58 protein-coding genes, 4 tRNA genes and 2 pseudogenes (1 of these 64 running past the window's edge) are annotated in these 54,098 nt (G+C 59.5%); 32 read left to right on the top strand and 32 right to left on the bottom strand.

Annotated features, from left to right (window positions below; all coding sequences use genetic code 11):
* Positions 1-219, top strand: the 3' portion of a protein-coding gene (locus tag HGO40_RS09350; protein ID WP_003198819.1) for a hypothetical protein. The gene continues 552 nt to the left of window position 1, outside the view; 219 of the gene's 771 nt are visible here — the last part of the coding sequence; the start codon falls outside the window, past its left edge; it ends in the stop codon at positions 217-219.
* A gap of 379 nt (positions 220-598) precedes the next feature.
* Here HGO40_RS09350 and HGO40_RS09345 read toward each other — a convergent pair whose 3' ends face one another.
* Entirely contained in the window at positions 599-850 is a 252-nt protein-coding gene (locus HGO40_RS09345) for a hypothetical protein (RefSeq protein WP_250962753.1), read from the bottom strand.
* A gap of 183 nt (positions 851-1,033) precedes the next feature.
* Here HGO40_RS09345 and HGO40_RS09340 point away from each other — a divergent pair.
* Positions 1,034-1,577, top strand: a pseudogene (locus HGO40_RS09340) (IS5 family transposase); the annotation flags it as partial.
* Between the two features lie 72 nt (positions 1,578-1,649).
* Here the strand turns inward: HGO40_RS09340 and HGO40_RS09335 are convergent.
* From HGO40_RS09335 to dapA, 7 genes are all read right to left on the bottom strand, one after another.
* A complete protein-coding gene (locus HGO40_RS09335; RefSeq protein ID WP_250962752.1) occupies positions 1,650-2,159 on the bottom strand; it encodes a type II toxin-antitoxin system YhaV family toxin in 510 nt (169 codons plus the stop codon).
* Between the two features lie 2 nt (positions 2,160-2,161).
* The gene (locus tag HGO40_RS09330) at positions 2,162-2,362 is read right to left on the bottom strand and encodes an AbrB/MazE/SpoVT family DNA-binding domain-containing protein (RefSeq protein WP_053182737.1); all 201 of its coding nucleotides are present in this window, start codon (positions 2,360-2,362) and stop codon (positions 2,162-2,164) included.
* Between the two features lie 434 nt (positions 2,363-2,796).
* Positions 2,797-2,886 (bottom strand) — tRNA-Ser (locus HGO40_RS09320).
* 83 nt (positions 2,887-2,969) lie between these two features.
* Positions 2,970-3,683, bottom strand: coding sequence for a phosphoribosylaminoimidazolesuccinocarboxamide synthase (gene purC / locus HGO40_RS09315; RefSeq protein ID WP_250962751.1), 714 nt, complete (start codon positions 3,681-3,683; stop codon positions 2,970-2,972).
* A gap of 27 nt (positions 3,684-3,710) precedes the next feature.
* Positions 3,711-4,469, bottom strand: a complete 759-nt coding sequence (locus HGO40_RS09310) for an MBL fold metallo-hydrolase (RefSeq protein ID WP_250962750.1) — start codon at positions 4,467-4,469, stop codon at positions 3,711-3,713.
* A gap of 4 nt (positions 4,470-4,473) precedes the next feature.
* Positions 4,474-5,589 carry an NlpB/DapX family lipoprotein gene (gene bamC, locus HGO40_RS09305; RefSeq protein WP_250962749.1) on the bottom strand — a complete coding sequence of 372 codons (1,116 nt, stop codon included), beginning with the start codon at positions 5,587-5,589 and terminating at the stop codon, positions 4,474-4,476.
* Positions 5,590-5,606: 17 nt separating this feature from the next.
* Entirely contained in the window at positions 5,607-6,485 is an 879-nt protein-coding gene (gene dapA, locus HGO40_RS09300) for a 4-hydroxy-tetrahydrodipicolinate synthase (RefSeq protein WP_250962748.1), read from the bottom strand.
* Between the two features lie 313 nt (positions 6,486-6,798).
* Here dapA and HGO40_RS09295 point away from each other — a divergent pair, with 313 nt between their 5' ends.
* Together HGO40_RS09295 and HGO40_RS09290 are read left to right on the top strand one after the other, a co-directional pair.
* Positions 6,799-7,359 (top strand): glycine cleavage system transcriptional repressor, encoded by a 561-nt coding sequence (locus tag HGO40_RS09295; RefSeq protein WP_003184325.1) that lies wholly within the window; start codon positions 6,799-6,801, stop codon positions 7,357-7,359.
* Positions 7,360-7,369: 10 nt separating this feature from the next.
* On the top strand, positions 7,370-7,843 hold the full coding sequence (locus HGO40_RS09290; RefSeq protein WP_250962747.1) for a peroxiredoxin: 474 nt from the start codon (positions 7,370-7,372) through the stop codon (positions 7,841-7,843).
* 129 nt (positions 7,844-7,972) lie between these two features.
* Here HGO40_RS09290 and HGO40_RS09285 read toward each other — a convergent pair whose 3' ends face one another.
* A complete protein-coding gene (locus HGO40_RS09285) occupies positions 7,973-9,043 on the bottom strand; it encodes an AI-2E family transporter (RefSeq protein ID WP_250962746.1) in 1,071 nt (356 codons plus the stop codon).
* 30 nt (positions 9,044-9,073) lie between these two features.
* Complete coding sequence (locus HGO40_RS09280; protein WP_053120054.1) at positions 9,074-9,313, bottom strand: sulfurtransferase TusA family protein; 240 nt, start codon at positions 9,311-9,313, stop codon at positions 9,074-9,076.
* Positions 9,314-9,411: 98 nt separating this feature from the next.
* On the opposite strand from HGO40_RS09280, the gene HGO40_RS09275 reads away from it, so the two are divergent.
* Complete coding sequence (locus tag HGO40_RS09275; protein ID WP_250962745.1) at positions 9,412-10,845, top strand: M48 family metalloprotease; 1,434 nt, start codon at positions 9,412-9,414, stop codon at positions 10,843-10,845.
* Between the two features lie 62 nt (positions 10,846-10,907).
* Here HGO40_RS09275 and HGO40_RS09270 read toward each other — a convergent pair whose 3' ends face one another.
* The 4 genes from HGO40_RS09270 to rpoE all read right to left on the bottom strand — a co-directional run bounded on the left by HGO40_RS09270 (position 10,908) and on the right by rpoE (position 14,733).
* Positions 10,908-12,338: a DegQ family serine endoprotease gene (locus HGO40_RS09270; RefSeq protein ID WP_250962744.1), complete on the bottom strand. Its 1,431-nt coding sequence runs from the start codon at positions 12,336-12,338 to the stop codon at positions 10,908-10,910.
* 234 nt (positions 12,339-12,572) lie between these two features.
* Positions 12,573-13,520 carry a MucB/RseB C-terminal domain-containing protein gene (locus HGO40_RS09265; protein WP_250962743.1) on the bottom strand — a complete coding sequence of 316 codons (948 nt, stop codon included), beginning with the start codon at positions 13,518-13,520 and terminating at the stop codon, positions 12,573-12,575.
* Between the two features lie 12 nt (positions 13,521-13,532).
* Complete coding sequence (locus HGO40_RS09260; RefSeq protein ID WP_053120046.1) at positions 13,533-14,120, bottom strand: sigma-E factor negative regulatory protein; 588 nt, start codon at positions 14,118-14,120, stop codon at positions 13,533-13,535.
* Positions 14,121-14,151: 31 nt separating this feature from the next.
* The gene (gene rpoE, locus HGO40_RS09255) at positions 14,152-14,733 is read right to left on the bottom strand and encodes an RNA polymerase sigma factor RpoE/AlgU (protein WP_003172477.1); all 582 of its coding nucleotides are present in this window, start codon (positions 14,731-14,733) and stop codon (positions 14,152-14,154) included.
* Between the two features lie 559 nt (positions 14,734-15,292).
* On the opposite strand from rpoE, the gene nadB reads away from it, so the two are divergent.
* The gene (gene nadB, locus HGO40_RS09250) at positions 15,293-16,909 is read left to right on the top strand and encodes an L-aspartate oxidase (protein WP_250962742.1); all 1,617 of its coding nucleotides are present in this window, start codon (positions 15,293-15,295) and stop codon (positions 16,907-16,909) included.
* Here the strand turns inward: nadB and HGO40_RS09245 are convergent.
* Complete coding sequence (locus HGO40_RS09245) at positions 16,878-17,330, bottom strand: protein YgfX (protein WP_250962741.1); 453 nt, start codon at positions 17,328-17,330, stop codon at positions 16,878-16,880. The genes nadB and HGO40_RS09245 overlap by 32 nt on opposite strands.
* Positions 17,314-17,568 (bottom strand): FAD assembly factor SdhE, encoded by a 255-nt coding sequence (locus HGO40_RS09240; protein WP_003184348.1) that lies wholly within the window; start codon positions 17,566-17,568, stop codon positions 17,314-17,316. Before HGO40_RS09240 ends, HGO40_RS09245 begins: the two co-directional genes overlap by 17 nt.
* A 149-nt stretch (positions 17,569-17,717) precedes the next feature.
* Here HGO40_RS09240 and ygfZ point away from each other — a divergent pair, with 149 nt between their 5' ends.
* Both ygfZ and HGO40_RS09230 read left to right on the top strand, forming a co-directional pair.
* On the top strand, positions 17,718-18,659 hold the full coding sequence (gene ygfZ, locus HGO40_RS09235; RefSeq protein ID WP_250962740.1) for a CAF17-like 4Fe-4S cluster assembly/insertion protein YgfZ: 942 nt from the start codon (positions 17,718-17,720) through the stop codon (positions 18,657-18,659).
* Between the two features lie 35 nt (positions 18,660-18,694).
* Positions 18,695-19,516: an HDOD domain-containing protein gene (locus HGO40_RS09230; protein ID WP_186704543.1), complete on the top strand. Its 822-nt coding sequence runs from the start codon at positions 18,695-18,697 to the stop codon at positions 19,514-19,516.
* Positions 19,517-19,694: 178 nt separating this feature from the next.
* Here the strand turns inward: HGO40_RS09230 and tctE are convergent, their stop codons facing one another.
* Both tctE and tctD read right to left on the bottom strand, forming a co-directional pair.
* Entirely contained in the window at positions 19,695-21,080 is a 1,386-nt protein-coding gene (gene tctE, locus HGO40_RS09225) for a two-component system sensor histidine kinase TctE (RefSeq protein ID WP_250962739.1), read from the bottom strand.
* On the bottom strand, positions 21,073-21,744 hold the full coding sequence (gene tctD / locus HGO40_RS09220; RefSeq protein ID WP_250962738.1) for a two-component system response regulator TctD: 672 nt from the start codon (positions 21,742-21,744) through the stop codon (positions 21,073-21,075). The genes tctE and tctD overlap by 8 nt, the downstream gene beginning before the upstream one ends.
* A 456-nt stretch (positions 21,745-22,200) precedes the next feature.
* Here tctD and HGO40_RS09215 point away from each other — a divergent pair, with 456 nt between their 5' ends.
* From HGO40_RS09215 to HGO40_RS09200, 4 genes are read left to right on the top strand one after another with little or no spacing between them, the layout of a single operon-like run.
* A complete protein-coding gene (locus tag HGO40_RS09215) occupies positions 22,201-23,178 on the top strand; it encodes a Bug family tripartite tricarboxylate transporter substrate binding protein (protein WP_250962737.1) in 978 nt (325 codons plus the stop codon).
* 55 nt (positions 23,179-23,233) lie between these two features.
* A complete protein-coding gene (locus HGO40_RS09210) occupies positions 23,234-23,695 on the top strand; it encodes a tripartite tricarboxylate transporter TctB family protein (RefSeq protein WP_250962736.1) in 462 nt (153 codons plus the stop codon).
* Position 23,696: 1 nt separating this feature from the next.
* On the top strand, positions 23,697-25,211 hold the full coding sequence (locus tag HGO40_RS09205; RefSeq protein WP_250962735.1) for a tripartite tricarboxylate transporter permease: 1,515 nt from the start codon (positions 23,697-23,699) through the stop codon (positions 25,209-25,211).
* On the top strand, positions 25,204-26,247 hold the full coding sequence (locus HGO40_RS09200; protein WP_250962734.1) for an AbrB family transcriptional regulator: 1,044 nt from the start codon (positions 25,204-25,206) through the stop codon (positions 26,245-26,247). Before HGO40_RS09205 ends, HGO40_RS09200 begins: the two co-directional genes overlap by 8 nt.
* Positions 26,248-26,487: 240 nt before the next feature.
* Here HGO40_RS09200 and ung read toward each other — a convergent pair whose 3' ends face one another.
* Positions 26,488-27,180 carry a uracil-DNA glycosylase gene (gene ung, locus HGO40_RS09195; RefSeq protein ID WP_250962733.1) on the bottom strand — a complete coding sequence of 231 codons (693 nt, stop codon included), beginning with the start codon at positions 27,178-27,180 and terminating at the stop codon, positions 26,488-26,490.
* Between the two features lie 131 nt (positions 27,181-27,311).
* Here ung and dspII point away from each other — a divergent pair, with 131 nt between their 5' ends.
* Positions 27,312-28,424 (top strand): enoyl-CoA hydratase/isomerase DspII, encoded by a 1,113-nt coding sequence (gene dspII / locus HGO40_RS09190; protein WP_250962732.1) that lies wholly within the window; start codon positions 27,312-27,314, stop codon positions 28,422-28,424.
* A 196-nt stretch (positions 28,425-28,620) separates the two neighbouring features.
* Here the strand turns inward: dspII and HGO40_RS09185 are convergent, their stop codons facing one another.
* Positions 28,621-29,022, bottom strand: a complete 402-nt coding sequence (locus HGO40_RS09185) for a hypothetical protein (RefSeq protein ID WP_207965312.1) — start codon at positions 29,020-29,022, stop codon at positions 28,621-28,623.
* A 390-nt stretch (positions 29,023-29,412) separates the two neighbouring features.
* On the opposite strand from HGO40_RS09185, the pseudogene HGO40_RS09180 reads away from it, so the two are divergent.
* The 5 genes and pseudogenes from HGO40_RS09180 to HGO40_RS09160 all read left to right on the top strand — a co-directional run.
* Positions 29,413-30,018 (top strand): annotated as a pseudogene (locus HGO40_RS09180) (GGDEF domain-containing protein); the annotation flags it as partial.
* Complete coding sequence (locus HGO40_RS09175) at positions 30,011-30,229, top strand: cysteine-rich CWC family protein (protein ID WP_250962731.1); 219 nt, start codon at positions 30,011-30,013, stop codon at positions 30,227-30,229. The pseudogene HGO40_RS09180 and the gene HGO40_RS09175, both read left to right, overlap by 8 nt.
* A gap of 35 nt (positions 30,230-30,264) precedes the next feature.
* A complete protein-coding gene (locus tag HGO40_RS09170; RefSeq protein ID WP_250962730.1) occupies positions 30,265-30,957 on the top strand; it encodes a 16S rRNA pseudouridine(516) synthase in 693 nt (230 codons plus the stop codon).
* Positions 30,958-31,267: 310 nt separating this feature from the next.
* Positions 31,268-32,152, top strand: coding sequence for an alpha/beta fold hydrolase (locus HGO40_RS09165; protein ID WP_250962729.1), 885 nt, complete (start codon positions 31,268-31,270; stop codon positions 32,150-32,152).
* A gap of 160 nt (positions 32,153-32,312) precedes the next feature.
* Positions 32,313-32,386, top strand: a tRNA-Gly gene (locus HGO40_RS09160).
* Positions 32,387-32,575: 189 nt separating this feature from the next.
* Here HGO40_RS09160 and HGO40_RS09155 read toward each other — a convergent pair.
* Together HGO40_RS09155 and HGO40_RS09150 are read right to left on the bottom strand one after the other, a co-directional pair.
* The gene (locus HGO40_RS09155; RefSeq protein WP_250962728.1) at positions 32,576-32,761 is read right to left on the bottom strand and encodes a hypothetical protein; all 186 of its coding nucleotides are present in this window, start codon (positions 32,759-32,761) and stop codon (positions 32,576-32,578) included.
* 131 nt (positions 32,762-32,892) lie between these two features.
* Entirely contained in the window at positions 32,893-33,087 is a 195-nt protein-coding gene (locus HGO40_RS09150) for a hypothetical protein (RefSeq protein WP_250962727.1), read from the bottom strand.
* 661 nt (positions 33,088-33,748) lie between these two features.
* Between HGO40_RS09150 and HGO40_RS09145 the strand changes: the two genes are divergently transcribed.
* A complete protein-coding gene (locus tag HGO40_RS09145) occupies positions 33,749-34,048 on the top strand; it encodes a DUF3077 domain-containing protein (RefSeq protein ID WP_250962726.1) in 300 nt (99 codons plus the stop codon).
* A 114-nt stretch (positions 34,049-34,162) separates the two neighbouring features.
* On the opposite strand, the gene HGO40_RS09140 is transcribed toward HGO40_RS09145, so the two are convergent.
* The gene (locus HGO40_RS09140) at positions 34,163-34,639 is read right to left on the bottom strand and encodes an Lrp/AsnC family transcriptional regulator (RefSeq protein ID WP_250962725.1); all 477 of its coding nucleotides are present in this window, start codon (positions 34,637-34,639) and stop codon (positions 34,163-34,165) included.
* Positions 34,640-34,785: 146 nt separating this feature from the next.
* On the opposite strand from HGO40_RS09140, the gene HGO40_RS09135 reads away from it, so the two are divergent.
* A complete protein-coding gene (locus HGO40_RS09135; RefSeq protein ID WP_250962724.1) occupies positions 34,786-35,415 on the top strand; it encodes a LysE family translocator in 630 nt (209 codons plus the stop codon).
* 238 nt (positions 35,416-35,653) lie between these two features.
* Here HGO40_RS09135 and HGO40_RS09130 read toward each other — a convergent pair whose 3' ends face one another.
* Positions 35,654-35,800, bottom strand: a complete 147-nt coding sequence (locus HGO40_RS09130) for a hypothetical protein (RefSeq protein WP_250962723.1) — start codon at positions 35,798-35,800, stop codon at positions 35,654-35,656.
* A 690-nt stretch (positions 35,801-36,490) separates the two neighbouring features.
* On the opposite strand from HGO40_RS09130, the gene HGO40_RS09125 reads away from it, so the two are divergent.
* From HGO40_RS09125 to HGO40_RS09095, 7 genes are all read left to right on the top strand, one after another.
* A complete protein-coding gene (locus HGO40_RS09125; RefSeq protein WP_250962722.1) occupies positions 36,491-37,564 on the top strand; it encodes a D-isomer specific 2-hydroxyacid dehydrogenase family protein in 1,074 nt (357 codons plus the stop codon).
* A gap of 140 nt (positions 37,565-37,704) precedes the next feature.
* Positions 37,705-37,782 (top strand) — tRNA-Lys (locus HGO40_RS09120).
* Positions 37,783-37,832: 50 nt separating this feature from the next.
* Positions 37,833-37,910 (top strand) — tRNA-Lys (locus HGO40_RS09115).
* A 104-nt stretch (positions 37,911-38,014) separates the two neighbouring features.
* On the top strand, positions 38,015-39,397 hold the full coding sequence (locus HGO40_RS09110; protein ID WP_250962721.1) for an MATE family efflux transporter: 1,383 nt from the start codon (positions 38,015-38,017) through the stop codon (positions 39,395-39,397).
* Positions 39,398-39,489: 92 nt separating this feature from the next.
* On the top strand, positions 39,490-40,584 hold the full coding sequence (locus HGO40_RS09105; RefSeq protein WP_250962720.1) for a hypothetical protein: 1,095 nt from the start codon (positions 39,490-39,492) through the stop codon (positions 40,582-40,584).
* An 18-nt stretch (positions 40,585-40,602) separates the two neighbouring features.
* Positions 40,603-41,319 (top strand): hypothetical protein, encoded by a 717-nt coding sequence (locus HGO40_RS09100; protein WP_250962719.1) that lies wholly within the window; start codon positions 40,603-40,605, stop codon positions 41,317-41,319.
* A 155-nt stretch (positions 41,320-41,474) separates the two neighbouring features.
* Entirely contained in the window at positions 41,475-41,879 is a 405-nt protein-coding gene (locus HGO40_RS09095) for a low affinity iron permease family protein (protein ID WP_250962718.1), read from the top strand.
* Positions 41,880-41,924: 45 nt separating this feature from the next.
* Here the strand turns inward: HGO40_RS09095 and HGO40_RS09090 are convergent, their stop codons facing one another.
* The 3 genes from HGO40_RS09090 to HGO40_RS09080 form a co-directional block, all read right to left on the bottom strand.
* Positions 41,925-42,833, bottom strand: coding sequence for an SDR family oxidoreductase (locus tag HGO40_RS09090; protein WP_207965300.1), 909 nt, complete (start codon positions 42,831-42,833; stop codon positions 41,925-41,927).
* Between the two features lie 79 nt (positions 42,834-42,912).
* The gene (locus tag HGO40_RS09085) at positions 42,913-43,416 is read right to left on the bottom strand and encodes a DUF4142 domain-containing protein (RefSeq protein WP_250962717.1); all 504 of its coding nucleotides are present in this window, start codon (positions 43,414-43,416) and stop codon (positions 42,913-42,915) included.
* 344 nt (positions 43,417-43,760) lie between these two features.
* On the bottom strand, positions 43,761-45,110 hold the full coding sequence (locus HGO40_RS09080) for a sensor domain-containing protein (RefSeq protein ID WP_250962716.1): 1,350 nt from the start codon (positions 45,108-45,110) through the stop codon (positions 43,761-43,763).
* A gap of 244 nt (positions 45,111-45,354) precedes the next feature.
* Here HGO40_RS09080 and HGO40_RS09075 point away from each other — a divergent pair, with 244 nt between their 5' ends.
* Together HGO40_RS09075 and HGO40_RS09070 are read left to right on the top strand one after the other, a co-directional pair.
* On the top strand, positions 45,355-45,594 hold the full coding sequence (locus HGO40_RS09075) for a CopG family ribbon-helix-helix protein (RefSeq protein WP_250962715.1): 240 nt from the start codon (positions 45,355-45,357) through the stop codon (positions 45,592-45,594).
* Positions 45,584-45,868, top strand: a complete 285-nt coding sequence (locus tag HGO40_RS09070; protein ID WP_250962714.1) for a type II toxin-antitoxin system RelE/ParE family toxin — start codon at positions 45,584-45,586, stop codon at positions 45,866-45,868. The genes HGO40_RS09075 and HGO40_RS09070 overlap by 11 nt, the downstream gene beginning before the upstream one ends.
* Before the next feature lie 27 nt (positions 45,869-45,895).
* Here HGO40_RS09070 and fos read toward each other — a convergent pair whose 3' ends face one another.
* Positions 45,896-46,312, bottom strand: coding sequence for a fosfomycin resistance glutathione transferase (gene fos / locus HGO40_RS09065; RefSeq protein WP_250962713.1), 417 nt, complete (start codon positions 46,310-46,312; stop codon positions 45,896-45,898).
* A gap of 307 nt (positions 46,313-46,619) precedes the next feature.
* Between fos and HGO40_RS09060 the strand changes: the two genes are divergently transcribed.
* Positions 46,620-47,855: an aminotransferase class I/II-fold pyridoxal phosphate-dependent enzyme gene (locus tag HGO40_RS09060; protein ID WP_250962712.1), complete on the top strand. Its 1,236-nt coding sequence runs from the start codon at positions 46,620-46,622 to the stop codon at positions 47,853-47,855.
* A 13-nt stretch (positions 47,856-47,868) separates the two neighbouring features.
* Positions 47,869-49,032 (top strand): MFS transporter, encoded by a 1,164-nt coding sequence (locus HGO40_RS09055; protein ID WP_250962711.1) that lies wholly within the window; start codon positions 47,869-47,871, stop codon positions 49,030-49,032.
* A 41-nt stretch (positions 49,033-49,073) separates the two neighbouring features.
* Here the strand turns inward: HGO40_RS09055 and yiaY are convergent, their stop codons facing one another.
* A complete protein-coding gene (gene yiaY, locus HGO40_RS09050) occupies positions 49,074-50,222 on the bottom strand; it encodes an L-threonine dehydrogenase (RefSeq protein ID WP_250962710.1) in 1,149 nt (382 codons plus the stop codon).
* A 142-nt stretch (positions 50,223-50,364) separates the two neighbouring features.
* Here yiaY and HGO40_RS09045 point away from each other — a divergent pair, with 142 nt between their 5' ends.
* Positions 50,365-51,384, top strand: coding sequence for a DUF4917 family protein (locus HGO40_RS09045; protein ID WP_250962709.1), 1,020 nt, complete (start codon positions 50,365-50,367; stop codon positions 51,382-51,384).
* 215 nt (positions 51,385-51,599) lie between these two features.
* Here the strand turns inward: HGO40_RS09045 and HGO40_RS09040 are convergent, their stop codons facing one another.
* The 3 genes from HGO40_RS09040 to HGO40_RS09030 form a co-directional block, all read right to left on the bottom strand.
* On the bottom strand, positions 51,600-51,944 hold the full coding sequence (locus HGO40_RS09040) for a YegP family protein (RefSeq protein ID WP_250962708.1): 345 nt from the start codon (positions 51,942-51,944) through the stop codon (positions 51,600-51,602).
* A gap of 71 nt (positions 51,945-52,015) precedes the next feature.
* Entirely contained in the window at positions 52,016-52,597 is a 582-nt protein-coding gene (locus tag HGO40_RS09035) for a DJ-1/PfpI family protein (RefSeq protein ID WP_250962707.1), read from the bottom strand.
* Positions 52,598-52,828: 231 nt separating this feature from the next.
* Positions 52,829-54,046, bottom strand: a complete 1,218-nt coding sequence (locus tag HGO40_RS09030; protein WP_250962706.1) for a class I SAM-dependent methyltransferase — start codon at positions 54,044-54,046, stop codon at positions 52,829-52,831.
* Positions 54,047-54,098 lie beyond the last annotated feature (52 nt).

The following is a 54,098-nucleotide window of genomic DNA, read 5'->3' as shown; positions in this document are numbered from 1 at the left end:
CTGACCCAATTCGAAAATGTGGGGTTGTATGCAGTTGGAAATCACGGATATGAATGGGGTTTACTCGCATGTGTGGAGATGGGATTAGCAACGGCAATCATCCTTTCCATGACGCACCCAGTCGCTCTGTCCGAATCTATTCAGGCGCTTCAAGCCCTGAACGACCAAAAGAACTCGCTTGAGGTTCTGATCCGCGAGAAGCACTCACAGAGCGAATGATACAGAGCTGACAGCCACGAACACGCTAGGCGACACCCTGAGGTGTATTGGACGCCCGGAATGAAACGGGAGGACAGGCCACGATTTTGAGTTCACTTGTAATCGCCTCGCTTCATAATCGTGGTCTGTCCCCGTTTCTCCTCCGGTGATCACCCCGAGACAATAGCCCGTACTGAACGCATCGCCTTCCACGCCCTTGGTATCAACATAACGCACCGTCGATTGGCAGAACTCTAGGAGCTTGTTTCCGTCTGCCATAGCACAACCACTTGCCAGCGTCCCTACTAGTGCAACCGCCCCGCACCATGTCTTCATGCTGAAATCCTTTTGAATGAGCGGCCACGTTAACGACTGTCGCGGCCTGCTGCCATCACGTCACTCATTCGTCTTCTTCGTCATCATCTGATGAGGCAATCCCGCTACCACCTTCAACGAATGACTGACAACCTTCATTGAAAGATTGGGACGGCGTATCGCAAGAATCCTCGTCATCAATATCATTCTGCTCTGCCCAGTCATACCCAGCCTGATGCCCTGAGCAGTCACCCTGGCACTGATAGCCATCGAATGTTGCGGCGGAAGATATCGCGCAGCCTAACACCAACATTACCAGTACAATGAATGCTCTCATGGTGACACTCCATGGGTAATGCTTGCGAGCATGATTCTCTCCAATTAAAAGCGCCACGTTGTGGTTACGCAAACTGTAGTTCACTTTCTCTAGGTTCTGTACGAAATCCTTTGAAACCGCCGTCACCGCACTTGAACACTGATATTCGGTAAGGTTCGCGTCCACCGAAGGCAGGAGGCCACGATGGTGAAACGGTACGAAATTCCCGATGCAGCCTGGGAGCTAGTTGCTGACCTCTTTAAACAACCCCGGCGCAATGGTCGGCGAGAGCTGATAATCGTTTGATGCTCAATGGCGTGCTCTGGGTGCTTTGCTCAGGCGCCGCATGACGCGACGTGCCCGAGTGCTTCGGGCCCTGGTCAACGGTCTACCACGGTTTCGGGATTGGCGTCCAAGGAGCGTTCGAGCTGATGTTCAGGCGGCTGCACATTAAGCTGAACGAACAAGGATTGATCGACCTGGAAACATGGATGATCGATTCCACAGCTGTACGCGCAACCCTAGCTTCATCAGGCGCAGGGAAAAAGGCGGCCTGATGAACCTTCAGACCATGCGCTAGGCAGCAGTCGTGCAGGTCTGACGACCAAGATCCATATGCTTTGCGACGCCAACGGCATACCGCTGCGTTTTCTACTTTCGGGCGGACAGGCCAGTGATATCTCGCATGCCCAGCCACTGCTCGATGAAGCCTATATCCCCCAGTTTGCGCGGTCGTCCTCGCAAACGATCGTATGCCACAAAACCTCAGAAACGAAAAAGCCCAGCGGATATGCCAGGCTTTTATGGGGAACGGATGATTTTATTCTTCCTCCGTTCCTGTCGTAGAATTTCCATATTCCAAGACGTCGCAAGCCGCGATGAGGTCGGTGTAGGAATTAGGCATTTTTCCGTTTAGGAGCATTGCAGTAAAAACTGCATACACATCATTTTTATCGCCATCCTTCCTCAACGTTCTCTCATCATTGAGCCACGCATAGATGATGGTCATCGGCGCCTCGGATCTGAACTGAAAAAACAGGCGATACCGTGGAGGTATCCCTTGCTTCTTCACCCGAAACCAGTGCTTAAAGTCACGCCCTAGCGTGTTCCCCTGACGATAGCAGGGGTGGGTCGGATCGGACGGAACATTGATTAGGATATTCGCGCTCACCGCATCGAAAAGCTTGTAGACCGGATGATGGTGAAAGCCTTCCGGATCATTAGCCATCACCCTCTCAACAGCGACGGTAATTTCTTCGAGGCGCGCAATGAATAACGGGTGAGCATAAAGTGCCCACCCGTTTTCGATATGAATCGTGCTTTCAGTCACGCTTAGCCTTCTTGAAGCTCGCGACGACGATTATCGTCCGCCTGATTGCGAATTGCTTGAATTCGCTGCAGCAGGCCGCGAGGGATAGGCTGGATACCTTCAGGATTTTCCTTGATATCTCTGTCAAGCAGATCAAGGAACTCGATACCAGCTTGGATCTCCGCCTTTCTGTCGGTAAACGAGACGACATTGCCTTTAGACATGACTTCTCTCCATCGCTAATTTTCCTGCACTTTCAACAGGACATGGCCTGAGCGCTTCATGGCGAGCATGGCCCTTACGGGGCATTTCCGTGCCCTCAGTAGGATCACTGTAGATCACTATGGTTCACGAGGAGTGCATTTAACACCATCAAAGCCGAATAAAGGAAGCGTGATGATGTAACAGATGGCGAAGCCTATGCGAATGACCAGACAAGACGAAAATGTCATATCAAGCGTCGACTTGCGTGCCTCTGTGCCCCAATACAAGTCTCGCACGATCAAGCCATGGACCACCGAATACACTTATTTTCTGACAGGCGGCCATATCAGTTGTGCAATAGAAAAGGCCAAGGCGGTGACGGGGCGGAGTCGAGGAAGATCCCCCCAAATACAAAAAAGCCCCGAGGCGGTTAAGCGCTCAGGGCCTTTAAATATGGCGGAGAGATAGGGATTTGAACCCTAGGTACTGTCGCCAGTACAACGGATTTCGAATCCGTCCCGTTCGGCCACTCCGGCATCTCTCCAGTGGCGCGCATCATACCAGCACATTCGCCGGAAGCGAACCCCCGAGCGAAATTTTTTCCGTGCTATCAGATGCTTGCGTCGATTACAGCGGCACACCCAGGCGCTGGGCAACTTCTTCGTAGGCTTCGATGACGTCACCGAGGCCTTGGCGGAAGCGGTCCTTGTCCATTTTCTTCTTGGTGTCCTTGTCCCAGAGGCGGCAGCCGTCCGGGCTGAACTCGTCGCCCAGGACGATGGAGCCGTCGCTGAACACGCCGAATTCAAGCTTGAAGTCCACCAGCAGCAGGCCGGCGTCGTCGAACAGCTTGGTGAGCACGTCGTTGACCTTGAGGGACAATTCCTTCATGCGCGCCAACTGCTCGGCGGTGCCCCAACCGAATGCCACGACGTGGGATTCGTTGATGAACGGGTCGCCCTTGGCGTCGTCCTTCAGGAACAGCTCGAAGGTGTAAGGGTTGAGCTTCATGCCCTCTTCCACGCCCAGGCGCTTGACCAGGCTGCCGGCGGCGTAGTTACGCACGACGCATTCGACCGGGATCATGTCCAGCTTCTTGACCAGGCAATCGTTGTCGCCCAGCAGCTTGTCGAACTGGGTCGGCACGCCGGCGGCTTCGAGCTTTTGCATGATGAAGGCGTTGAACTTGTTGTTCACCATGCCCTTGCGGTCCAGCTGTTCGATGCGCTTGCCGTCGAACGCCGAGGTGTCGTTGCGAAACAGCAGGATCAAGCGGTCAGCGTCGTCGGTCTTGTAAACCGACTTGGCTTTGCCGCGGTAGAGTTCTTCACGTTTTTCCATGATGGGCTCCGCTTGCTAAGTAGTGGGCTAGGCGATATGTCGCCAGTCGAGCCCTGAATCTTGATCGGCCAGTTGCAGCCAGTCCGGGTCGCACCCGAGGGTGTCGACAAAACATTGCCGGGCCAGCTGCGGCAGGTTGTTCTTGCTGCTCAGATGGGCCAGGACCAGGTGTTGCAGGCCTTGCCAGCCCAACTCGGCCACCAGGAACGCGGCCTGGTGGTTGTTCAAATGTCCGTGCTCCCCGCCGACCCGCTGCTTGAGAAAGTACGGGTAGTAACCACGGGCCAGCATGTCACGGCAGTGGTTGGACTCGATCATCAACGCATCGAGGTCCCGGTAACTGTCCATCACCCTGTCGCAATACGACCCCAGGTCGGTCAGCAACCCGAAGCGCCGCTCGCCGTCGCTGAACACATACTGCGTTGGCTCCCGGGCATCGTGGGCCACGCTGACCACGCTGATGTCCAGGCCACCGATACGCAATTGCTCGCCACCGGCCACGAAACCGGCTGGCTCGATGGGCTTGCGCAGGCCTTCCAGCGTGCCACGGCTCAGGTACACCGGCACATTGTAGCGCCGAGACAGCAAACCCACGCCATGCACGTGGTCGGCATGTTCGTGGGTCACGAGTATCGCGCTCAGTTGCGCCGGGTGCACACCCAGGCGCAACAGGCGTTTCTCGGTTTCCCGCAGGGAGAAACCACAATCGACCAGCACATACGTGCCGGCGCTGGCGATCAGCGTGCCGTTGCCCTGGCTACCGCTGCCGAGAACGGCAAAACGCATCGGATCAGCCCAGGTTGTCCTGAATCACGCTCAACACCTTGCGGGCCACATCGGCCGGCGCCACGGTATTGATGTTTTTCTCGACGGTGACCTGGACGTTGTCGCCGACCTTGCTCAGGCGAACCTGGTAACGCTCGGCGCGGGCTTCGACTTCTTCCTTGTCCGGCTTGCTGCCGAACAGGCCACTGAAGAAACCAGGCTTCTCGTCTTTCCTCTCGGCCTTTTCAGCCAGGTTGATGTAGTACAGGCCCAGGCTGCGGTTGATGTCCTCAACGCGCCACTCGCCCTGCTCCAGCGCACGGCCAACGCTCGACCAGGCACGGTCCAGGTCGGAGCCGACGTTGAGCACCGGGTTGCCGCTGCCGTCTTCGTTCAGGCTGACGCGGCTCGGCGTGTCGTAGTCCCGGGTCGCCAGCATCGATACCGAACCGCCCTGCTCTGCGGTACGGCTCATGCTGGCAAGCATGTCGTCCACCAGCGCAGCGTCGAGACCGGTATTGACCGAACGGTTGGTGAAGGCCACGTCGGCGGTGCTGCCGGCAGGACGCTCGGCGCTGACCACGTAGATTTCACTGGTGTTGCGCTGCACGCCCGGCTCGATGCGCACCCGCACGCGGGTTTCGCTGTCGGCCGCGACACCGGCGGCGCTCAGGCGCTTGGCCATGGCGGCGGACAGTTCATCGGAACGCTGCCAGGTGGTGGTGAACTCGCCGGTTTGCGGGCGCTGTTCGTCCAGGCGGAAACCGTTGTCCTGGAAGAACTGGATCGCCACGGGCCAGACTTCGGCTGGCGGGTGCTGGCCCATGACCCAGCTGGAATCGCCACTCTTCTGCAGGGTGTAGTCGCTGGCATCGGCCACGGCCGACAGCGGCTGTGGACGCGGAACGATGTATTCGCCCTTGACGCTGTCGTCCGCGACGTTGCGCGGGATCGGCAGCAACGGATCCAGGCGCTTGGCGACGCTGACGTCTTGCGGCAGTTGCATCGGTGCAGTCTGTTGCGCTTGCAGGTAATCACTACCACGGTCGCGGAAGTAACCCTCCGGCCCCCAGATCCATCCGCAGCCGCTGGTGCTGGAGACAATCAAGGCAAGTGCGGAAAGTCCGGCCATTCGCTTCATGCGTTGTACTTCCTCAATTAAACCAGGACGCCGGACTGGCGCAGGGCCTGCCGCAGCGGTTCGTGACAGGCGGTGCTCAGCCAGGTCAGTGGCAGGCGGATGCCATCGTGCATCAAGCCCATTTCGACCAAGGCCCACTTCACCGGAATCGGGTTGGCCTCGATGAACAGGTCCTTGTGCAACGGCATCAGTTTTTCGTTGATGGCCCGTGCGGTCTCGGCGTCGCCCTTGAGCGCGGCCTCGCACAGGTCGGCCATTTCGCGCGGCGCGACGTTGGCAGTGACGGAGATGTTGCCCTTGCCACCCAGCAGGATCAGCTCGACCGCGGTCGGATCATCACCGGACAGCACGATGAAGTCCTTGCCCACGCCATCGAGGATGGCCTTGGCGCGCTTCATGTCGCCGGTGGCTTCCTTGATGCCGATGATGTTCGGCACAGTGGACAGGCGGATCACGGTCTCGGCCTGCATGTCGCAGGAGGTGCGGCCGGGAACGTTGTAGAGGATCTGCGGGATGTCGACGGCTTCGGCAATGTGCTTGAAGTGCTGGTACAAGCCTTCCTGGGTCGGCTTGTTGTAGTACGGGACGACCAGCAGGCAGGCGTCGGCACCGGCTTCCTTGGCGTTGCGGGTCAGCTCGACGGCTTCGCGGGTCGAGTTGGCGCCCGTGCCGGCGATGACCGGAATGCGCCCGGCAACTTGCTTGACCACGGCTTTGATCACGGCGATGTGTTCTTCTACATCAAGCGTTGCCGACTCGCCGGTGGTACCGACGGCGACAATGGCATGGGTGCCGTTTTCAAGGTGGAAGTCCACGAGTTTGCTGAGGCTGTCCCAGTCAAGACGCCCGTCTGCATCCATGGGTGTGACCAGAGCCACCATACTGCCCGCAATCATGAAACCGCTCCTGCCGGAAAAAGAGAGCGTAATGGTACTGGCGCCAAGATGCTTGTACAAGCGAACTACCATTCCCCTTGGCGTTGGTTTTCGCTACCCTTCAGGCTTTGATCGGTATCGACAAGCTCATACGCCGGTTTCCAGCCTCCGTTTTCGACGCCACAAGCCCCGATCCCGGGTTTGTCCTGGTGCATTCCTGTTGTCGCGGAATGCAGCACAACCCGGGCACCAGGCTTGAGCCGTTCGTTTTCCGGGGCCGGGCGCCGTGTCGAGCGGCAAAGGTACCGACCGCTCATCGCTTTAGGAATGCTGCATGTCCACCCCCACAGTCCGCGAACAATTCCTTGTTATCAGTGCCCTCGGCGCCAACCCCATGGAGCTGACTAACGTCCTGTGCCGCGCCAGCCATGAAAATCGCTGCGCCGTCGTGACCTCACGCCTGACCCGTCATGGCGAATGCAGTGCACTCGTGCTCGAGATCTCCGGCAGCTGGGACGCTCTGGCGCGCCTGGAAGGCAGCCTGCCGGTACTGGCCAAGAAGCATGCCTTTACCGTCAACGTGGTGCGCAGCGCCGCCCTGGAGAACCGTCCCCAGGCCCTGCCCTACGTGGCCTACGTGAGTTCGGCCTACCGTCCGGACATCATCAACGAGCTGTGCCAGTTCTTCATGGACCATCACGTCGAGCTGGAAAACCTGACCTGCGACACCTACCAGGCTCCGCAGACCGGCGGCACCATGCTCAACGCCACGTTCACCGTGACCCTGCCGGCCGGCACCCAGATCAGTTGGCTGCGCGATCAGTTCCTGGACTTCGCCGATGCGATGAACCTGGATGCCCTGATCGAGCCGTGGCGCCCACAAAACCCAATGTAAGGAAGCGTTCATGGCCGTTGCCGTCGACCAGCCGGTTACCGATTTCCAAGCGCCCGCCACCAGCGGGCAGACCATCAGCCTCGCCGCCCTCAAGGGCAAGCAGGTGGTGATCTATTTCTACCCCAAGGACAGCACCCCTGGCTGCACCACCGAAGGCCAGGGTTTTCGCGATCAATATGCACAATTCCAAGCCGCCAACACTGAAGTGTTCGGCGTTTCCCGGGACAGCCTCAAGTCTCACGAGAACTTCAAGTGCAAACAGGAGTTCCCGTTCGAGCTGATCAGCGACAAGGACGAGGCCATCTGCCAATTGTTCGACGTGATCAAGTTGAAAAAGCTCTATGGCAAGGAGTACCTGGGCGTTGATCGCAGCACCTTTCTGATCGACAAGGAGGGTGTGCTGCGCCAGGAATGGCGTGGCGTGAAAGTGCCGGGGCATGTGGATGCGGTGTTGGTGGCGGCCCAGGCCCTGAACAAGGCCTGAAATTTTCGCCGCCTGTACTGGCGCCATCGCGAGCAAGCTCGCTCCCACAGGGATTTGATTAACACCACCAATCCAATGTGGGAGCGAGCTTGCTCGCGATGAGGCCATCAGCATCACCCCCATTACAAGCTACAACAACGGCGCCACCACCGGCTCCTTGCTCGGCCATGCATCCAGCACCGCCTTGAACAGCGTCGCCAGGGGAATCGCAAAGAACACCCCCCAGAACCCCCACAGCCCGCCAAACAGCAGCACCGCGCAGATGATCGCCACCGGGTGCAGGTTCACCGCCTCGGAGAACAGCAGCGGGACCAGCACGTTGCCGTCCAGGGTCTGGATGATCCCGTAGACCGCCATCAGGTAGATGAACTGATCGCTCCAGCCCCATTGAAACAGGGCAATCAAGGCCACCGGCACGGTCACCACCACCGTGCCGACGTAAGGCACCACCACCGAAATGCCCACCAGCAGCGCCAACAGGGCAGCATAGTTGAGCCCCATGGTCACGAAGCCAATGTAGGTCACGCCGCCGCAGATGAAGATCTCGATGACTTTTCCGCGAATGTAATTGGCGAGCTGCCGGTTCATCTCCTGAGCCACGCGGGTAATCAGCGCCCGCTCGCGCGGTAGGTAGCCGCGAACCCAACGCCCGATCATTTCCCGGTCCTTGAGGAAGAAAAACACCAGGATCGGCACCAGTACCAGGTAGATCATGATGTTGACCAGCAGCGGCAGGCTGGACAGTGAAAACGTCCGCGCCCATTGGCCGAACTTGCCAATCTCGCCGCGCACCACTTCGATGGTCTGCAACACTTGCTCATCGGACACCAGGTGCGGATAACGCTCGGGCAGCAGCAACAGCAAGGATTGCCATTTGGCGAGCATGCCTGGCAACTCATTGAACAGGGTCACCAACTGGTGCCAGAGCAACGGCACGATCACCACGAGAAACACCACCAGCACACCCATGAACAGGGCGAACACCAGCCCCACTGCCGCGGTGCCGGGCAGCCGCAGACGCTCCAGCGTCGTGACCAGCCCCTGCATCAGGTACGCCAGCACCATCCCCGCCAGCACCGGCGCCTGCATGCCGCCCAACGTGAGCACGGCGGTAAAGGCCAGGAACAACAGCACTGCCAGGACCACCGCCTCTTCATCGGAGAAGTAGCGCTGAATCCAGTCGCGTAACACTTTGAACATTAAAAATCCTTAAGGACGCTGTCGGTGTTTTCAGGCTTTTTTCAGCCAATAACGGTAGACGCCGTTTTCGTCTTCTTCACGCAGCAGCGTATGACCGGCCAATCGGGCGAAGGTGCGAAAGTCACGTTGCGAGCCCGCATCCGTGGCGATCACCTTGAGCACACTGCCGCTGGCCAGGCGATTGAGTTCCAGCTTGGCCTTGAGCAACGGCAACGGACAGTTCAGGCCACTGGCGTCCAGTTCGGCATCGTGGGCTACAGCATCAGTCATGGGTTCGCTCCGCGGCAGGTCGTTGAGCGGCCTAGAATATCTGGTCCCGGGCCCGGTGTCCGGCTACAGTAGGGTCTTTGTCAACTAAGGCCTCGTGCATGACATTTCTGCGCCCCACCCTGCTGACGCTCGCTTGCCTGCTTGCCTCACCGGGCTTCGCCGACGACTTGCCGTCACTTGGCGATGCCAGTTCTGCCATCGTCTCGCCAGAACAGGAGCACCAATTGGGTCGCGCCTGGCTGGCCCTGCTGCGCAGCCAGGTTTCACAGCTCAACGATCCACAGCTCAAGGACTACGTCGAAACCAGCGTCTACAAGTTAGTGGAGACCAGCCAGGTCAACGACCGGCGCCTGGAATTCATCCTGATCAACAGTCCGCAGCTCAACGCCTTCGCCGCACCGGGCGGGATCGTCGGGGTCAACGGCGGCCTGTTCCTCAACGCCCAGACCGAAGGCGAATACGCCTCGGTCATGGCCCACGAACTGGCCCACTTGTCACAGCGCCACTTCGCCCGTGGCGTCGAAGCCCAGCAACGCATGCAGGTGCCGATGATGGCCGCACTGCTGGCCGGCATCGTGATTGCCGCTGCCGGTGGCGGTGACGCCGGGATCGCCGCCATCGCCGGGACCCAGGCCGCCGCCATTCAGGAACAACGGCGCTTCTCGCGCCAGAACGAACAGGAAGCCGACCGCATCGGCATCCAGAACCTGGAAAAGGCCGGCTACGACCCGCGGTCCATGCCCACCATGTTCGAGCGCCTGATGCGCCAGTATCGGTTCGACGCCAAGCCCCCGGAATTCCTGCTGACTCACCCGGTGACCGAATCGCGGATCGCCGACACCCGTAACCGCGCCGAACAGGCCAGGCCGGGCGGCATCGAGGACAGCGTGCGCTATCAATTGATTCGTGCACGGGTCCAACTGACCTATGAAGAAACCCCGGGCCTGGCCGCCAAGCGCTTCCGGGCACAGCAGGACGAGAACCAGAAGAACGACGTGGCACGCTATGGCCTGGCGATCGCGCAGATCAAGGGCGGTCAGTTGAACGAAGCTCGGGAGAACCTCAAGCCGCTGCTGGCCAAATCACCCAACGAGATCATCTACAACCTCGCCCTGGTGGACCTGGACATCACCAGCAACAAACTGGCCGACGCTCAGTCCCGCGTCGACCGGATGCTGAGCCAGTACCCAGGCAATTATCCGCTCAACCAGGTCCGCGTCGACCTGCTGCTCAAGCAGAACCGTCCCGCCGACGCCGAGAAGGCCCTGGAAACCCTGCTCAAGTCACGCCCGGACGATCCGGACGTCTGGTACATGGTGGCCGAGACCCGTGGGCTGTCCGGCAACATCATTGGCCTGCATCAGGCCCGTGCCGAGTACTTCGCCCTGGTGGGCGATTACCGTCAGGCCATCCAGCAACTGGACTTCGCCAAACGGCGCGCCGGCACCAACTTCCCCCTTTCGTCACGCATCGATGCGCGCCAGCGGGAACTCATGGAGCAGGAGCGCATGGTCAAGGACATGATGGGCTGAGCATTGGCCAGGCAATAAAAAACCGCCTCTCTCGAGGCGGTTTTTTATGAGCCGCTAACCGGTCATTCGGCCAGCTTGAAGGTGATGAAGCTCGCGCGCCCCTGGCGCAGGACCCGCATCGACACCGAACGATTCTTCGGCAATGCCTTGGCGATGTCGGTGAACTCCTTGGCCGAACCAATGGCCTGGTTGTTCAGGTGCGTGATGATGTCGCCCGGCTGGAGACCGATCAGCGCGGCAGGGCCGTCCTGCACTTCCTTGATCACCACACCGCCCTGCAGTTCCAGGGTGCGTTTCTGCTCTTCGGTCAGCTCGGCCACGGCCACGCCCAGGCGGTTGCTGCTGCGCTCGACGCCGGATTTTGGCAGCGAATCCAGTTCCTTGCCTTCTTCAGGAATGGCGCCGACGGGCAGTTCGACGTTCTTGCGCTTGCCTTCGCGAATCACTTCCAGATTAGCCTTGGCGCCAGCCTTGAGAGCGCCCACCAGGTGCGGCAGGTCGGCGGACATGACGATCGGCTGGCCGTTCATGCTCAGGATCACGTCACCCACTTGCAGGCCGCCCTTGGCAGCCGGGCCACCTTCCTGGATCTGCGCCACCAGCGCACCAGCAGGTTTATCCAGCCCGAACGACTCGGCCAGATCCTTGTTCACTTCCTGGATCACCACGCCCAACCAGCCACGGCTGACCTTGCCTTCGCTTTTCAGTTGGGTGGCCACGTCCATGGCCACGTCGATCGGAATGGCGAAGGACACACCCATGAAGCCGCCCGAACGGGTATAGATCTGGGAGTTGATGCCGACCACTTCACCCTCGAGGTTGACCAGCGGGCCACCGGAGTTACCCGGGTTGCTCGGCACGTCGGTCTGGATGAACGGCACGTAGTTTTCGTTCGGCAGGCTGCGACCGATGGCGCTGACGATGCCCTGGGTCACGGTGTGATCGAAGCCGAACGGCGAACCGATGGCCACCACCCATTGGCCGGCTTTCAGGTCCTGGGATTTGCCCAGCTTGAGCACCGGCAGGTCCTTGCCTTCGATTTTCAACAGCGCCACGTCGGAACGTGGGTCGGTGCCGATCAGCTTGGCCTTGAGTTCGCTGCGGTCGGCCAGGCGCACCAGGATTTCGTCGGCATCGGCGATCACATGGTTGTTGGTCAGGATGTAGCCATCAGGCGAAATGATGAACCCCGAGCCCAGGGATTGCGCTTCGCGCTGGCGGCCCCCGCCGGGCGAGCGCGGCTGTTGCGGCATGCCGCGCTCGAAGAACTCCCGCAGCATGGGCGGCAAGCCTTCCAGGTCCGGCATCTGCGGGTCCGATACACGGCGATCCGGCAGCTTCTGGGTGGTGCTGATGTTCACCACGGCGGGTGAAGCCTGCTCGACCAGTTGCGTGAAATCGGGCAATTCCACCGCCACGGCAGGAACGGCCTGGCCGAGCACAAGCACGGTGGCAAAAATGGAGAGATAGGTTTTCAAGCGTGGTATCGACATACGGCTCCCGTTACGACGAGCATGGTTAAGCGATATGGAGCAAGGAATACCAGCGAAAGATACGCCGGTATTTTTGTTCCGGGAACAGACAAGGCCAGAGCCGAGCGGCTCTGACCTATAGAAAAAAAGCTGAGTTTTTGCAAATGAAAATGCTGACAGGAAGTTTCGGCATTTCGATCAAGCCCTGGCGTCATCGGCCTCTCGCGCAATCGAATCACCCGTGCAGCCAGCAGGTTATTGGGTCGCCGTGACGTCAGAGCGCATGGACAGCGCGATCCGTTCCGCCGTACCGATAGGAATTTCACCGACCACCGTGACCATCATTTCGCCCTGGGGCGTCGTCAGCCTGCGAGACACGGCCGCCGTCGGGCCGAGCTGGGTACGGGTATCGGTGGCGTTGGCACCGTTCAACGGCTCCAGGAACACCGAGAAGCGCGCGAGCCCGTCGTCATACATCAGGCTGCTGACCTGGACCTGGGAGTCCGGGTCCTTGCGTGCGGCACTGCTGGTCAGCTCGAAGCCGGGCGGCAGCCAGTCCGAGTGCCAGGCGGTTTTCGCCGCGACGGCCTTGCCAGGATCCTGCGTGACAGCCTTGCAATCGGCGCTGGCCTGCAAATCAGCGTCTGCGGGCGCGGCGAGATTCATGCGGGTAAACTGGAAGCGCTCGAGCAACTGGCCCTTGTCATTGAGTAACAAGGATTTGAGCGGCAGGCCGGTTTCTCTGTCCAGGTGCAGCTCGAAGCCATAGCGATGCTGGTCCTTGGGCGTCAGCGCAACGATGACCGTTTGACGTCCGGCCACACGTGACTTGCCAATGACGGCAAGGTCATACCAATTCTTGAGTTTTTGCGGATCGAGCGCACGTGAAGTGCTGTCCGGCGTATTGCCCAGCCCCGGGATCAAGGAGCCGCTTACGCATTGAGTATGCCCATCAATGCGCACGACTTCCTGTGCCGAGCCGTCGAGCTGGAGTAACCGCTCGCGGACCTTGCCATCCTGGACGCGATGCCAGATGTTATGGGTAGAAAAACTACCGTTGCGCTCGTAAACGAAAGTGCCCTGGAAGCTCTGCTGTTGCTCGGCTTGACTCAGGCGGTTCAACCAGTCCTGAGCCTCATCGGCATGGGCTGGAATTGCACACCAGCCACCAAGCAGAAGCGTGAATAGAGGTATGGCGCGCAATGGCTTTCCTTATTAACGGTTTTCCAGGCTGGCGGCACGGGCGTAAGGCAGCGCGCTTTCGGTACCTTTCAGGGCAGCTTGCTGGGCATGCTGACGCAGGTAGTTGGGCAGGCGCTGATCATGCCAGCCAGGCTGGCCTTGCAGAACACCGTTGGCCATTGGGCCTGCGGTTTCCGAACCTTCGCTGTAACCGGCCAATACCGCTGGGCCCTTGACCTGTGGAGCGGCCAAGCCAGGCTGATTGGACTGCTGCGCCATCTGCACGCCGGCAATCTCATCCTGGTTGTACAGACGTACACCCGCCAGTACAGCGACGGTGACCGACGCGGCTACCGCCAGGCGACCCAGGCTGCGCCATGGTCCGCGAGAAGCTTTTGCCGGTACGGCTTCGTCAGCCAATGCAGCAGAAACGGCGGCAGCGATGTCCAGGCGAGGAAGCAACAAGTCCTTGTGCATCACAGCCCGGGCGATCTGGTAACGAGCCCAGGTCTCACGTGTTTCAACATCGTCGAAGGCATTCAATACCCGACGTAATTCAAGTTCGTCCGCTTCGTTGTCCATAACTGCGGACAGCGATTCCTGCAGGGCTTCACGACTCATGGCGTTCCTCTCTTGGCTGTCGCCGCTGTCTCTAGTTTTCCTGCAACAACGGTTGCAGGGCTTTATCAATGGCCTCCCGAGCGCGGAAAATCCGGGAGCGCACGGTGCCCACAGGACATTGCATGACGCTCGCAATGTCTTCGTAACTCAGACCGTCGAACTCACGTAAAGTTAAAGCCGTACGCAAATCTTCAGGCAGTTGCTGGATGGTTCGATGGACGGTGCCTTCGATCTCATCCCGCAGCAACGCACGTTCCGGTGATTCGAGATCCTTGAGGCCATGATCGCCATCGTAGAACTCGGCATCTTCAGAACTTACATCGCTATCCGGCGGCCGGCGGCCGCGTGAAACCAGATAGTTTTTCGCCGTGTTGATGGCGATGCGGTAAAGCCACGTATAAAACGCGCTGTCACCGCGAAAATTACCAAGTGCGCGGTAGGCCTTGATGAAGGCTTCCTGAGCGACATCCTGCGCTTCATGGGTGTCGTGCACGAAACGCACGATCAACCCGAGAATTTTGTGCTGGTATTTCAGCACTAGCAGATCGAAAGCTCGCTTGTCGCCGCGTTGGACGCGCTCGACCAGCTGCTGATCCTCTTCCTGGGTTAGCATGAACACTCCTCGATAAGCTCGAAGGAGGCTTGCATTACTAATTGACCGGGCTTGCAAACATAGACTCGGGCTTTTCGCAAAAGTTCTCCCCCTTCCAAGCAAGTTTCCGACGCGCTCTGATCTCGGCACGCACGAAAAACGCAGCAGGAGATTCCCCGGCTGCGCGAATAATCTGTCGCCGGGCCTGTTGGCAGGGATTCCAATCGAAATCCTGCATCAACCCGACGCTGCTCCCTTTTGCAGACAACCGACTATTGAACGTAGGCGCCTGGCAAAAGTTCCCGCTATTTCCAGCGTCGCAAATAGAATAATGGACGACCATGACGTGATAAACAGCGTTCTGTCTTCGAAACAGACGCCTTTGTCGACTCAGAGCCAACCGGCTGATCCGACGAAGCGTGCCGCTTTTCTGTCACACTGGTTTCACATTGCCATGAATGCCCGGCTATTGTGCCGATCCCCCCCTCTATATACTAGTGGGCTGCGTGGCTGCCCGACCCGTTGAAGCGGTGTCTGGCGCCAACCCCGACCCGGGTCGCCTTGAGCGGAAACCATTCGAATGAGCCAACAGTTCCAACATGATGTTCTGGTAATCGGCAGCGGTGCCGCCGGATTGAGCCTGGCCCTGACCTTGCCTGCGCACTTGCGCATCGCAGTACTGAGCAAGGGCGACCTGGCCAACGGTTCGACCTTCTGGGCCCAGGGCGGCGTCGCCGCCGTGCTGGACGATACCGACACCATTGAATCCCACGTCGACGACACCCTCAACGCTGGCGGCGGCCTTTGTGATCCGCAAGCGGTGCGCTTCACGGTCGAGCACAGCCGGGAAGCCATCCAGTGGCTGATCGACCAGGGCGTGCCGTTTACCCGTGACGAACAATCGAGCACCGAAGACGGCGGTTTCGAGTTCCACCTGACCCGCGAAGGCGGCCACAGCCATCGGCGCATCATTCACGCAGCCGACGCCACGGGCGCGGCGATCTTCAAGACCCTGCTCGCCCAGGCGCGACAACGGCCTAACATCGAATTGCTGGAACAGCGCGTCGCGGTCGACCTGATCACCGAAAAACGCCTGGGCCTGGACGGTGATCGCTGCCTCGGCGCCTACGTGCTCAATCGCGGCACCGGTGAAGTCGACACCTACGGCGCGCGCTTCGTCATCCTGGCGTCCGGGGGTGCGGCGAAAGTCTACCTTTATACCAGCAACCCCGATGGCGCCTGCGGCGACGGCATCGCCATGGCCTGGCGCTCGGGTTGCCGGGTGGCGAACCTGGAGTTCAACCAGTTCCACCCCACTTGCCTCTACCACCCACAGGCCAAGAGTTTCCTGGTGACCGAGGCCTTGCGTGGCGAAGGGGCTCATTTGAAACTCCCCAACGGCGAACGCTTCATGCAACGCTTCGACCCACGCGCCGAACTGGCACCACGGGACATCGTCGCCCGGGCCATCGACCATGAAATGAAGCGCCTGGGTATCGATTGCGTCAACCTGGACATCAGCCACAAGCCCGAAGCGTTCATCAAGAGCCACTTCCCGACGGTGTACGAGCGCTGCCTGGAATTCTCCATCGACATCACCAAGCAACCGATCCCGGTGGTGCCGGCAGCGCATTACACCTGCGGTGGCGTGATGGTCGACCAACGCGGCCGCACCGATGTGCCGGGCCTCTACGCCATTGGCGAAACCAGCTTCACCGGCCTGCACGGCGCCAACCGCATGGCCAGCAACTCGCTGCTGGAATGTTTCGTCTACGCCCGCTCGGCGGCAGCGGACATCCTCGAGCAATTGCCACAGGTCGCCATTCCGGTCGCCCTGCCCTCGTGGGACGCCAGCCAGGGCACCGACTCGGACGAAGACGTGATTATCGCCCACAACTGGGACGAGCTGCGGCGCTTCATGTGGGACTACGTCGGCATCGTGCGCACCAACAAGCGCCTGCAACGGGCACAGCACCGGGTGCGCTTGCTGCTGGATGAGATCGACGAGTTCTACAGCAACTACAAAGTCAGCCGCGACCTGATCGAGTTGCGCAACCTGGCCCAGGTGGCCGAACTGATGATTCGCTCGGCCATGGAGCGCAAGGAAAGCCGGGGGCTGCATTACACCCTCGACTACCCGAACCTGCTGCCCGAGGCGCTGGACACTATCCTGGTGCCGCCCACCTACGCCGACTGAACCTGAGCTGCACTCGCAGGCGCCGATGGACATCCGGCGCCAGCGCGTCGCGGGGCACGCACAGCGAGCGAACCCGCCGCTCGCCCTGCAGGCGAAAGCGCAGCACGATGATCATCGGCAGCGCCAGGCTGTCGGGACGGAATTGCACAGCCCGCCAGCCGTCGGCCCGGCTCCAGAGCTGCCAACCGGCGGCATTACGCCGCAACCCGCAAAAGGCCCGGCGATGGGTCAGCCATAAATGTCGAGGAATGACCCAGGCGCCATGGGCCAGGCACACTACGACGCCAAGCGCCGCGCACCAGGACGGCACGGACAACAGGAACAACGAACCCAAAGCGAACACCTGGGCCAGCAGGTAAGCCGCCAGCAGTTGCCCGGAGGCCTGCCAGCGGCATTCGAAGCGATTACTTGGGCTGGACACGGTCCAGGATCATCCGGACCATGCGCTGCAACTCAGGGTCTTCGGATTCGCTGCGCTCCATGAACCAGCCGAACATGTCCTGATCCTCGCATTCGAGCAAGCGGACGTAGCACGCACGGTCCACTTCATTGAGATGGGGATAAACCTCTTTCACGAACGGCACCAGCAACACATCCAGCTCAAGCATGCCGCGGCGGCTGTGCCAGTAGAGGCGATTCAGTTCAACGTCTTCGACCATGGAGCGCTCCTCAAATAGAGCGCAAGTATACAGGCCCCACCGCAGCGGAACAGACAGCTTTGGTCGGGCGCCATCGATCCTTTGTGAACTACCCATTTCAAGGGCGTCCCCTTATGATGTCTACCAGACTTTTTACCCTGCGATGACCCATGGCTGATTTCGCTTTTTTCTGCACCCTGTCCCACGAAGGCGTCCTCGCGGTCCGCGGCGTGGATGCCAGCAAATTCCTGCAAGGCCAATTGACCTGCAACCTCGACTACCTGAGCGACAGCCGGGCCAGCCTCGGCGCCCGCTGCACCCAGAAAGGCCGGATGCAATCGAGTTTCCGCATCCTGCTCGAAGGCGACGGCGTGTTGATGGCCATGGCCACCGAACTGCTCGAACCGCAACTGGCGGATCTGAAAAAATATGCCGTGTTCTCCAAATCCAAGCTCACCGACGAAAGCGCCGCCTGGGTTCGCTTTGGCCTGGAAAACGCCGACACGACCCTGGCCGGCCTGGGCCTGGAACTGCCGAGCGACACCGACAGCGTGGCGCGCCATGAAGCCTTGATCGCCATCCGTGTTTCCCCCGGCCGCGCCGAATTGTGGGTCCCCGCCGACCAGGCCCAGGCACTGCGCACCCGCCTGGGCGCCGAACTGGCCGAGGCGGACCTGAACCCGTGGCTGCTGGGTCAGATTCGCGCCGGGATCGGCCAAGTCATGCCGGCCACCCGCGAATTGTTCATTCCACAGATGCTCAACCTTCAAGCCGTCGGCGGCGTCAGTTTCAAGAAAGGCTGCTACACCGGCCAGGAAATCGTCGCCCGCATGCAATACCTGGGCAAGCTCAAGCGCCGCCTGTATCGCCTGCGGCTGGACGCCAGCGAACTGCCGGAACCCGGCACGGCGCTGTTCTCCCCCACGCATGGCAGTTCCATCGGCGAAGTGGTGATTGCCGCCCGCGGCGAGGGAAACATTGAACTGCTGGCGGTTTTGCAGGCCGAAGCAGCAGAAGATGACAATGTGCACCTCGGTGCCTTGGAAGGCCCGCACCTTCAATTGTTGGACCTGCCTTACGAACTGGACCGCGACCGCGAAATCCAGCGCTGATCGCAGTATTTGCCGCAGTACTCTAGAGAACCTAAATGAGCGATTTGGCGGATAAGGTCCAACGGGATTTGGTACAGGCCATCGATAACGACGACCTGGTTCTGCCAACATTACCGGAAGTGGCCATGCAGATTCGCCGGGCCGCCGAAGACCCGGAAATCAGCGTCAGCAACCTGAGCAAAGTGATCGGCCGCGATACGGCCCTCTCGGCACGCCTGATAAAAGTGGTCAACAGCCCGCTGTTGCGCGCCACCCAGGAAGTGACTGACCTGCACACGGCCATCACTCGACTGGGCGTCAACTACAGCAGCAACCTGGCCATCGGCCTGGTGATGGAGCAGATTTTCCATGCCCGCTCCGAGGTGGTGGAACTGAAGATGCGCGAAGTCTGGCGCAAGAGCCTGGAGATCGCCGGCGTCAGCTATGCGCTGTGTCGCGGCTACACCCAACTCAAGCCCGACCAGGCCGCGTTGGGTGGGCTGGTGCATCAGATCGGCGTGCTGCCGATCCTCACGTATGCACAAGACAATAATGAATTGCTGTCGGACCCGGTCAGCCTCAACCACGTCATCGAGACGATTCACCCGGTGCTGGGGGACAAGTTGCTCAGTGTCTGGGAGTTTCCGGAGCGGTTGGTGAAGCTGCCAGGGCTGTACCTGGATTTCAGCCGGGACTCCAAGCAAATCGATTATGTCGATCTGGTGCAGGTCGCTGCGCTGTACTGCTACAAGGACACTGACCACCCGCTGTCCAGGATCGACGTGTTCGGCGTCCCGGCCTTCAAGAAACTGGGCATCGACCCGGAAAACAAGGCCCGCTGCGCGGATATCGAAGAAGCGCGGTCGATGTTCTATTAGAAGGATCTGAAGCCACGAAGGCCTCTTGGCCATGCCGCTATTTTGCAGTCAGGCAGTTGCTTTTGTGGCGAGGGAGCTTGCACCCGCTCGACTGCGCAGCAGGCGCAAGGCTTTTTAGGGCCGCTTCGCAACCCAGCGGGAGCAAGCTCCCTCGCCACAGGGTTTGGCATCGCCAGGTTTATCCCGGGACAAAACTCACCCGCACCTTCAACCCCCGCTCCTGCCCGTCGTGCAAGGTGATCTGCGCCAGATGCGCGCGGCAGATTTCGCCGACGATCGCCAACCCGAGTCCCGAGCCGGCCACTTGCTGGTTACGTCGGTAGAACCGCTCGAACACCCGATCCCGCTCATGCAACGGAATGCCGGGGCCATCGTCCTCGACTTCCAGCCCCGCCGGCGCTGACACCCGCAGGATTACGTTGCCGCCCGACGGCGTGTGGGCCAGGGCATTGTCCACCAGATTGCTCAACAGCTCGTTCAACAAGGTCGGCTCGCCCCGCAGCCATACCGGTTCGTCGGCCTCCAGGGCCAGCGCCACGCCTCGGGCATGGGCCAGCGGGGCCATGGCCATGCCCAGCTCACGGGCCAACTGGCTCAGATCGAGCAACTGCGCGCCACCTTCGGCAATGGCCCGGGCGCCATTTTCCACCCGCGCCAGGGACAGCAACTGGTTGGCCAGGTGGGTCAATCGATCGGTCCCCTGGGCTGCGGTTTCCAGGGTTTCACGCCAGGTCACCGGCTCGCTGGCGCGCAAGCCCAGCTCCAGGCGTGCCTTGAGCGCGGCCAAAGGCGTGCGCAGTTCGTGGGCGGCATCGGCGATGAACTGCGCCTGACGTTCGAACTGCCCGCGCAGGCGCTCGGTGAAATGGTTGAGGGCCCGCACCAGCGGCCATAACTCGTGTTGCACCTCCACCAGCGGCAACGGCCGCAGATCGTCCGGCTGACGCTCCTCCACTGCCGTGCGCAAACGCTCCCGCGGGCGCAGCGCCGCGCTGACGGCGACCCACACCAACAGCAACGCGCCCACGGCCAGCATGCCCAGGCGCAACAGCGTGTCGGCCATCAGGCTGCGGGCCATGCTGACCCGCGCCTCTTCGGTCTCGGCCACGCGAATTTCCGCCATGCCGTTCATGTTCGGCTCGCTCACGGCCTTGAGCAGGCTCACCACGCGCACGTTCTGCCCCTGGTATTGAGCGTTATAAAAACGCGCCAGGGCTGGGTAGTCGTCCGTGCGGGGCGTTCCGGGCGGCGGGCCGGGGAGGTTTTCGTAGCCGGAAATCAACTTCTTGTCGATGTCGTTGACCTGGTAATAAATCCGTCCGGCACTGTCGTAGGCAAAGGTGTCCAGGGCCACGTAGGGCACATCCGCGCTGAGGCTGCCGTCGCGCTGGGACAGGCCAGCGGCGATGGTCCGGGCCGAGGCCAACAGCGTCCGGTCATAGGCGGTATCCGCCGCTTCGCGACCGTTCCAATAAGCGCTCAAACCGCTGGCGAGCATCAGCACCACCAGCAGCAATGCCAGGTTGCGAAGCAACCGCCAGCGCAGGCTGTCGGGTTTATGCATTGCGATTTTCCAGCAGATAGCCCAAGCCGCGGAACGTCACGATCACCACCGCATGGCCGTCGAGTTTCTTGCGCAGGCGGTGGACGTAGATTTCGATGGCGTCGGGGCTGGCCTCTTCGTCCAGTCCGAACACCTGGGCCGCCAGTTGCTCCTTGCTCATCACCCGCCCTGGCCGGGCAATCAACGCTTCCAGCACGGCTTGCTCACGGGAGGTCAGGGTCAGTAATTCGTCGTCGAGGGTAAAACGGCGGGTGTCCAGGTCGTAGACCAGCCCGCCGCAGCGCTGCTGGCGTTCTCCGCCCAGTACGCTGCGGCGCAGCAGGGCCTTGACCCGGGCCTCCAGCTCGGTGAGCTCGAATGGCTTGGCCAGGTAATCGTCGGCCCCCAGGTTGAGGCCATGGACGCGGTCCTTGACGTCGCTGCGGGCAGTCAGCATCAGCACCGGCAACGTCTTGCCCCGGGCCCGCAGACGCGCCAGCACCTCGAAACCGTCCATGCGCGGCAGCCCGACATCGAGGACCGCCACGGCGTATTCCTCGCTGCTCAAGGCCAGGTCGGCCGCGACGCCATCATGCAACACATCCACGGTCAAACCGGTGCTCTTGAGCGCCTGGGCAACGCTTTCGGCGAGCTGCAGATGGTCTTCGACGAGCAGGACACGCATGGGTTATTCCTCGATTCAGGGATGGCCGACGCCATTCTTTGGCGCGGAGTTTACAGCCGCATCCGTCACTGTGAAGCCAAAAAACACGCTGAAAGCTTTTGAAAGGTTAGCGAAAGGTTCGGTCGTTAGAGTCTTGAAACGGACAGTTACGACTGCCGGTCGCGAAACAGATCGCGAACGAAAAACGCCTCGAAGCGTTTTCGCCGAATAAAAACAATAAGCGGAGTATTCATCATGCTGTCCATGCAGCTCCAGGCCTTCACACCCGCCCCTCTTTTGCGCTCCAACCAGACTACCCTTGCCTGTGCCGACGCCTGCGCCGATTTGCATCGACGACAAGGTGCATGCGCGCAACGTGACCTGCCGCGTCGTTGAAACGCTGCGCAGTTGCGCTACAGCTTCACGCTTGCAATGCCCCATCTACAACACACAACAACAACTCCTGTGGAGACAAAAATGAGCCTATCACTGCGTAAAGTAGCCTTGGCCGCCGGATGCCTGATGTTCGCCGGGCAACTGCTCGCCGAGCCCAAGCGCCCCGAATGCATCGCCCCGGCCTCCCCCGGTGGCGGTTTCGACCTGACGTGCAAGCTGGCGCAAAGTGCGCTGGTCAATCAGAAGCTGCTGACCAAACCGATGCGCGTCACCTACATGCCCGGCGGTGTCGGCGCGGTGGCCTACAACGCAGTGGTCGCCCAGCGCCCGGCCGACGCCGGTACGTTGGTGGCCTGGTCCAGCGGCTCCCTGCTGAACCTGGCCCAAGGCAAGTTCGGTCGTTTCGATGAAAGTGCCGTGCGCTGGCTGGCCGCCGTCGGCACCAGCTATGGCGCCATCGCCGTGAAAAGCGACTCGCCCTACAAGACCCTCGACGATCTGGTACAGGCCCTGAAGAAAGATCCAGGCTCGGTGGGGATCGGCTCCGGCGGCACCGTGGGTAGCCAGGACTGGATGCAAACCGCCCTCATCGCCAAGGCCGCCGGCATCAACCCTCGCGACCTGCGCTACGTGGCCCTCGAAGGCGGCGGCGAAATCGCCACCGCACTGCTTGGCGGGCACATCCAGGTAGGCAGTACGGATATTTCCGACTCCATGCCGCACATCCAGAGCGGTGACATGCGCCTGCTCGCGGTGTTTGCCGAGAAACGCATCGACGAGCCGGAAATGAAAGACATTCCGACCGCCAAGGAACAAGGCTACGACATCGTCTGGCCAGTGGTCCGCGGCTTCTACCTCGGGCCAAAGGTCAGCGATGAAGACTACGCCTGGTGGAAAGACGCCTTCGACAAACTGCTGGCCTCCGAAGAGTTCGCCAAGCTGCGCGATCAGCGCGAGCTGTTCCCGTTCGCCATGACCGGCCCGGAACTGGACACCTACGTGAAGAAGCAAGTGGCTGATTACAAGGTGCTGGCCAAAGAGTTCGGCCTGATCCAGTAATCCTCCCTGTTCTCGCGGCGGCGCTGGCACAACCGGCGCCGCCCAGGAGTTAGTCATGCTCACCATCCAACGTATTTTTGCCGCGGTGCTGCTTTTGGTCTGTCTCGGCCTGGCGCTGATGGCCTGGCCCTATCAGGCCGCCTTTTCCTACGAACCGGTCGGCCCGCGCGCCTTTCCATTATTGATCCTGGGACTGATGGGCCTGGCGCTGCTGTACATGCTGTTTCGCCCTACGCCCGTCGTACACAGCGAGGACGACCCGCAACTGGACCGTGAAACCCTGCAGAAGATCGGCATCTGCGTCGCGCTGCTGCTGGTTTTCGCCGGGACCTTCGAACCCCTGGGCTTCATCGTCGCCAGCATCTTGGGCGGTGTGCCGATGGCGCGCCTGTATGGCGGTCGCTGGGTACCGAGCGTGGTGATCATCAGCCTGATGGCCATCGGTCTTTATCTGTTGTTCGACAAGCTGATGGACGTGCCGCTGCCCCTGGGCCTGCTCGACGTCCTGGAGAATTGATATGGATACCCTGAATTATCTCGGCCAGGGTTTTGGCGTTGCACTGACCCCCTACAACCTCGTCACAGCACTGAGCGGTACCCTGATCGGCACCGTGGTCGGCTTGCTACCAGGCCTGGGACCGATCAACGGCGTGGCGCTGCTGATCCCGATTGCCTTCGCCCTGGGGCTGCCGCCGGAATCGGCGCTGATCCTGCTGGCGGCGGTGTACCTGGGGTGCGAATACGGCGGGCGCATCAGCTCGATCCTGCTCAACATCCCCGGTGAAGCCTCCACCGTGATGACCACCCTGGACGGCTACCCGATGGCCCGCCAAGGCCTGGCCGGGGTGGCGTTGTCGCTGTCGGCATGGAGCTCGTTCATCGGCGCGTTCATCGCCACCTGCGGCATGGTGTTGTTTGCACCGCTGCTGGCCAAATGGGCGATTGCGTTCGGGCCGGCGGAATACTTCGTCCTGATGGTGTTCGCCATTGTCTGCCTCGGCGGCATGGCCGGCGATCGACCGCTCAAGACCTTCATCGCGGCGCTGATCGGCCTGTTCCTCTCCAGTGTCGGGATCGATGCCAACAGCGGCGTCTACCGTTTTACGGGTGACAACATCCATTTGACCGACGGCATCCAATTCGTCGTGCTAGTGCTGGGCCTGTTCTCCATCAGCGAGATTCTGTTGCTGCTGGAGAAAACCCATCGCGGCCAGGAAGCGGTGGAAGCCACCGGGCGGATGATGTTCAACTTCAAGGAAGCGGCCTCGGTGTTCTGGGTGAACATCCGCTGTGGCGTGCTGGGTTTCATCATGGGCGTATTGCCTGGCGCGGGCGCGACCCTGGCCAGTGCTGTGGCGTACATGACTGAAAAACGCATGGCCGGCGCCAGTGGCACGTTCGGCCAGGGCGACAAGCGTGGCCTCGCGGCGCCGGAAACCGCCATCGGCGGCGCAGCCTGCGGCGCGCTGGTGCCAATGCTGACCCTCGGCGTTCCCGGCTCGGGCACCACGGCGGTGATGATCGGCGCGCTGTCGCTGTACAACATCACCCCCGGACCCCTGCTGTTCCAGCAACAGCCGGACATCGTCTGGGGCCTGATCGCCTCGTTGTTCGTCGCCAACATCATGCTGGTGATCCTCAACATCCCGATGATCCGCATCTTCACCCGCATCCTGGCCGTGCCGAACTGGGCGCTGGTACCGGTCATTGCGATCATCACCGGGATCGGTGTCTACGCGGTGCATGCCACTACGTTCGTCCTGTTCCTGATGATCGGCATCGGCATCTTCGCCTACATCCTGCGCAAGTTGGATTTCCCACTGTCGCCGGTCTTGCTGGGCTTCATCCTCGGCGGGCTGATGGAGCAGAACCTGCGCCGTGCGCTGTCGATCTCCAACGGTGCGCTGGAGATCCTCTGGTCGAGCCCGATCACCTTCGGTTGCTGGATCCTGACGGCGATCATGTTGTTCCTGCCGCTGCTGCGCATCTGGCGTCGTCGCAGTGCCCAGCGTCGTGCCCTGGCCAATGTCTGAGGCAACAACCTTCAGACAATGGTGGGGAACACCGCTGGTCGGTCTGGCCGGCGGCTACCTGGCCAGCCTGATCGGCTGGCCTTTGCCCTGGATGGTCGGCTCGTTGCTGGCGATCATCCTGGTGCGCTGTCTCACGCCTTGGCAATTGATGGAAATCCCCGGCGGCCGCAAATGCGGCCAATGGGTGGTAGGCATCGGTATCGGCCTGCACTTTACGCCGGTGGTGATGGAGCAAGTCCTGAGCCACTTCGGCCTGATCTTCTTCGGCGCGCTGATCACCAGCGTGTCCAGCGTGGTGAGTGTCTGGCTGATGCGTCGCACTGGCGAGGACCGTGCCACCGCGTTCTTTTCGAGCATGCCGGGCGGTTCCGGCGAAATGGTTAACCTCGGCGCCCGCAACGGCGCGGACCTCAGCCGCGTTGCAGCGGGCCAGAGCCTGCGGGTGCTGGTGGTGGTGTTGTGTGTGCCGGCGGCCTTCAAGTACTTGTTGGGTGAAGGTACGCCGATGCAACACGCCACGACGGTGGACTGGCTGTGGCTGGCGATCCTGTTCCCGGCGGGCGCCCTGCTCGCCTGGGTCTGGGAGCGCTTGCGCCAACCCAATCCCTGGATGTTCGGGCCGTTGCTGGTGAGCGCGGCGGTGCGTATCGGTTGGGACCTGCAGATTGGCCTGCCCGACGGCGCCAGCCAGCGTGGCCAGTGGCTGATCGGCAGCGGGGTGGGTTGTCATTTCAACCGGCAGTTCTTTCGTCGGGCACCGTCATTCATGGGCCGCACGTTGGTTGGCACGGTGTTGACGATGCTGATCGCCACACTGGCAGCCCTTGGCTTGAGCACCTTGACCCACCTGGATCTGCGTTCGTTGACGTTGGGCATGATGCCCGGCGGCATCGCGGAAATGAGCCTGACGGCGGAGACGCTGCAACTGTCGGTGCCATTGGTAACGGCGTTGCAGGTGATGCGGTTGTTGTTCGTGCTGTTCCTGGCGGAGCCGTTGTTCAGGTATTGGACGAGCAGGTCGGGTTCGGACTTGTAGACCGAGTGGCCTTCATCGCGAGCAAGCTCGCTCCCACATCGGATTTACGGTGCACCACATCTGATGGTTGCTGAAGATCAATGTGGAGCGAGCTTGCTCGCGAAGGCGTCGGCACAGTCACCATTGATGCAAGCTGATCCACCGCTTTCGCGGGCAAGCCCGCTCCCACAGGGGATTTGTGTTGCCCTGGAACCCTGTGGGAGCGAGCTTGCTCGCGATGGGGTCTTTATTGCCAACCGTTTAAACCGGCGGCAACCGCCACTCGATCGGCTGCTCGCCATGCTGCTGGAGAAACTTGTTGGTCCGGCTGAAATGGCCGCAGCCGATGAAGCCTCGGTGGGCCGACAGCGGTGACGGGTGGACCGAGGTCAGCACCAAGTGCTTGGTCGCATCGATCAACTTCTGCTTGCCCTGGGCATGGGCGCCCCACAGCAGGAACACCAGGTTCGGCTGGTGTTCGCTGACCACTTCGATGACCCGGTCGGTAAAGTGTTGCCAACCTTTCTTGGCGTGGGCGTTGGCATTGGCGCGCTCCACGGTCAGGGTCGTGTTGAGCAGCAACACGCCCTGGTCGGCCCAGCTTTGCAGGTAACCGTGATTCGGAATGTCGATGTTCAAATCGCGCTTCAATTCCTTGTAGATGTTCACCAGCGACGGCGGCGTCGGCACGCCCGGTTGCACCGAGAAGCACAAGCCATGGGCCTGGCCTGGACCGTGGTACGGATCCTGGCCGAGAATCACCACCTTGACCTTGTCCAGCGGCGTGGAATTGAGGGCATTGAAAATCAACGGTGCCGGTGGATAAATTTCCTTGCCGGCGGCGTATTCACTGCGCAAAAACTCGCGCAACTCCGCCATGTAGGGCTTGTCGAACTCGGCACGCAAGGCCTGCTTCCAGCTCGGTTCGAGTTTGATACGGTCGTCAGCAGTCATGGTTGCATCCGGTAAAAACAATGGGCGCACCCTAGGAAAGCCTACAGGGCTTGTCAATTGATCTGACGCAGAACCGGCACTTTCCCACGCAGCGGTCATACTGAACATTCAAATTTCTGATCGAGGTCACGATGAATCTGCACTTCGAAGAACTCACCGGCATCGACGGTGCCCGTATCGGCATCGCCACGCTGGATGCCGAAAAATCCCTGAACGCCCTGTCCCTGCCCATGATCAACGCCTTGCGTGATCGCCTCGATGCCTGGGCCCGAGAGCCGCAGGTCGTGTGTGTGCTGTTGCGCGGCAATGGTGCCAAGGCCTTCTGCGCCGGCGGCGAAGTGCGCAGCCTGGTGGAGGCCTGCCGCGCGCATCCCGGCGAAGTACCGCCGCTGGCGGCGCAATTCTTCGCAGCGGAATACCGCTTGGACTTCAACCTGCACACCTACCCCAAACCCCTACTGTGCTGGGGCCACGGTTATGTACTGGGCGGCGGCATGGGGTTGCTGCAAGGCGCCAGTACCCGCATCGTCACGCCCAGCAGTCGCTTGGCGATGCCGGAGATCAGCATCGGCCTCTACCCGGATGTCGGCGCCAGTTGGTTCTTGTCGCGCCTGCCCGGCAAGCGCGGGCTGTTTCTCGGCCTGACCGGCGCCCACATGAACGCCCGGGACGCCATCGACCTGGGCCTGGCCGACCGCTTTCTGCTGGACGAACAACAGGACGATCTGATCGAGGGCCTGCTGCAACTCAACTGGCAGGAGCAGACCGAGATGCAGCTCAACAGCTTGCTCAAGGCCTTGCAGCAGGAAGCCATCACCCAACTACCCGAAGCCCAATGGCTGCCGCGGCGGCCGAAAATCGACGAGTGGCTGGATGTCAGTGATGTGCGCTGCGCCTGGAAAGCCCTCAGCCTGTTGGTAGACCACCCTGATCCGCTGATCGCCCGGGCCGCCAAGACCATGAGCGAAGGCTCACCGTTGACCGCTCACCTGGTCTGGGAGCAAATAGCCCGAGCCCGGCATTTGTCCTTGGCCGGTGTGTTCCGGATGGAATACACCTTGAGCCTCAACTGCTGCCGTCATCCGGAGTTCAGCGAAGGCGTGCGGGCGCGTTTGAGCGACAAGGACCACAAACCGCGCTGGCACTGGCCGGACATCAACCACGTGCCCGAAGCGGCGGTCGAGGCGCACTTTCACAAGGTATGGGAAGGCAGGCATCCGTTGGCGGACTTATCTAACGAATAAGCAAGCCAGAAGGAGCCCCCTGTGGGAGCGAGCTTGCTCGCGATGGAGGTATGGCAGGCACATGAATGCTGGCTGACCTGACGCCATCGTCGGATCGCCGCCCGGAGCAAGCTCGCTCCCACAAGTGGTATTCCGTCGAGGTTATCGCAGGCACAAAAAAGCGGCGCTTCATGCGCCGCTTTTTGCTGCCAGTCCATTACCGATGATTGCCCCGTCCATCATGACCCCGTCCCCGATGATCATGTCCACGGTCACGTCCGCCACGGCCACGACGGTCGTCGTTCCAGCCACCCCGATCGCGACCGTCCCAGCCGCCCCGGTGTGGATAAGGCCGGTACGCCGCTCGCGGTGGCGAGTAATGGCGTGGACCATGTTGGTAGTAGCGCGGTGCCGAGTAATAGCGCGGCGCCGGTTGGTAGTATCGCGGAGCGTAATAGCCGCGCGGTGCCGAATAGTAACTCCCGCCACCGCTGTAATAGACCGGCGCCGGTGAGGTGTAGACCTCGGAACGGTAGTAGCTCGAGTCTCCGTCGTAGTAGGGCACGCATGCCGAAAGAGTCAGGCCAAGAAACGCAATGAGCAGCAGTCGTCGATACATGGCGGCCTCCTGGACCGCGAATGGGCCACATCAGCGACGCTGATGGGCGGCAGTCAACGTTGTGTGACTGACACCTACTCAGACAGCAGAATTGGAATCTGGTGCGTTTGTGCAATAAGTTGAAACATGTAGCGCTTTGCCCAGTTTCGGCCAGTATTTTGAATGCCCCCACAAACGTGGCAAATCCGACTGTCTTTTCCCACAAGGCCACTAAACTGATTTCATTGGGTCTGCGCCAAGGGAATCGCCATGTCGCTCCGTTCGCCGTTATATTCCCAGCGCAAGCCGCTCCTGGCCGTGGTGGCGCTGCTCGGTTCTGGTTTCCTGATCATTACGTTGCTGGGCTATTACGCCGCCCATGCCCCGCTACGGGAACACATCCTAAAGACGTTGTTCGTGAATCTACTGATCGGCGTGCTCGTGACGCTGACGGTCCTGGCCATCCTTTATCGGCTTATCAACAATTACCAACAGCGCATCGACGCCCAGGCCACCCTCGACAGCCTGACCGAATTGCCGAACCGCCGTGGCTTCGACCTGCTGGCCGTGCAAGCCCTGCACGAAGCCCAGCGCGAACCCAAACCCTTGACGGCGCTGCTGGTGGAGCTGGACGACTTCAAGCAGCTGGACACCACCCACGGTCATATCGCCACCGATCAACTGCTCACCGGCTTCGCCCGCAACCTGACGGAGAGCCTGCGGCATTCGGACATTGTGTGTCGTTGGAGCGCCGACGCCTTCGTCGTCCTGCTCAAGGACACCGATGGTCAGACCGGTCTGAAAATCGCAGAGAAAATTCGTCAGCACATCGAAAAGCAGCGCTATTTCTGCAGTGGAAAGCAACTGCGGGTTACCGTCAGCCTCGGCCTCACCACCCTACAAGACGAAGACACCTTGCACAGCCTGCTGTCGCGGACCGATCATGCGCTGCAACGCGCCCGGCAAACCGGGTGCAACCGAACCTGTGTGGAAATGCCTCACTCCAGCTATGAATAAACCCGACCTTTGCCCGGCCTGCGGCGGCGCCAACGACTGCACCCTGGCCGACCCTCGAACCGCCGACCGGCCCTGCTGGTGCTACAGCGTGAGCATCGACCCGGCCGTGCTCGAAGCATTGCCGACCGAGCTGCGGGATCAGTCCTGCTTGTGCCCGCATTGCGCGCAGGTCGACATCCAGTTGCGCGCCAAGCCCCGGCCAATCGCGTAAGATGCCCGCCCTCCGCTGCCCTGCCTGAACTGCCCATGCGCGTCGACCGTTTCCTCAGCAATCTGCCGCGATTCAATCGCCAACAAGTGCGCCTGTTGCTGGTGGAACGCCGAGTGCGAATCGACGGCCAGACCGTCAGCGATCCCCATGCCCCGGTACGTGAGTTCAGTCGCGTCGAAGGCGCCGACGACGTGCTGCAAGCCGGCCGACCGGCGCGCTACTTCATGCTGCACAAGCCGCCCGGCTGTGTCAGCGCCACGCGCGATCCGCAACACCCTACCGTGCTCGACTGGCTGGACGAACCGGACAAGGGCGATCTGCATATCGCCGGGCGCCTGGATTTCAACACCACCGGGCTGATGCTGATCACCAATGATGGAACCTGGTCCCGACGCCTGACCCAACCGCAGACCAAACTGCCCAAGGTCTACTACGTCGAAACCGAGCAAACCATCACCACCGAATACACCGACACCTTCGCCCGAGGCATGTACTTCGCCTTCGAAGACCTCACCACCCAGCCGGCAGAACTGACACTGCTGGGGGAAAAGTCGGCGCGCTTGAGCATCGTGGAAGGACGTTACCACCAGGTCAAACGCATGTTCGGCCACTTCAACAACAAGGTGCTGCGCCTGCACCGCGAGCGCATGGGCCCGCTGGTGTTGGACGCTCATTTAGCGCCGGGTCAATACCGGGCCTTGCGCCCTGAAGAAATCCAGCTCATCTGACCCCACGACCGCTGGGCAGAAGTGTCGAACAATTTTCCGATAGGGACTTGCGCAACGGTCGCCCCCCTGCTTGAATCAAACCGTCGGCCGAAATGTGACCGACGAGTCACCTCATACCTCTAAGAAACTTTTTGCCGGCGGGAACCCTCAGGTTCCGCCTTATCCGTCCGGCAAACTGCCCGCCATAACAATACCCGTCGACCGGCTTTCATGGATCGACATGGGCCTTATCTTCCAGGCGTATGCCTACCTGTCACATTGCCCGTGCAATCTTATTGCGCGCATACCCGCTTGCCAGGAGTCTTATGACATGAGGCCAGAAATCGCTGTGCTGGATATACAGGGTCAGTATCGGGTTTACACGGAGTTCTATCGCGCAGACGCCGCACAAAAGACCATCATCCTGGTCAACGGCTCAATGGCCACCACCGCGTCGTTTGCACAGACCGCCAAAAACCTCTACCCGCAATTCAACGTCGTGCTGTACGACCAACCCTACGCGGGCAAGTCCAAGGCCCACAATCGGCACGAGAGAATGCTGACGAAGGAGATCGAAGGGCAGATCCTCCTGGAACTGATCGACCACTTCGCCGCCGAGCACGTGCTGTCGTTTTCCTGGGGCGGCGCCGCCACGCTGAGCGCCCTGGCCCAACGGCCACGGCGCATCGAAAAAGCGGTGATCAGCTCGTTCTCGCCAGTGCTCAATGCGCCGATGCGCGACTATCTAGAGCGTGGTGTGGACTACCTAAGCAGCCTGGACGGAGACCGTGTCGGTCACTTGGTCAACAGCACCATCGGCAAGCATCTGCCGCCGCTGTTCAAGCGCTTCAACTATCGCCATGTCAGCAGCCTGGCCGAGCACGAGTACGGGCAGATGCACTTCCACATCACCGATGTGCTCCACAGCGACCAACAGTGCTATGTCAACGCGGCCAAGAAAATCAACGTGCCGGTGCTGTTCCTGAACGGCGAATGGGATGAATACACCTCGGCCGACGACGCCAGGCTGTTCGCCAACCACGTCGAGCACAGCACCTTCAGCACGCTGCAAGCCACCGGGCACTTCCTGGACATGGAACACAAAGCCGCCTGCCGCGACAGCCGCAACGCCCTGATGGGTTTCCTCACACCGGAACCCCACGAAAGCCGACCGCGCTACAGCTACGTGCAGGGCTACCATGCACTGGCCATCTGAAACCGAGTCCTGGCGAGCAAGCCCCTTTCCCCCTTCAGCGCAGGGGCTTGCCCGCCAACGACCGCTCTGGTTTGAGGCTCGCGTAGACGACTAGTCGCACGCTGTGTGAAGAAATACTTCAAATCCGTGTCCACATCTGGTACAAAGTCAGCCGCTCTGAGCGGGTGTCGTATAATGGCATTACTCCAGCTTCCCAAGCTGATAACGAGGGTTCGATTCCCTTCACCCGCTCCAATCGAATTTTGGTCCCGTGTTGTGCGTTTTTGACGGGGGATTAAAAAAACCGGCTCTTGGTGGCCGGTTTTTTTTGGTCTGGGGTTTTGTGGGGTTTGCGTCCCCGACGGTCGCGCCGAGGATCCAGGGCGGCAAGCGTGCCGACCCAATCGAATAGGCTATGCCGAAAAGTATCTGAGCGACAGACAATCAAACATGTTTTGCGACAAAAACGACAACGGCAAACAGAGTCAGGGCGAACGTAACACCGATGCTGAATGGCAACAACGTAACGCGGACTGTGGTCGGCGCCGGGCGTCTCATCTCCTCAGCTAACGCCTCTACTTCTTGATGCAATTGCTCGATGCTTGCTCGATAACTACGAGGTGTAGGCATGTTTCTTTCTCCTCTGAGGCCGCGGGCCTTGCTGAGTCTGTGAACCCTTTCGAACAATGTGAGCCGCGTGCTTGCAGAGCTCAAGTACCCGAATGCAGGGAGAGTATTGGCTCATTGTGGCGAACCAGCGCTCAGATTTTAATCCCAAAACCCGCAACAGCGACAATGGCGGTCGCTACCCCTGCCCCTACTGCGTATGGGCACCAGAAGGCTTCGCTCTTCAGCTTCGTTTCTTCGGCCGTAAGCTTGCGAGTCTCAGCCAACAACTTTCGGGTTTCGATCAAAAGTTTATCGAGCTCTAAATTATCGCGGTCATTCTGAAGCATCGATCATTCTTCCAGGGTTTAAGCCATCGTCCTAAGCGTCGCTTACCGCGAAGCCGGCAAAATCCATCGGACGTCAACCGCTCACTGCCAATCGTATGTTCGTTCGTGGGGTACTATTTCCTATCTGAGCAGTTGTGGATAGCGGGCGGCTGCCTCTTAGTTTGTAGGCAAGATCAGAGACCTGCGTACGACAGAGAATCAACTGCTTTTCGGTCAACTGATCGGCTTGTTAGCCCTTGTTTTTAGGTAGAGCCAATCCCGGAAATAACCCTGAGAAAAATGAGTCCCGTGGCGAGGGAGCTTGCTCCCGCTTGAGTGCGAAGCGCTCACGAGAGGGGCTGCTGCGCAGCCCAGCGGGAGCAAGCTCCCTCGCCACGTATGGCATGGCCCCAGGGGAGATTTGTAGGCAAAATCCGAAAACTGCGTAGGGGGTGCGCTTACTTTGCTTTTCGGCGAGTTTTCGTCTTGTTGCCCTTGCCCTTCGATGGCTACTCTCCCAGACGTCGCTGCAAATCAGCGATCGGGCTTGGAAACCCGTGAGTCACGCAACCTCGCTTCACGGGAGCTAGACAATGCGTACCTCGCAGCAAATCAAATCATTTTCAAACCAGCCAAAGCTCAGGCCTCGAACCTATTGTTTCTCGATCAACGGTGGCAGGCCATGAATGAAGACACAACCCTCAAAACCATCGGCTACACCCCCTTCAACTATTCCGCTGATCGAGCACTGTTCCGTGTCAACGGCGGCGTACCCATCCAAGAAGCATTGGAACGGGCGTCGGATCTTTTGCATCTCGCTCACCGGCTTGCCGAAGACGCGGCGTTTGAAAAGAGCACCGACCGCTACGCCTGGGCTGCGCATTTTTTGTTGGAAATGAGCAAGGCGGTGATTGATGACGTTGTGAAAGTCATTACGCCAAGAACGGAAGTTGAAGTTAGAAAAAAAGAGGAGAAGCAATAGGCGGACAGTCCGTTTGAGAATGGGAGCAGCACGATTCCCACCTGACGGCAAAACAAAAAGCCCCGGCGTTTTTCGCAGCGGGGCTTTTTGTATTTAATTTGTGTCATCCATTGCTCAGCTCCCCGGCAAATGCCCCAACGGCAACTCCCCCGGCGTTTTCACCGTATTAATCGCAAAGTTACTCCGGATGTCGCTGATCCCGGGCAATTTCAACAACTGCCCTGTGACAAAACGGTCATAAGCCCGCAAGTCCGGCACCACGACTTGCAATAGAAAATCCGACTCGCCCGATACCAGGAACGCCGAAATCACTTCGGGCAATGCCGTCACTGCCTGGCGAAATGCTTCGGCTCGCTCGTCGTTGTGCCGTTCGACCTTGACGCCGACGAAGATCGTTAGCCCGAGGCCCACTTCGTCGCGGTCCAGGACGGCTTGGTAACCACGAATCACCCCCGCCTCTTCGAGCATCCGCACGCGGCGCAGGCAGGGTGACGGGGACAGGCCGATTTCTTCAGCCAGTTGCACGTTGCTCAGGCGGCCGTCGCGTTGCAGTGCGACGAGGATTTTGCGGTCGAAGGCGTCCAGTTTCATGACTTGGCATTTTCCGATTGTATGACGCAGATGCTTGGCAGATTATGCCAATTTCAGACACTTTAGAAGCTGTCTTCGCAACCACCTGCCCTGCCCGTCAGCCATAGACTTGGCACTTGCGAATCGTTGATAAAAAGGGGGGTGGCATGGCAGGGCTCGGGTTGTTTTTGATGGCGTTGACGGTGGCGTATCTGTTGCCCGGGCCGGACATGATCCTGCTGCTGCAAACCGGTGCCCGTCAGGGCAGGGGCGCGGCGTTGGCGACGGCGGTGGGCCTGGGAGTTGCTCGTGGGTGTCATGTTGCGTTGGCGGCATTAGGGCTTTCGGCCTTGTTCAAGACCGCGCCATGGACCTTCGATGTTGTCCGCCTGGCCGGTGCTGCCTACCTGTTATGGATTGGCTTTCAATGCCTGCGGACCACGTTGCTGCCGAATTTTGAAGGCGCCACTGTCGAGGTTGGGAAACGGCATTATTACGAGGCCATTCAACGCGGGCTGCTGACGAACCTGCTCAATCCCAAGGCCTTGCTGTTTTGCTCGGTGTTGTTACCGCAATTCATTGATCCACAGGCCGGGTCGGTGCTGGGGCAGTTCGCGATCCTGGGCGTGGTGCTGGTCGGCGTCGGCCTGCTGTTCGACTGCGCCTACGCGTTGGTCGGCGTGGCACTCGGCCGCTGGCTTCAGCGCTCGCCTTCGGCCCAGCGCGTGCAGCAGTGGTTGTTTGGGAGTCTTTTGATTGGGTTTGCGGTACGGCTGACGTTTGTACAGCAGTCATAGTTGCTGTGGATAAACCAACGCGGTGATCGTGGGATGAACATCAAACGCCATCGCGAGCAAGCTTGCTCCCACATTTTTCCGAGTTGTTCTCAGGTAACGCATTCACCGCAAATCCCCTGAGGGAGCGGGCTTGCTCGCGAAAGTGGTGTGTCATTCAACATTGATCTTGGCTGACCCGACGCATTCGCGAGCAAGCTCGCTCCCACAGTTTTTCTTAGCCACGCCAGGGCTATGACATCTATTTATCTTCAGACTTGGACTCCTGCATCTGCACCGAAGACTTGGTGCCGTCGGTGTTGTCCTTGGTCTCGTTACCCGAGTTGTCGAAGCAGCCGTGCAAGGCAAACAGGCAGCAGGCGAGGCAGAAGGTGCGGATGAAATTCATGGTGTACTCCAATCATGAGGACTTTCAGGAGTGACCTGCAAGAGGCCCAATGGTTGCGAATGACCATCGTGCCGGGCGATGAATGACGGCGGATGTTTGCGACTTGCTGTTTCACCGCCTCGTTGCCGTCGCACCCACAGGCGCAATCCTAGTTGATCGCCGACGGCTGGCCCAATGTGTCACGTACGGCACCAATCAAGCGCCACGTCGCAATCATTAAGGTTGGCGGTTCGAAATAATGCCACCTCCATTCTCCGTCACTGGCTCTGTCATGGCAGAACAACCGCTCCCGAGAAACAACTTGTTGGACATTGAAAAACAATGCAACACAGGACTCCAACACAATCAGAACAAACAAAACTATTATTCAGACAGACAACGCTTATCCGTGGAGCTTACCATCAACAGCGTACAAACAAACGCCCACCGACGAGCAACCCCATCAAGCCTTAAAAACTTACAAAGAGAAATTTGACACCCAAAACAAACTATCATTTTATATGGCAACGCATTTTCAAGGCACTGAAAATCTTACCCACGAAACAACGATCACTGACTACTCTTTGGCGTAGTACACGCCAGATCCAAAAGGATATATTTCATGTTGACACCCTTCTCTGCAGCCACTTGAACATACGTTATATTCATATTAAAAACCATTTTCGCAACACTACATCCTAGGATATTGCCGTGTCAGAGCGCATCAAAGTAGTTATTTCCGGAGCTGATCGCCTGGATCAAAACCAAATCTGTAAATTTAATTCAACGCATTACGACGTAAACTTGATCCATGAATCATTTCCTGATCAGGCGCGGATTATCTCTGCAATCACCGAGGCACATGTTTACATTCAAGCCGGTGAGGAAATATTGACCGAAGAGATTCTGCAGCACGCTGGCCAATTGCAGCTCGTGGCATGCCTGGCTACGGGGGCCGAGCACTTGGTCGATATTGAAGCAGCTGACCGCCTGGGTATCTCGGTTACCAATACGCCAGACTTGAAAGTGATGTACGAAGCCATGGGCGAGTTCCTCATGGGATTGGTTATCGGGCTAAGAAGAAAATTGATCTACTTCCACACCGAGCAGAAAAAAGGTCGCCTGCATGAAATGGATACTCCCCTTCTCAAGGATGCGGTGATCGGCTTCATCGGTTTGGGCAGGGTCGGCTCCCGGGTTGCCCGGATGATGCACGATGCGTTCAAGTCCAGGATCGTCTACACCGCTAACTCGCAGAAGCCCGACATAGAACGCGACACCCAGGCCCAACGCTTGTCGATGACCTCCCTGCTGGAGAGTAGTGACGTTGTGATTCTGGCCTGTCCGTACAACGACTCCACCTTGGGCCTCATTGGAGAGCAGGAAATTGCCCTGATGAAATCCTCCGCCATTCTGATCAATACATCAGAGGCCTCGTTGGTTGATGGCCGGGCGCTCTACAAGGCCCTGCTCGAGCAGAAAATTGCAGGGGCCGCATTCGACGACAAGAACTGGGATATGCCACCACTCATCAAGAATGGCGAGGCGATCAATATGCCGATCGCCATGCTTGAGCTGCCTGATGACCGTTTCATCTGCACCCCCTACATAGGGGCGTCGACCGCTGCCGTGTGGGATGAGATGGCGGGCGTGGCAATCAGCTCGGTCATGCACTATCTCAAGCATGGGACAGACGAACATCTTTACAACCGGAACCTGGATATGGCCAAGCATGCACAACGTGCCAGCGCTGTTTCATTCCACGCCGCAGTACTGAAAGACTGAGTGGCGTGAATAACGCTATAACGCAACAACGTCTTCAGCGGACTTAAGCGACTTAAATGGGTGGAGTGAATTGGGATTACTCTCCTCCACCGCTTTTTTTCGGTCGTCGTCATTCGCGGCCGACACACACCTCATGTAATGGGGGAGAACGCCCGGTGGCTTGGGCGCCAACTATTTAAGTTGGTAGTCGTGAGTTCGAGTCTCACTCTCCTCCACCATTTTTTATTCGGTCGCGGTTGCTTCGCGTTCGAGAGGCAAGGCATGTAACGGGGGAGAACGCCCGGTGGCTTGGGCGCCAACTACTTAAGTTGGTAGTCGTGAGTTCGAGTCTCACTCTCCTCCACCAATTATCGGAAGCTCGGTTTGTTCAGCTCAGCGCGAGACAATTTAAATAGCTTGCAAGCATTTATATCTTCTCGTCTGTGGTGATTTGAATGAAGGATGCAGGATATGCAGTGGGTTGCAGAGAGTCGGCGCATCATCAAAATTGCGGTACCACTTTCAATCGTCTATCTGATTGAGAGCATGATGGCATTCGTTGACTCCGTATTCATGGGCCGTTTTCGTGCGGATGAAATCGCTGGCTATGGTTTAGGTGCTCGCATTGTTTTCGACGCCGCCAATGTCATTTGCTTGTGCGTCATTGGCATGGTTGCGGTTTTTTCAGCCAAGTACGACGCAATCCAGAACAAACGGGCCGTGGAAGTGCATGTGCAACATGGTTTCTACATGTGCGTTCTACTTAGCCTGCCAGTCGTTCTGCTGACCTTGAACCTTGGCAGTTTGCTGCTTGCCTTCAATATAGACCCAGCGGTGTCTTTCCAGGCTGATCAATACGCACAAGGCGCGGTCTACTCAATCTTGCCGTTAGCGTTGTTTTGCGTCCTGCGGGACCACTCAGCGGCGGTTTCCGACTTTTCGTCCATTTTCTATATCACGCTGTTTGCCAGCGTATTTAAAGCGGTGATTTCCTACGCACTGATTCTCGGTGAGTTCGGTTTTCCGCGGCTGGGTGCATACGGTGCGGGACTTTCGACCTCCTTGGTAAGCTGGGGAATGCTGGCTGCGGAGATCGGGCTCTACTCCCTGAGCAATCGCAGATCCGCCAAGGCATACGCAATCTTCACGGGCTCGGCGGCACCTAAACTTTCCCTGATTAAAAAATACCTGGCGATGGGGTTGCCACTCTCCGCCAATAGCTTGGTCATTTCACTGATGTTCCTCGTCCTTATGTTCTTTACAGAGAACGTGGGCACGTTGGAGCTGGCAGCGGCGCAACTGGTGTTCTCCTATATCTTTCCAATATACATGCTGGTTGAAGGGGTTCGTGAAGCCATTGCCATTCGTGTCGCTCAAGAGCATGCATTGGATAACGTGCACAAGGTGCGGAAACTGACGGCGGTGGCATCCATGGTCGGCATACTGGTCTTGTTGCCTTTTGCCTTTATCGTATTTTTCGACTCCACGTTGGTCGCATCCATGTTCTTCGACGTCAAAGCCCCCTCGAACTCTGATCTTCTAACCCAGTTCAACCTGATTGTTTGCCTGGCGACGCTGAGCATCGTCGTTGAGTGCGTCCAGGTCATGCTGCTGGGCGCATTGAAGGGTTTGGAAGATACCAAGGTGCCCTTCCTTATCAATATCATTACCGCCTGGTTGATCGGCGTGGCCGGTGGATATCACTTGGCGTTCAACATGGATCAAGGCGTAGTCGGCCTATGGGTGGCATTGATTCTCAGCCATCTCCTTTCGCTGCTGATGCTGATGGTACGGCTGGTACGGGTCACCAAACCCAACAGCCCGTTACTGAGCGCAAGCCCTACACACGACTAGTCGCCACATTCATCACGCCTGTCGAGACAGGCCGAGAGGCTGATCATCAAAGCTTTTGCAACCATCACCGGTTGGTATGAGGGGAAATGCGTATGCGTGAAGTACTGGCTACTTACATCGACGCTTATGAAGTTTCAATCAACTGCCTTGAGCAGTTACATGACGCCGAGCTTGCGACGGCGGTAGGTGAATTACTGTCAAGGATTGCTGCCTGCGATGATGCGCTGGTCAACAATGTACTTAAATATCATGTCCATATACTTGAACTCAGCGATGAGGAATGGACGTGGTTCTTGCCCGGCATTCTTGAGTTGGAACGCAACAGCGCCTTTGTCGCGGCGTATCTGATAGAAAAGATCCCACTGCTCAAGCGTCACTTGGATATGCAGGCGTTCGTAGAATTCCTGTTGGCCATCAAGGATCAATCTGCACGCGGCCTGTCCTACCTGATCGGCACATCCGACTCTGCCTCGTGCGATGATCTGGAGTCGATCCTTGAGGCCGTAGGCGTGGCTTATTATCAGGCCGCCATGGACTGCGTGCTACGCCACAAGGATGCATTAGGCCCTTGCTGCGCCCCTTTGCTCATTCATATCAAGAACTACTATCGGCACTTGCCTGCCACGGACCTGGATGCGCTGGTGGCATTGATTTGCGCCGTGCACGCTCGTTATGGCAGTTTTGGTGCCGTTGCGTTGCTGGAAAATGCTGATGTGGTATTTGAACACCATAGCATTCAGACAGTACACAACCGTCTTGATGCGCTGTCAGACAACAACGTCGACTACTTCCATTATCTGTTGGTCAATGGTTTGCCGGAGGTCGGGGTGGTGCGTACCATCGCCGCTTCGCTCGATCAATTGGATGCCGCGAGTCTGACCTCGCATATCGATGCACCCGGGGTATTCGATGGAGGGTTAATCTCTGCGATCATTTCCAATATAAACTTCATGGACTCTCGAACAATCGAGAATATGCGGTATCAGTTGGCGATTGACGATTTCAATAAGTGGTTCGAACAGCAACACGCTTTCGCCAATGCGCGCGCGCACATCACCGATTCTTATGCCGGCGCCTGGTTTTTACCGTTCAACTATTGGGGCGGTGAAATGGGTATCGCCCGTTTCAGGACCCTGATCGGACAGGCGATAGACGCGACCTACGACAAAGTCGCCCGGCAAACCTAGGTGCACCGGAACAAATCGTTGTTCGACCGACACGCCGAGTACACCGAAACCCGCTTGCGGTCAATGATAGATGTAGCCTTCCCCAGAGACAGCGTTGGATCGGCAGAGCCTGAAAATATAACAAGTATCAGAACCTATCTCGACGATAAGGATTGGGAGGGTTTAAGGGAACGTCAATCAAGGCAGCGGGGCTTCATTAGTACCTGGAACAGAAACCCATGGCAGGACTACAGTCGCTCCGACGAGTTTTATTCCTGTACCGGTATCGGTGACTACGCTGTCAACAATGCCCCAGGATATTTGGTTGAGCCGAATTTATGTCGCCTGTATGTCTGGTATCAAGGGCGGCGCATTGGCCGTATCAATCTGATTGCCGTGGCAGATGTCAAAGGTGCGCCCGGGCTATTGCTTGACGGCGTCGAGGGCGGCGGCCGCTTGCTGCAATCTGAAGAACGGGTGCGGGACATCTTGGACAGCGTTGCTGAATTCGCCAAGCGCTGTGGATTGAGCGCCTATTACATTAACTGCAAGGCGACCTACAACAATGTCCCAAAGCAGTTCATAACCCAGGCGATTTTTCATATGGGGCTACCGGTGAAGCCTCGTTATTTGCGGCGCTTTTATCACGGGATGGAAATCTATCAGGCGATGCCGCATGGACTCATACCGTTCTTCGAATCTTTCGGGAACAACCTGTCCGGTATAGTTAGCTGCCTCAAAATAAAATTGGATTGATGAGGGTTTTCAGGGGGACCTGCGGCAGGAGCACTGGTTGCGACTGTCATCGTGCCGGACGATGAACGAGGGGGGACCGGCTGAAATGTGAGTAGAATTTTCGCCGACTCGTTGCTGTCAGACCAGACAGGTGCATCCAATAAGGAAACACGGCAATGACGTTCGCAAAAGTCGCGCAAAAACTATCCCTTTGGGCGGGGAGCCCCAAAACCTTTCTAGGCGCCATCGTGTTGTTGTCGATCTGGGCCGCCAGCGGACCTTTCTTCGGCTTCAACGACACCTGGCAACTCATCATCAACACCTCGACCACCATCATCACCTTCCTGATGGTGTTCCTGATCCAGAACACCCAGAACCGCGATACGGACATCTTGCATTTGAAAGTAGATGAATTGCTGCGGGCGTCCAAGGACGCACAGAACGCAATGCTCGGCCTCGAGTCGCTAGACCTCAAGCAACTTGAAGCGCTGCGCAAGCGCTATCAGGACATGGGCAAGGACGAAGCCAAGGGCCTTGATGGCGTGGAACAAAAGAACAAGATCGACCTGAACCAGTGCTGATGCCTATGCGCGAGTGGCGCCAACCACTCGCGCATCTGTCAGGTATCAAGGCAGCGGGTTACCGCCCGTCACGCCAAATACTTCCCCGGTGATGTAACTCGACTCCTGCGATGCCAGCAGGACATAGAGCGGCGCGCACTCGGCCGGTTGGCCCGGGCGCTTCATCGGTACCTGGGAGCCAAAGGTGGGAATCTTTTCCCGAGGTTGACCGCCGCTCGGTTGCAGCACGGTCCAGATCGGCCCCGGTGCCACGGCATTGACCCGGATGCCCTTGCCAATGACCTGTCCAGCCAGCGCCTTGGTAAACGCTACGATGGCCGCTTTGGTGGTGGCGTAATCCAGCAAGGTCGCGGACGGGTCGTAGGATTGGATCGAGGCGGTATTGATAATGGTCGCTCCCGCCGGCATCAGCGGCACCGCAGCCTTGCAGATCCAGAACATCGCATAGATGTTGGTCTTCATGGTGTCGTCAAACTGCGCAGTGGTGATGTCGGCAATGTCTTTTTGCGCTTCCTGCTTACCGGCAACGTTTACGAGGATATCCAGCCCGTCGAGCTGTTGTTGCGCCATCTTGACCATTTGCACACAGAACGCTTCGTCCTTGAGGTCGCCAGGAATCGCAATCGCCTTGCGGCCCTCGGCTTCGATCAACTCAATGACTTGCCGGGCGTCGCGCTCTTCGCTGGGTAGATAGTTGATCGCCACATCGGCACCTTCCCGGGCGTAGGCGATCGCCGCGGCGCGACCAATCCCCGAGTCACCACCGGTGACCAGCGCCTTGCGCCCCTCCAGGCGGCCGAAACCTTGGTAACTTTTTTCGCCATGATCGGGTTGCGGCAGCATGTCCTGATCGATGCCAGGCGGCGATTGCGGTTGGTCGGGAAATTCCGGGCGAGGATATTGGGTCAGCGGGTTCTGCATCGCGTATTGGTTGGGTTCTCGGCGTGTGGACATCGAGGTTCTCCTTTTCGGCGGGCAAAATCTGCCGGGACGCTGACGTCCCGGTCCTGAATGTAAAACCGGATGCGGCAGGTCAACGGCTGGCCTGCAGCGCCCTGGCCCTTTCGAGATGGGTCTGCAATTTAGGCAGGGTTTCGTCGGCGAAAGCCTTGATTTCCGGCACTTCGGTGGTCTGGGCTTGCTGCTGGATCTGCGCGATTGCCTCCTCGGTCGCCTTGATCTGGCTGGCAGCATACGCGGCCTCGAACGACTCGCCTTCCTGTACCTGCGGGATCAGCGTCTTGGCCTTGTCAGCCACTTCTTCCCGGGGGGCGACAGGCAAGTCGAGCTTCTTGGCGATCTTCGCCAGGTGTTGATTGGCGGTGGTGCGGTCGTTGATCACCATGATGGTGTAGTCCTTGACCTCCCTGGATTCGGCTTTCCCATGGGCCATGCGACTGGCCTCGATGTCGGCCATGTCTTTGGCAGACGCATCGTTGATGAATTCGACAGGCGATTGGGCCCAGGCACTGTTGGCACCCAGGCCCATCAGCACGACGAGCCTGGTGGTGCGAAATAAACTGGCCATACGGCTCATGATCGCGCCCTCCTCTGATAAAAGTTCTGGTGGGTTATCCACCTTGAATCAGAACCAACCCAGAATATTCAGCGACACGTCCGACCCGGCTTTCGGCCAATTTCGGCTTTCGACGGGCTTCTATCGACGGTCGTGATGGTGGTTCTCCCACTTTTGCGACCTGCTTCGGACACCTTCGTTCGATCATGGGCACTGTTTGTCGGATAAATACTGCTTGAACCAGGCATGGTTCAGCCCTCCGTATTCGTGAATGCCGGGCGCGCGAGCCCTGCCCTATATTCGAATGGGATGCGGGCTGAAGGTTTGAGAAAGCTGCGGGCGCCACGACGAACGGTGACGCGTTTTCAGATGCCAAACGCCCGGTGATTGTGGCGTTTGGCGGCGTACATCGCCTCGTCGGCGTGGCGGAACAGTGCGATGTCTTCAGTGCCATGGTCGGGAAAGCAGGCCACGCCGATGCTCGGTTCGATGCTCAAGCAATGCCCGTCCAGACGCAGCGGCTGGGCCAGTGCATGATGGATTTTGGCCTGCACGCGATGGGCGTCCTCCAAGGCCTGGATGCTGTGCAGCAGGACCACGAATTCATCTCCACCAATACGCGCCACGGTGTCGGTGTCGCGGATACAACCCTTCAGGCGACTGGCCACCGCTTGCAGCAGCATGTCGCCCACGCCGTGGCCATAGGTGTCGTTGACCTGCTTGAAACGATCCAGGTCGATATACAGCAAGGCCATGCGCCCGGACGCAGCACGAGCGGCCGCCACTGCGCACTTGAACCGCTCACGGAGCAATTCGCGGTTGGGCACCTGGGTCAACTGATCGTACTGAGCCATGTGCTGCAACCGGGCGTGCAACTGCTTGCGCTCGATGGCGACGGTGATTTGTGCGCAAACGTATTGCAACAGCTCCTTGTCCTGTTCGGTGTAGCGTTCGTTGTCCGGCGCACTCTTGACGATCAGCGCGCCAATCGTGCCGCTCTGGGCGTTCAGCGGCACGCCCAGCCAGCATGGCGCGTCCGGTTGCGCCATCAGGTCGTCGAACCCCGCAGGCAACGAGCTGCCACCGGGCGTCAGGAGGATCGGCTGGCCACTGCGAATCACCTCGGCGCACAAACGCCCGGTGACCGTGCCCGGCAATTCGGGCTGCCCTTCCCGGTCATCGACGTGATAGGGGAAATTCAACTGTGAGCATTGCTCGTCATACAGCGCCACCGAGAAATTCAGCGCCGGCAGCCACTCGCCAATAATCAGGTGGATGCGCTTGAACAGCGCCAGCAAGTCAGCCGCGGCGTGGGCCGCTTCGGAAATCGCATACAACGCCGCCTGCCGGGACTCGGCCTGCTTACGTTCAGTGATGTCCCGGGCCACGGCAATGCGCAGTTGGTCCACTGGCGACCAGCGCGCCGACCACAGGATGTGCACCACCCGCCCGTCCTTGCGCAGGTAGCGGTTTTCGAAATTGAGCTTGGGCTCGCCCCCCATGATTTCCCGCGCCGCCTCGAGGGTCCGCTGGCGGTCGGCAGGGTGCACCAGATCGATCATCGGCTGGCCGATCAGCTCCTGCGGGGTGTAGCCGAAAATACGCTCGCAGGCGGCACTGACAAACACGAAACGCCCTTGACCGTCGACGGCACACACGGCGTCCAGCAGAAGGTCGATGTAGCTGGCCAGCGGCGCGGAACTTGAAGTGTCCATGGGGCTGGAGATCATCCGGGTAATGCAGCGGTGAGCGAAGCGGGGGATGGTCAGTTCGTGACGCCGATACAACCAGCGAGACCGACGCGGCCAATACCGATGAGGATAGCGCAGGCAATCAACCGTAGGGGATGAGCGTCGATATCGAGACGAACATTCACACAGACGATGAAGACCAACGGGGCTGGCGACTCTCTAAGGACGTGTAGTATGTTGTATTACAAACCACTACATCGAGACCATCATGTCCATCATGTCATTGCGATTGCCCGATGAAGTCGCCGAAACCCTAGCGGTATTGGCCAAGGCTACCGGGCGCAGCAAGTCGTTCCTGGCAGTCGATGCGCTACGCGAATACCTGGCCCGTGAAGCCTGGCAGATCAAGGAAATCCAAGAAGCCTTGCATGAGGCAGATGCGGGTGATTTCGCCAGCCCCGAGGATGTCGACGCGATTGCCGAAAAATGGATGAACAATGCAGGTTGAGTGGCTGCGTACTGCCCTCAAGAATCTGGACGACGAAGCCGCTTATATTGCGTTGGACAATCCAAAAGCAGCGGCGCACTTCATCAAGGCAATCCTCACGAGCGTCGAGCAACTCGCCCAATTCCCAGCGTCCGGTCGTGAAGGCCGCCTGGCGGGAACCCGTGAATGGGTTGTCCCCGACCGTCCGTACCTGATTCCCTATCGCGTTCGCCACGGGCGCGTGCAAATCCTGCGACTGTTCCATACGCGACGGCTGCCGCCCAACGCCTGGTAGGCCAATAACTCGACTCGCAACGCCCCGTCACGACTCCGTAAAAAACACCATGCCGGCATACGGTGCCTGCCGACAAGCCTTCAACCGCGACGCGAGGTCGCCCACATGGACCTCCAGCTTGTGCCCGTCGGGGTCGAGAAAGTAGAACGAATCCCCCTCGCTGCGGTTGTCTCGCCACGACGACACCTGGGCCGCGTTCAGCCGCGCCACCAGCAGCGGGAGATGGTCGGCGCCGATGCTGAACGCGTAATGGGTGTAGTCCGCCGCCGGCTCGGGCCCGCGTAACGGGTCGAGAGACAGGCACAACCACAACCCCGGCAGCGACAAATACGCCCCGCTGTTCCATTTGGCCTCAAGACGCAGCTGCAAGAGCTCGCCATAAAAAGCCACACTGCGATCCAGATCGGTGACCGCAAGGGTCAGATGATTGAGACCTGAGAGCATCAGCAAGCTACCTTCCGAAAAGAGTGATAACCCAGCGGGCTTGGGGCAAACCGAGGATGCTCCCAGGCTCCGACATCACCGATGGATTCCCCGTCCAAGGTCCTAGTGGCCTGTGTGGCTAATTCGTGCACTCAAATTAACCGTACAGGCCACTAGGCAAAGTCCTACGCAGAAATCTCCAGTGACACGCAAGCACGCCGGAAACAGCCGATTCAAAGCCCTGCACAACAATCTGTAAAGTCTGGAAACACGCCGCAATCGAAACACCCCACGGACAGCACCCTCCACCAAGGAATGTACTCGCACCATGAACCAGACGGCTCAATCACCTCATTACTTCACCAACTACCGCAAGCTCATTTCCCTCGCAGACCGGGATTGGCAGAGCACCGAAGCCGGGAAAGTCTCAGGCCTGAATGTCGAGGTCAGGACACCCAACGTCCTGGTCGACCAATACGGTCGGACCTTTCATCACTTCTGCACCACGTCCTACCTGGGCCTGGACTATCACCCCGCGCTGCTGGACGGCGCCATGACCGCCCTGTGGGAAGCCGGGACCCTACGGGTCGCCAATTCAAGGAATCGCTGCAAGCTGGCGATCCTGGACCAGTACGAAACCCAGTTATCGGAGCTGTTTGGCGCCAGTTGCCTCAGCGCCCTGTCTTGCAGTGCGGCGAGCGCCGGGATCCTGCCGCTGCTGGCCAGCGGCGCATTCACGCAAAATCGGGCGCCCGTCATGGTGTTCGACAAACAGGCCCATTATTCGATGAACCACAGCAAGGCCGCCTGCGCCGACGAAACCCAGGTCATCACCTGCCCGCACAACGACATGGATTTCATCGAGGACGTGTGCAAACGCCAGCGCGAGGTGGCGTATGTAGCCGACGGCGCCTACAGCATGGGCGGGATGGCGGACCTGGACAGCCTGATGTACCTCAAGCAGCGCTATGGCCTGTTTCTTTACCTGGACGATTCCCACGCCCTGTCTGCGGTCGGGGAATCCGGCGCCGGCCTTGTCCGTTCGCGCATCCCGGCGGTGGACGAGCGCACCCTGGTCGTCGCCTCGCTGGCCAAGTCATTCGGCGCCAGTGGCGGGCTGGTCATGTTTGGCAGTGAACGGCACAAGGCGCTGGTGCAGCGTTACGGTGGACCGAGCAATTGGTCCCAGAGCCTGAACGCAGCGGCCATCGGTGCCGGCATGGCTTCGATCCGCCTGCACCGCAGTCTGGAATTCAGCGCCTTGCAGGCGCGTTTGCAGGCTAATATCCGCCTCTTCGACAGCCTCGTGCGGACCGGACAGCGCGGCACTCCCATGGCGATCCGTATGGTGCCTTGCGGTGAAGCATCCCTGGCCAACAGCCTGGCGATCGAATTGGCCGAACTGGGGTATTTCACCTCGGCGGTGTTTTTTCCCGTGGTGCCGCAAGGCAAGGCCGCCATTCGCATTACCCTGCGCGCCGACATGGAGCCTGACGTGATTCGCTCGTTTTGCGAAAAGATCACCGAACTGCTGCTGACCCACGGGCGTGACCTCCGCCCCTGAGACAGGACGCTTGATGAAGAACCGTACAACCCTGATCGTCACTTGCACCACCGTCTTCCTGGCACAACTGGGCATGAGCATCTATTTGCCCGCCCTGCCGGATATCGCCCGGGATATCGGTGCCGACGCGTCCCGGGTGTCATGGGGCCTGTCGGTGTACTTGATCGGCATGGCGCTGCCCATGTTGCTGTGGGGCAGCCTGAGCCAGCGCCTGGGGCGCAAGCCGGTCTTGCTGGTGGCTTTGGGGTTGTACGGCCTGGGCAACCTGGCCTTGCCGCTGGGCACGACAATCGAGGCGTTCCTGACGCTTCGGTTGATCCAGGGCATCGGCGCCAGCGGTATCTCGGTGATGGCGCGGGTCCTGATTCGTGACAGCTTCAGCGGTGACCTGCTGGCCAAGGCCCTGTCCTGGATATCGATCGCCTTTGTGATTGCCCTCGGTATTGGCCAGTACCTGGGCTCGCTGATCCAGGCGGCTTTCGGCTGGGAGGCGATTTTCCAGGGATTGGGCGCCGTCAGCCTGGCCATGGCAGCGGCGGTGTCCAGGGCCCGTTTCCCGGTGCTGATACAGGCCAGCAACGGGCAATCTGCGTGGGGTATCTACGGGCAGATATTCCGGCAGCGGGCGGTCCTGCTGCCGGCCTTGGCCGGTGGGCTGGGTTACGGCGTGATCGTCGCCTTCAATACCGCCGCGCCGCTGATCCTGCAGGAGAGCTTCCACTGGTCGGCCATTGAATACGGCTTGCTGGGCTGGCCGATCAGTGCCGCGTACCTGCTCGGGGCACTGGCGGTGAATGCCTTTGTGCTGCGCACCGGTCAACGGCGAATGATGGGCTGGGGCATCGCGCTGGTGCTCGGCGGCAGCATGACCATGCTGGCAGGCAGCCTCACCCTGAGCGGTATCGCGTTGCTCTTCTGGCTGCCTTACTGCTTCGCGGTGTTCGGCCAGTCGTTGATCTACCCCATCAGCCTGTCCCTGGCCAATGAAGGCTCACCGGTGGCCGGCGCTTATGCCATGGCATTGAGCGGGTTCCTGCATCAACTGATGGCGTCGGTGATCGGCGCCATGGCCAGCCTGCTGTTGAGCCAGCAAGCCTGGCCGCTGGCGGCGTTGTGCGCACTGCTGGGGGCGACGGCGATGCTCTGTGTGAGGTTCGTGCCGCCCCGGGTCGCTTAGGCTTTTTACGAAAAGTGCCTGCGCGACTTTTCATACAAAGCCTAGAACGCGCTGCGGAAAATCTCTTCGCCCTGCCGCTGGTCCGCCGCCCGTGGGTTGGTCAGGCCACACGCGTCTTTCAAGGCGTTGGCGGCCAGCACCGGAACGTCGTTGAGGCGCACGCCCAAATCACGCAAACCGGCCGGAATGTCCACGTCCTGGGCCAGGCTGCGGATCGCCGCAATAGCGTTCCGGGCTCCCTCTTCCGGGCTGAAACCCCGTGTATCGGCGCCCATGGCATGGGCCACGTCGGTCAGGCGAGCGGCGCACACCGAGGCGTTGAAACTCTGTACATGGGGCAACAGCACGGCATTGCACACGCCGTGAGGCAAGTCGTAAAAACCACCCAGTTGATGCGCCATCGCGTGCACGAAACCCAACGACGCATTGTTGAACGCCATCCCCGCGAGAAATTGCGCATAGGCCATGTTTTCCCGCGCCGCCAGATCGGTGCCGTCGCGCACGGCCAGGCGCAGGTTGTTGCTGATCAGGGTAATGGCCTTCAGGGCGCAGGCATCGGTAATCGGCGTGGCGGCGGTGGAGACATAAGCCTCGATCGCATGGGTCAGCGCATCCATGCCAGTGGCGGCCGTCAGGCCCTTGGGCATCGCCACCATCAACGCTGGGTCATTCACCGACATCAGCGGGGTCACGTTGCGATCGACAATCGCCATTTTCACGTGGCGGGTCTCGTCGGTGATGATGCAGAAACGGGTCATCTCGCTGGCGGTGCCCGCCGTGGTGTTGATGGCGATCAGCGGCAGTTGCGGCTTGCTCGAACGGTCCACCCCTTCATAGTCACGGATCTGTCCGCCGTTGGTGGCGCACAGGGCGATGCCCTTGGCGCAATCGTGGGGTGAACCGCCGCCCAGGGACACGACGAAATCGCACTGGCTTTCCTTGAGCAAGCCCAGCCCGAGCTCGACATTGGCAATGCTCGGGTTGGGCTTGGCACCGTCGAAAATCACCGAGTCGATATCCTGTTGCGCCAACAACTCGGCCACCTTGGTGGCGACGCCGGCCTTGGCCAGCCCTGCGTCGGTGACGATCAGGGCTTTGCGAAAGCCGTAGTTGCGGATAGCGGTCATCGCTTCATCGAGGCAGCCCAGCCCCATGATGTTCACGGCGGGAATGAACAACGTGCTGCTCATGGGGTCACGCTCCTGGAAGAGGCCGAATCGGCAGGGGCGTACAGGATTGACCGAGTAGTCACAACGTATCTTGATCTGGCTCAAGACTGGGTCGTGATAAAGTCGCGGCCTGCCTTTGCCACGTTTTGAGATGATCCTTGCGATGACCGATTTCCAGGAATACGACACCCGGCTCGAAGACTGGGAGGCCTTGCGCGCCGACACTGCCTTCAGCGGCCTGCTGCTGGGCAATGGCGCCAGCCGTGCGGTGTGGGACGATTTCGGCTATGACTCGCTGTTCGAAAATGCCCGCACCGTCGAGGAAAAACCCTTGAGCCCGTCGGAACTGAGCGTGTTCGACGCGATGCAGACGCGCAGCTTCGAACAGGTGCTCGGGGCGCTGAAAACCACCAGTCGGGTCAACACGGCCCTGGCCGTCAGCTCCGCCGCCCCGCGTAACCGCTACTACGCAATCAAGGAAGCGCTGATCAACACCGTGCACGCGGTGCATATCCCGTGGCGGCTGGTGCAGCCATCGACCCTTGCGACAATCAATCAGGAACTGAGCCGCTACCGCACGGTGTTCACCACCAATTACGACTTGCTCAATTACTGGGCGATCCAGCATGGGGCCGAGACCCTCAGCGATCTGTTCTTTGGCGATGACCACAATTTCGACCTGAGCCAGGCGAGCGCGGACAAACCACGCCTGCTGTACCTCCACGGCGGCCTGCATCTGGTGCGCAACCAGGACGGCACGGCGCGCAAGCTCACGTCCACCGAAGGCACCTTGCTGGGCAGTTTCGCCATCAACAACACGATCAAGACCCTCGACGACGTGCCGCTGTTCGTCAATGAAGGTCCCAGCACCGACAAGCTCAAGACCATCCGCAGCAGCGATTACCTGTCGTTCTGCTACGACCAGTTGCTGCAGCATGGCGATAATCTGTGCCTGTTCGGCCATGCCCTCGGCGAGCAGGATCGGCACATTGTCCATGCCCTGCGCCTGGCCGCCCCGAAAACCGTGGCGGTTTCGATCTATCCGCGAAGCCAGGCGTTCATCCAGCATCAGAAGCGGCATTACGCCAAGGTGTTCGAGGGGCTGGACGTACAATTGCACTTCTTCGATGCCAAGAGCCATCCGTTGGGCGATCCGAAATTGTCGGTGCCGGTGGAGGTTTAGCCTCGCAAGGCTGACCTTAAGCTCAACCCTTCAGGTCAGCGTGGGTGGCGAGGGAGCTTGCTCCCGCTCGGCTCTGTAGGAGCTGGCGAAGCCTGCGATCTTTTGATCTTTCGCCTTGAGACTCAATTGTCTGGGACAAGATCGCAGCCTCGTTGCACTCGACAGCTCCTACAGCATTTACAGCCGAGCGGGAACAAGCTCCCATAGAGATGAATTCAGAGCGCAGCCACCGTCTTGTCCTTGATGACCGTCGTCAGTCCATTGGCCTTGACGCTAGCGATGCCTTTGTCCCGGGCTGCATCTGATGAATACGCCTCACTGCTGCCAATCACTTCGTGGTTGCCGGCCTTGAGGTTGAAGTACGGGTGGCCGTCCTTGGTGGTCTTGAGTTCATAGCGTTCGGCCAACGGGCTGTTTTTCTGCACCGAAGCGATGCCGCCGTCGGCGCCACTGCGGGTGGTGTACAACTCGCTGGTCAGGATTGTCTCGGCGTTGGCCGCCTTGAGCACAAAACGAAACTGGCCGCTGCTGCTTTTGCTGACTTCGTACCATCCGGACATGATTGTTCTCCAGGCAATGAGGACATGCCCCGAGAGTAAAGACCCGCTGCGCTTGTCCCGCCAGTCCGTTACTACAAAGTGATGGCCGTGCCCAGCAGGGTCAGGAATCCCGCCAGCCAGTTCGGGTGCGCAGGCCAGGCCGGTGCGGTCGCCAGGTTGCCCTGGACATGGCCTTGGGTCACGGGAATGTCCATATAGGTCCCGCCCGCCAGCCGGACTTCCGGAGCGCACGCTGGGTAGGCGCTGCATTCGCGCCCTTCGCGGATGCCCGCCGCCGCCAGCAATTGCGCACCGTGGCACACCGCGGCAATCGGCTTGCCCGCCAGATCGAAATCACGCACCAGTTGCAGGACGGCTTCGTTCAGGCGCAGGTATTCCGGCGCCCGGCCACCCGGCACCAGCAGCGCGTCGTAGTCGGCGGCCTGGACGTTGGCGAAGTCATGGTTGAGGGCGAACAAGTGCCCCGGTTTTTCGCTGTAGGTCTGGTCGCCTTCGAAATCGTGGATCGCCGTGCGCACCGTTTGGCCTGCGGTTTTGTCCGGGCACACGGCGTTCACGGTGTGGCCGATCATCTGCAGGGCCTGGAACGGCACCATGACTTCATAATCTTCGACGTAATCGCCGACCAGCATCAGGATTTTCTTGGCGGCCATGGGAAGGACTCCTTTGGGAATGCGTGAGGGGTGGACGCATTAAAGGTAGTCCGCTGTAACAGAACGGGGAGAATCTCTGGCCGCGAGCTGACGGGCTGCATCGTAGCTCGCTGATGGTGAACATTTGTGGGAGCGAGCCTGCTCGCGAATCAGACAACGCGGTTTGTCAGATGCACCGCGTTATCGTTCTTCGCGAGCAGGCTCGCTCCCACAGGGTTCAGGTCAGTGTTGTCAGGCGAGGTAACCATCCGCCCGCAGCAGCGTTTCGAGGCAGTGCTCGGTGATGTGGTAGAAGGCCTTGAGTTCTTCGATTTTTGCCAGCAGCTCGGTGGGGTCCGCCGGTTCGGCGCGTTTGACGGCCAGGATCATCTTGTTCTTGTTGGTGTGGTCCAGGGAGATGAACTCGAACACCTTGGTCTCGTAGCCACACGCTTCGAGGAACAGCGCCCGCAAGCTGTCAGTGACCATTTCCGCTTGCTGGCCCAGGTGCAGGCCGTATTGCAGCATCGGCTTGAGCAGCGCCGGGCTCTGGATCTGCAGGCGGATCTGCTTGTGGCAGCACGGCGAGCACATGATGATCGAGGCGCCCGAGCGAATGCCCATGTGGATCGCGTAGTCGGTGGCGATGTCGCAGGCGTGCAAGGCGATCATCACATCCACCGCGCTCGGCGCCACGCTGCGCACGTCACCGTGCTGGAAGCTCAGGCCCGGGTGCTCCAGGCGCGCGGCGGCTTCGTTGCAGAGCTTGACCATGTCTTCGCGCAGCTCGACCCCTGTCACCACGCCCTCGGCCTGCAAGGTGTTGCGCAGGTAGTCATGGATGGCGAAGGTCAGGTAGCCCTTGCCCGAACCGAAATCCGAGACCCGCACCGGTATGTCCAAGGCCAGGGGCGAAGACGTCAGCGCATGGCTGAAGACCTCGAGGAACTTGTTGATTTGCTTCCACTTGCGCGACATCGCCGGAATCAGCTCGTGCGTGTGGTTGGTCACGCCCAGGTCAGCCAAAAATGGCCGGCTCAGGTCGAGGAAGCGATTTTTCTCACGGTTGTGCTCGGCAGCCGGCACTTCCCGCAGTTGCTGGGGCTTGCTCTTGAATAGCGAGCTCTTGCCCTTCTTGCTGTACTCCAGCTGCGCCTCGTCGGTGACCGCCAGCAAATGCGCGTTCTTGAACGACGCCGGCAACAGCGCGGCGATGGTGTCCACGCCTTCGGCCAGTGGGAAATTCTTGGTGATGTCGCGGGTCTTGTAGCGGTAGACGAAGGACAGGCATGGCTGGTCCTTGACCGTCAGCTGCTTGATGATCAGCCGCTGGAGGTCCGCTTCGTCCCCCACGTACTTGGCCAGTACCAGTTTGATGAAAGCGTTTTGTTCAAGGCTGGTGCGCAGCAGCTCGATGAATTGGGCGTGGTGATCCGGCGCGGGACGGGCTGGAGTTGCGGTGGCGGACATGACCTACTGTATCTTATAAAAATCTCTTATACAAATCTGACGCTTCTGACGA

This window comes from Pseudomonas sp. CG7 (assembly GCF_023701885.1).
Lineage (GTDB): Bacteria > Pseudomonadota > Gammaproteobacteria > Pseudomonadales > Pseudomonadaceae > Aquipseudomonas > Aquipseudomonas zanjanensis.
This window is presented reverse-complemented; position numbering and strand designations above follow the sequence as displayed.

What these genes read in the sequence shown, in the direction of transcription:
- HGO40_RS09155 (WP_250962728.1), bottom strand. Translation starts at nt 32,761, where the DNA reads ATGCCTACACCTCGTAGTTATCGAGCAAGCATCGAGCAATTGCATCAA.
- HGO40_RS09290 (WP_250962747.1), top strand. Translation starts at nt 7,370, where the DNA reads ATGGCCGTTGCCGTCGACCAGCCGGTTACCGATTTCCAAGCGCCCGCC.
- dspII (WP_250962732.1), top strand. Translation starts at nt 27,312, where the DNA reads ATGAATCTGCACTTCGAAGAACTCACCGGCATCGACGGTGCCCGTATC.
- HGO40_RS09275 (WP_250962745.1), top strand. Translation starts at nt 9,412, where the DNA reads ATGACATTTCTGCGCCCCACCCTGCTGACGCTCGCTTGCCTGCTTGCC.
- HGO40_RS09330 (WP_053182737.1), bottom strand. Translation starts at nt 2,362, where the DNA reads ATGTCTAAAGGCAATGTCGTCTCGTTTACCGACAGAAAGGCGGAGATC.
- purC (WP_250962751.1), bottom strand. Translation starts at nt 3,683, where the DNA reads ATGGAAAAACGTGAAGAACTCTACCGCGGCAAAGCCAAGTCGGTTTAC.
- HGO40_RS09060 (WP_250962712.1), top strand. Translation starts at nt 46,620, where the DNA reads ATGAACCAGACGGCTCAATCACCTCATTACTTCACCAACTACCGCAAG.
- HGO40_RS09170 (WP_250962730.1), top strand. Translation starts at nt 30,265, where the DNA reads ATGCGCGTCGACCGTTTCCTCAGCAATCTGCCGCGATTCAATCGCCAA.
- tctE (WP_250962739.1), bottom strand. Translation starts at nt 21,080, where the DNA reads ATGCATAAACCCGACAGCCTGCGCTGGCGGTTGCTTCGCAACCTGGCA.
- HGO40_RS09035 (WP_250962707.1), bottom strand. Translation starts at nt 52,597, where the DNA reads ATGGCCGCCAAGAAAATCCTGATGCTGGTCGGCGATTACGTCGAAGAT.
- HGO40_RS09040 (WP_250962708.1), bottom strand. Translation starts at nt 51,944, where the DNA reads ATGTCCGGATGGTACGAAGTCAGCAAAAGCAGCAGCGGCCAGTTTCGT.
- HGO40_RS09230 (WP_186704543.1), top strand. Translation starts at nt 18,695, where the DNA reads ATGAGCGATTTGGCGGATAAGGTCCAACGGGATTTGGTACAGGCCATC.
- ung (WP_250962733.1), bottom strand. Translation starts at nt 27,180, where the DNA reads ATGACTGCTGACGACCGTATCAAACTCGAACCGAGCTGGAAGCAGGCC.
- HGO40_RS09030 (WP_250962706.1), bottom strand. Translation starts at nt 54,046, where the DNA reads ATGTCCGCCACCGCAACTCCAGCCCGTCCCGCGCCGGATCACCACGCC.
- HGO40_RS09205 (WP_250962735.1), top strand. Translation starts at nt 23,697, where the DNA reads ATGGATACCCTGAATTATCTCGGCCAGGGTTTTGGCGTTGCACTGACC.
- HGO40_RS09280 (WP_053120054.1), bottom strand. Translation starts at nt 9,313, where the DNA reads ATGACTGATGCTGTAGCCCACGATGCCGAACTGGACGCCAGTGGCCTG.
- HGO40_RS09310 (WP_250962750.1), bottom strand. Translation starts at nt 4,469, where the DNA reads ATGCGTTTTGCCGTTCTCGGCAGCGGTAGCCAGGGCAACGGCACGCTG.
- HGO40_RS09150 (WP_250962727.1), bottom strand. Translation starts at nt 33,087, where the DNA reads ATGCTTCAGAATGACCGCGATAATTTAGAGCTCGATAAACTTTTGATC.
- bamC (WP_250962749.1), bottom strand. Translation starts at nt 5,589, where the DNA reads ATGAAGCGAATGGCCGGACTTTCCGCACTTGCCTTGATTGTCTCCAGC.
- HGO40_RS09085 (WP_250962717.1), bottom strand. Translation starts at nt 43,416, where the DNA reads ATGAGCCGTATGGCCAGTTTATTTCGCACCACCAGGCTCGTCGTGCTG.
- HGO40_RS09270 (WP_250962744.1), bottom strand. Translation starts at nt 12,338, where the DNA reads ATGTCGATACCACGCTTGAAAACCTATCTCTCCATTTTTGCCACCGTG.
- HGO40_RS09075 (WP_250962715.1), top strand. Translation starts at nt 45,355, where the DNA reads ATGTCCATCATGTCATTGCGATTGCCCGATGAAGTCGCCGAAACCCTA.
- dapA (WP_250962748.1), bottom strand. Translation starts at nt 6,485, where the DNA reads ATGATTGCGGGCAGTATGGTGGCTCTGGTCACACCCATGGATGCAGAC.
- rpoE (WP_003172477.1), bottom strand. Translation starts at nt 14,733, where the DNA reads ATGCTAACCCAGGAAGAGGATCAGCAGCTGGTCGAGCGCGTCCAACGC.
- HGO40_RS09130 (WP_250962723.1), bottom strand. Translation starts at nt 35,800, where the DNA reads ATGAATTTCATCCGCACCTTCTGCCTCGCCTGCTGCCTGTTTGCCTTG.
- HGO40_RS09080 (WP_250962716.1), bottom strand. Translation starts at nt 45,110, where the DNA reads ATGGACACTTCAAGTTCCGCGCCGCTGGCCAGCTACATCGACCTTCTG.
- HGO40_RS09105 (WP_250962720.1), top strand. Translation starts at nt 39,490, where the DNA reads ATGCGTGAAGTACTGGCTACTTACATCGACGCTTATGAAGTTTCAATC.
- HGO40_RS09345 (WP_250962753.1), bottom strand. Translation starts at nt 850, where the DNA reads ATGAGAGCATTCATTGTACTGGTAATGTTGGTGTTAGGCTGCGCGATA.
- HGO40_RS09090 (WP_207965300.1), bottom strand. Translation starts at nt 42,833, where the DNA reads ATGTCCACACGCCGAGAACCCAACCAATACGCGATGCAGAACCCGCTG.
- HGO40_RS09055 (WP_250962711.1), top strand. Translation starts at nt 47,869, where the DNA reads ATGAAGAACCGTACAACCCTGATCGTCACTTGCACCACCGTCTTCCTG.
- HGO40_RS09110 (WP_250962721.1), top strand. Translation starts at nt 38,015, where the DNA reads ATGCAGTGGGTTGCAGAGAGTCGGCGCATCATCAAAATTGCGGTACCA.
- HGO40_RS09140 (WP_250962725.1), bottom strand. Translation starts at nt 34,639, where the DNA reads ATGAAACTGGACGCCTTCGACCGCAAAATCCTCGTCGCACTGCAACGC.
- HGO40_RS09215 (WP_250962737.1), top strand. Translation starts at nt 22,201, where the DNA reads ATGAGCCTATCACTGCGTAAAGTAGCCTTGGCCGCCGGATGCCTGATG.
- HGO40_RS09200 (WP_250962734.1), top strand. Translation starts at nt 25,204, where the DNA reads ATGTCTGAGGCAACAACCTTCAGACAATGGTGGGGAACACCGCTGGTC.
- tctD (WP_250962738.1), bottom strand. Translation starts at nt 21,744, where the DNA reads ATGCGTGTCCTGCTCGTCGAAGACCATCTGCAGCTCGCCGAAAGCGTT.
- HGO40_RS09165 (WP_250962729.1), top strand. Translation starts at nt 31,268, where the DNA reads ATGAGGCCAGAAATCGCTGTGCTGGATATACAGGGTCAGTATCGGGTT.
- HGO40_RS09135 (WP_250962724.1), top strand. Translation starts at nt 34,786, where the DNA reads ATGGCAGGGCTCGGGTTGTTTTTGATGGCGTTGACGGTGGCGTATCTG.
- HGO40_RS09185 (WP_207965312.1), bottom strand. Translation starts at nt 29,022, where the DNA reads ATGTATCGACGACTGCTGCTCATTGCGTTTCTTGGCCTGACTCTTTCG.
- HGO40_RS09210 (WP_250962736.1), top strand. Translation starts at nt 23,234, where the DNA reads ATGCTCACCATCCAACGTATTTTTGCCGCGGTGCTGCTTTTGGTCTGT.
- HGO40_RS09070 (WP_250962714.1), top strand. Translation starts at nt 45,584, where the DNA reads ATGCAGGTTGAGTGGCTGCGTACTGCCCTCAAGAATCTGGACGACGAA.
- HGO40_RS09295 (WP_003184325.1), top strand. Translation starts at nt 6,799, where the DNA reads ATGTCCACCCCCACAGTCCGCGAACAATTCCTTGTTATCAGTGCCCTC.
- HGO40_RS09260 (WP_053120046.1), bottom strand. Translation starts at nt 14,120, where the DNA reads ATGAGTCGTGAAGCCCTGCAGGAATCGCTGTCCGCAGTTATGGACAAC.
- HGO40_RS09045 (WP_250962709.1), top strand. Translation starts at nt 50,365, where the DNA reads ATGACCGATTTCCAGGAATACGACACCCGGCTCGAAGACTGGGAGGCC.
- fos (WP_250962713.1), bottom strand. Translation starts at nt 46,312, where the DNA reads ATGCTCTCAGGTCTCAATCATCTGACCCTTGCGGTCACCGATCTGGAT.
- yiaY (WP_250962710.1), bottom strand. Translation starts at nt 50,222, where the DNA reads ATGAGCAGCACGTTGTTCATTCCCGCCGTGAACATCATGGGGCTGGGC.
- ygfZ (WP_250962740.1), top strand. Translation starts at nt 17,718, where the DNA reads ATGGCTGATTTCGCTTTTTTCTGCACCCTGTCCCACGAAGGCGTCCTC.
- HGO40_RS09145 (WP_250962726.1), top strand. Translation starts at nt 33,749, where the DNA reads ATGAATGAAGACACAACCCTCAAAACCATCGGCTACACCCCCTTCAAC.
- HGO40_RS09240 (WP_003184348.1), bottom strand. Translation starts at nt 17,568, where the DNA reads ATGGTCGAAGACGTTGAACTGAATCGCCTCTACTGGCACAGCCGCCGC.
- HGO40_RS09095 (WP_250962718.1), top strand. Translation starts at nt 41,475, where the DNA reads ATGACGTTCGCAAAAGTCGCGCAAAAACTATCCCTTTGGGCGGGGAGC.
- HGO40_RS09285 (WP_250962746.1), bottom strand. Translation starts at nt 9,043, where the DNA reads ATGTTCAAAGTGTTACGCGACTGGATTCAGCGCTACTTCTCCGATGAA.
- HGO40_RS09175 (WP_250962731.1), top strand. Translation starts at nt 30,011, where the DNA reads ATGAATAAACCCGACCTTTGCCCGGCCTGCGGCGGCGCCAACGACTGC.
- nadB (WP_250962742.1), top strand. Translation starts at nt 15,293, where the DNA reads ATGAGCCAACAGTTCCAACATGATGTTCTGGTAATCGGCAGCGGTGCC.